Here is a 49,407-nt window from a genome sequence, read left to right on the forward strand (position 1 = left end):
GATATCGATCCCCCAGTCACTACGAACAGCAGCACGCGATATCGATCCCCCAGTCACTACGAACAGCAGCACGCCGCCGCCCACTAGAGTTCAACGTTCCCTTATCGGGCCGTCCGAAAAAGCTTGACCACGACACTGTAGGGATCTCACCGCGCAATCGCATGATCGACATCTGACCGATCGATGACGGTGCCCTGCTGTTTTGTCAGCGGATGTTGGCGTTGCGTCCTTCCCTCGCGGTCCGGACATGCCAAGCGGCGAAGGGCTGACCCACGGGCTGGTTCGGGCGGAGGGTGGGCTGATCCCGGGCGTCAATGCCTTCAGTGCACCCGCGTTCGACCACGCCATCGGAGGCCTCGACTCCATCGCACTGCTGCACGCCCAGCAACGCTCCAGTGCTGCAGCGCGACTGTGCAGCCGATTCCACCGTCCCGATACTTGGCGCTCCCTTGCGCACCGGGGCGAAATCGTTCGCTGTGCGCAACTGTGAAGCAGGACCCTTGACGAGGGTCCGACCCACCGAGAGTTGTTCCCTTGCCTGGATTGACGCTGGAATCGGCGACCGCGTCGCTGTGTTCTGCGGTGTGAATCGCCAGCTTCGGAAACTCAAACACCCAGAAAAGTGAAAGCACCATGACCGATCAGAACCACTCTCAACATCCGGCATCCATGTCGCGTCGCAGCCTGCTGAGCGCCGCAGCGATCGCTCCGCTGGCAGCGGGCGCAGTCGTGGGAACGGCCTCTGCCCAGACCGCTCGCATCGGCACCGGAAAAGCGGCCATCGTGACAGGCTCGTCCCGTGGAATCGGAGCCGCTGTGGCCAAGCGTCTTGCGCGCGAGGGATACATGGTGACCGTGAATTTCGTTGTGAGCCTCGATCTGGCCCATGCGGTCGTGCGTGACATCGAGAGCGCAGGCGGAAAAGCGATCGCGGTCCAGGCGGATGTCAGCGACCCCAACGCAGTGCGCCGACTTTTCGACGAGAACGACAAGGCTTTTGGTGGCGTCGACGTTGTTGTCGCCAATGCGGGGATCATTCGTCAGGCACTCGTGAGCGACATGACGGATGAAAACTTCAATCGACTGATTGACGTCAACATGAAAGGCGGCTTTTACACGATGCGCGAAGCTGCACGGCGCGTTCGAAACAATGGTCGCATCATCACGTTGTCCTCCACCGTCACGCAGGCGAGATTGCCCACCTCCGGGCCCTATGGCGCCACCAAGGCCGCACAGGAGATCTATGCCAATGTCCTGGCCAAGGAACTGGCAGGGCGCATGATTTCTGTCAACGCGGTGGCGCCAGGCCCGGTCAATACCACGCTGTTCACGGACGGGAATACCGCGCAGGCGATTGCCGGCTTTGTACAACGCACGCCGCATCGTCGACTGGGGGAGCCGGAGGACATTGCGAACGTCATCGCTGCCTTGTGTTCGTCAGACGGCATGTGGGTGAGCGGTCAGACGATTCTCGCGAATGGTGGCCTGATCTGAACTTCACGATTCAGGCCGAACCCGAGGCGGCAGGCCTGCAGATGGGACTGGCATTCGGGATCCCGCTCAACAACGGGGTGTCGCCGACCCAATGTCCCTGACGGGGCGACGAACCGTACCGCCCGGCGGGCGGACGGTTCGCATCTCCTCATCCGCAACTCAACAGAAACCTTTCATGAACAGCCTCATTGCCCGCACCGTCATCGGGCTCGCCATCGCACTCGCGGCAACCGCTGGGCAGGCGCAGGACGCGAAGGCACCCGTCACCGCAGCCAAGGCAGTACCTGGATATCTCATCTCCAACTTCACGATCCGTGATCAGGCCGCGTACCAGAACTACCGGGACGCCGCCCGTCCGATCGCGCTCAAATACAAGGGCAAGGCCATCGTCAGAAATGCGAATGCGCGAAAGGTCGAGGGGAATCCGCAGACGGTGATCGCCGTTCTCGAGTTTCCCAGCCTGGCCGATGCCGAGAGTTTCTACTTCTCGCCTGAATACACCGAGGCGAAGAAGCTCCGCCTGGGGGCAACCGAAGGTTCGATCGTGCTGACCGAAGGCGTCGTTCCGCCGAAGCAATAGGCTGGGTTTGCGCGCAGTCCCGCGAGCTTGTCGGTGACACACCGCTGCTCGACAAGGTGATGGGCGAAGGGCGTGACCCCTGCCTGTCCAAACGTCTCGTCCCGAGCGGCCCCCATGCTCCCATCAGGAACGACATGCATGTCTGAGAAATCGTTGGCACTCCTCCTCGCTGGCATCGCACCTTCATTCAGTACGCTGATTGCGAGCTTCGCCCTCATCGGTTTGACCACGGTAGCCGGCCAGATACTCGTGCCACTGGCGGGAGACCTCGCGCGAGCCGAAGAACGCGGGCGAGTCGTCGGATCGATCGCGTCGGGCGTGTTGATGGGCATCCTTTTGTCGCGCACCATCAGCGGATTGCTTGCGCATGCCCTTGGATGGCAATCGATCTACTTCGGTGCCGCCGCGGTGACGCTCGCGCTCGCGGCGATCCTCGCCGTCAAGCTCCCGGAAGACAGACCGAGAATTGCAGTCCGCTATGGCCAACTGCTGTTGTCTGTGGCGGCTGTCGTCGGCCGCCATCGCGCCGTGCAGATCACCCTGCTGATCAGCGCCTGCGTCTTCTCGGTCTTCACCATGTTCTGGACCGGGATCACCTTCCTGCTCAGCTCGCCGACCTTCGGGTTTTCCGTGGCGCAAGTGGGGATGGTGGGTCTCGTGGGCCTCGCCGGTGCTCTGGTTGCGCGGCGTGCCGGAAAGCTTCACGATCGAGGGTGGTCCATCCCCGTCACAGGCGCAGCCCCGTGTCTGGTGCTGGTGTCGCTCGGCATCGCCCTGGCTGTTCAGCCGCGCGACGTTGTCCGCTTCGAAGAGCGTACCAAGACTTGCGTGTGCCGGGACCGTTGCTCAGGGCGCCGGGCGCAGCGGCACCGACGAACCCACGGCCGGGCCTGCCGCCGGGTCGTAGCGCGCAATGCCCAGGCCTTCGGTGTCGATGGCGGTGCGCCGGCCGGCCATCCAGTCTGCCAGCAACTGGCCGGTGCCGGCGGCCATGGTCCAGCCCAGCGTGCCATGGCCCGTGGCCAGCCACAGGCCCTGCACGCGGGTGGGGCCAATCAATGGCGTGCCGTCGGGCGTCATGGGCCGCAGGCCACACCAGGATTCGGCGCGCGTGACATCACCGCCGTGCGGAAAGAGGTCGTTGACGACGAACTCGAGCGTGCGGCGCCGCGCGGCATCCAGGTCGAGGTTGAAGCCCGACAATTGCGCCGTGCCGCCCACGCGGATGCGATCGCCCAGCCGCGTCACCGCGACCTTGTGCGTCTCGTCCATCAGGGTCGACTCCGGGGCGTGCGACGCGTCGGTGATCGGTACCGTGATCGAGTAACCCTTGACCGGATAGACCGGAATCCGCAGGCCCAGCGGGCGCAACATCGCGGTGGAATGGCTGCCCAGCGCCACCAGCACGTGGTCGGCGCGCAGCGGCCCCTGGTCGGTGTCGACGCCGGTGATGCGCTCCCCGCTGCTCGTCAGCGCGTGGACGTTCACGCCGAAACGAAAGCTCGCGCCGAGCGCCTGGGCACGGGCCGCCAGCGCGTTGGTGAACAGGAAACAGTCGCCGGTTTCGTCGTCCGGCAGGCGCAGCGCGCCCACGAACTTGTGCTTCACCGCTGCCAGGGCCGGTTCGTGCTGGAGGTAGCCGTCGCGATCGAGCAGCTGGAAAGGCACGCCGTACTGTTGCAGGACCTCGATGTCCTTGGCCGTGCCGTCGAGCTGCTTCTGGGTGCGGAACAGCTGCAGCGTGCCCTGCGTCCGCTCGTCGTAGCGAATGCCGGTGTCGGCGCGCAGCGCCTTCAGGCAATCGCGGCTGTACCCGGCCAGCCGCACCATGCGCGCCTTGTTGACGCGGTAGCGCGCCGCGGTGCAGTTGCGCAGCATGGCCAAGCCCCAGCGCCACATCGCCGGGTCCTGCATCGGCTTGATCACCAGCGGGCTGTGGTGCATGAGCAGCCATTTGATGGCCTTCAGCGGCACGCCCGGGCCGGCCCATGGCGCCGCGTAGCCGGGCGAGATCTCGCCGGCATTGGCGAAGCTGGTCTCCAGCGCCGGGCCGGGCTGGCGATCGAGCACGGTGACCTCGTGGCCGTCTCGTGCGAGGTAATACGCGGCGGTGGTACCGATGACGCCGCTGCCGAGGATGAGGATCTTCATGTCGTGTCGTCGCGCAGGCGCGCGTGCGGGGTGGTGTGGATCGTAGCAGCGTTGCCCATCGTCAGAGGCTGCGGGCCGCGGCCGGCACGCGCATGCCGCCATCGGCGACCAGCGCAGTGCCGGTCACGAACGAGGCTTCGTCGCTGGCGAGGAACAGGCAGATGGCCGCCATTTCGTCGGGCCGCGCCATGCGTGCGAGCGCGATGCGCGCCGTGGTGCGCGTGCGGGCTTCGGTCTCGGTGATGCCCAGCTCCTGGGCCATCTCGACCATCTCGCGGGCGGCCATCGGCGAGTCCACCCAGCCTGGGCACAGCGCGTTGACACGCACGCCGCGCGGCCCGCAGGTGTGCGCGGCCGAGCGTGTCAGCGCCACGACGCCGGCCTTGCTGGCGGCGTAGCTGGCGGCGTTGGCCCCCGCGTTGAAGGCTGCCACCGACGCGATGTTCACGATGCTGCCGCTGCCGCGCGCCAGCATGGCCGGCAGCACCGCTCGCATGAAGCGCATCGTGCCGCCGAGGTTGACCTCGTGCAGGCGCTGCCACACGCCGTCGTCGATCGTCGCCGCGGTGTCGGCCGCCACCACGCCTGCGGCGTTGACCAGCACGTCGATGCGGCCGTGGCGGCTGAGCGCGGTTTCGGCCACGGCGCGCACCTGCGCGTCGTCCGTCACGTCGCAGGCCAGTGCGCCCGCGTGGGGTGGCGTGGGCACGCCGCAGGCCAGGACCTGCGCGCCCTCACGACGGAACCGTTCCACCACCGCTGCGCCGATGCCGCTGGCTGCGCCACACACGATCGCGATCTTGCCGTCGAGGCGCACGCCAGGTCTCGGGTTCATGTCAGGGTTCCTCGGTGTCAAGTGCCACACGCGTCTTGGAAGATCGGGCTTTCGGGCAAGGTCGAACCGCCGTCGACCACCAGGGTCTGGCCGGTGACGTAGCGCGCTGCGTCGCTGGCGAGGAAGCACATCGCGTAGGCGATGTCCTCCGGCCGGCCGAGCGTGCCTGCCGGGATGTGGCGCGCGATGCGCGCGGCGCGTTCGGGGGCGGACAGCAGGCTGCCGCCTTGCTTGGCGATGAAGCCCGGCTCGACGCCGTTGACCGTGATGCCCTCGTGCGCCAGCTCCAGCGCGGCACTGCGGATGAAGCCGTTGACGCCGGCCTTGCTGGCTGCGTACGCGCTGCTGCCGGGCATCGCGACGCGTGGGCCGGTGACGGAGGAGGTGACCAGCATGCGCCCGCCGCCCCGTGCACGCCAGTGTGGCAGCGCCGCCTGCGCGAGCCAGAAGCAGGCCTTCAGGTTGACGGCCAGCGTGTCGTCCAGTGCCTGGTCTTCGATGCTTCCCAGTGTGGCCCAGGGGTTGATCGCGGCGTTGTGCACGACGATGTCAAGCCGGCCGAAGCGGCGCGCCGCCTCGGCCACCGCGCGCTCGGCTTCGTCGCGCCGGCCGATGTCGCAGCCGATCGATTCGGCCACGTGCCCTTCGGCGCGCAGCGCCGCGGCCACGGCCTCACCGGCATCCGCGCTGCGGTTGGCGATCAGCACCTGCGCACCAGCCTGCGCGAAGACGCGCACGATGGCCGCGCCGATGCCGCGCCCGCCGCCGGTGACCAGCGCCACGCGCCCCGGCAGGCCGAATGCTGCCGGCGTCATCCCTGCAACGCCGCGGCGAAGGATTCGAACACCTCGTTGTGCCGGTCCACATCCGCGGCGGTGGTGCCCGGGCAGCACAACATCATGTTGTGGAAGGGCGTGATCAGCACGCCGCGGTTCATCAGGTACAGGTGCAGCAGCGCTTCGAGCGCATGGTCGCGGGTGCGGCGCACGTCGCGTGCGTCTCGCGGTGCGTCGACGCTGAACAGCGTCTCGACGCGGGCGCCCAGGCGCACCGCGTGCCAAGGCAGCCCATGGCGCAGGATGGACTCGGTCACGCCGCTCGCCAGCCGCTCGGCCAGCATGTCCATGCGTTCGAAGGCGTCGTCGGTCAGCACCTGCGAGAGCACGGCGCGCATCACCGCCACGGTCAATGCATTGCCGGCCAGCGTGCCGCCGAAGCCGGCATGCGCGCTTTGTCGCGCCGTGGGCGGCAGCGGCGGCAGCACGCGCCAGACCTGCTGGGCGGTGATCTGCGAGAGCCCGAACACCGCCGCGGGGATGCCGCCCGCGATGGCCTTGCCCAGCACGAACATGTCCGGCTCCAGGCCGCGGGCACGGGTGAAACCACCGGGGCCGCTGGAGATCGTGTGCGTCTCGTCGATGACCAGCAGCGTGCCGGTCTCGCGCGTCAGGCGGCGCAGCTCGGCATGGAAGCCGGGCTGCGGCTCGATGATCCCGTAGTTGGTCATCGCCGGCTCGGCCAGCACGCAGGCCACGTCGCCAGCGCGCAGCGCGGCTTCGAGCGCGGGCAGGTCGTTGAACTCGACGACGCGCGACAGCTGGTCGTGCGGGAAGGCATTGGGGTGGATGCCGTTGCGCATGCGCACGCGGCCCTCGTCGTCGAGTTCCACATGCGCCTCCTCGATGCTGCCGTGGTAGGCGCCCGAGAACACCAGCACGCGTGGCCGGCCGGTGACCATGCGGGCGAGCCGGATGCAGGCGCGGTTGGCGTCACTGGCCGAGGTGGTGAGGCTCCAGTAGGGCAGCCCGAAGCGCCGCTGCAGCTCGGCGCCCACCCAGGCCGCGTCGTCGGTGGGCAGCATCAGCGAGCTGCCGGCGCGGGCCTGGCGCGCCATCGCCTCGACGACGGCCGGGTGGCCGTGGCCGCACATGCCGCCGGTGTCGCCGAGGCAGAAGTCGACGTAGTCGTTGCCGTCGACGTCGGCGAAGCGCACGCCATGGTCGCGCGGCATCCCGTCCGGCGCCGGGGCCACGTAGATCGGCCAGCCGCCGATCCAGCGCCGCATCCAGTGCGAGGGAGCGCCGTACAGCCAGTGCGTCTTGCCCTGCTCGAAGAGGGCACGGGAGCCTGCGCGGGTGCGGGCGTAGAGGGCCTGTTCGATGGCCATCAGGTCGGCCACGCGGTGGGGATCGGTCATTCGGTTTTTCCTTCCAGGCCCAACAGGGCGAGTGCTTCAAGACAAGAACGGGCCGGCCGTGCCACGTCGAAGTGCACGGTCTGCATGCCGGCGCGCTGTGCACCGTCGACGTTTCGGCGCTGGTCGTCGACGAACACACAGGCCCGCGCCGGCAGCCCGAGCTGCCCCAGGCACAGCTCGTAGGCGCGCGGGTCGGGCTTGAGCAGCTTGGTGTAGGTGGCGTCGACGATCACGTCGAACAGCCCGAGCAGTGGCAGGCGGGCGCGGAAGTCAGCGCCATAGAACAGGTCGAGCTCGTTGGAGAGCACCGCGAGCTTGCAGCCGCCGGCCTTGGCGCGGTGGATCGCATCGAGCGTCTCGGGTCGGATCACGGCCGCCACGTCCGTGCCGCGGGCGCGCTGCACGAAGGTTTCCATGCGGTCCCAGTGCTCGCCGGCCAGGCGGCCGACCTCGCGGGTGCGTGCCATCCAGTAGTCGCGTTCGCTGATCCGGTCGGCTTGCATCTCGCGCCACAGCGGGTCGCTTGCGGGGTCGAAGGGGCCGCGCCAGGTCAGCGTACCGGGCGCGAGGCCCAGTGCGCGTTCGGTGAGGTCGTGCGTTTCGAACAGCGTGCGGCTGATGACGCCGCCGAAGTCCAGCACCAGTGCGCGGGTCATGACGATTCCTTGATGCCAGGAGGTACCAGCCCCCGGCGCACCCAGTCATCGAGCACGTCGAGCGCGGCCTGCGCGAAGGCCTCGTCGTTGATGTGCGCGTCCAGCACCACCAGCTGCGTGCCTGGTGGCAGCGCGTGCGGCAATTCGTCCATCAGCGCGGCCAGGCCTTCGGGGTCGTGCAGCGGGCCGCCTTCGCGGTCCCAGCCCTCGATGCCGTGGCGCGGCAGCAGCAGCGCGGTGGGGCCGGTCGCCTCGGCCAGGCGCTGCCCGATTTCGCGCGCGACCGCGCGGCGCATCGGCGGGTCGATGCACAACGAAGCGATCAGCCGGTTGTGCGCATGCGCCGCGGTGCGGCCTGCATAGGCGGCCGGTGGCTTGCCCCAGGTCGGGTAGTCCACCATGTCGGTGGCGCCGGGCGCCACGATCTGCGGCGTGCCGGCACGGCCCGCGCCGCGCAGCCGGTCGGGGCCGGAGGTGACGCAGGAGTCGTTCATGTGGTTGACCAGCTCCTGCAGGCTGAAGTCCATCACCGCGGCGAAGAAACCCCGCGCGGCCAGGTCCTCGAAGGCGCGGCCGCCCATGCCGGTGGTGTGGAACACCGCCAGCTCGTAGCCGCGTTCTTCGAGCGGGCCCTTCAGCGCTTTCATGTAGGTCAGTGCGCTGGCGCCGAGCGAGGTCATGCCGATCACCGGCCGCCGGCTCAGCGGCTCGTCCGCGGCCAGGCAGGCGCCGACCGCGGCACCGGCGGCCTGGGCGAGTGCGGTGCGGCACAAGCGGTTCAGCCCGTAGAGGCCGCCGGCCCACAGCCGCATCATCAGGTCCGGCGGCACGCGACCGGGCGGGATCAGGTGCGAGTGCGCGATGGTGGAGAGCACCACCTTGGGCACGCCCAGCGGCAAGGTGTTGGCGACGTCCAGCGCCAGGTCGGTCCCCATGCTGCCGCCGAGCGCCAGCAGGCCGTCGATGCGGCCCTCGGCGTGCAGCCGCGCGGCCAGCAGGCTCGCACCCTGCGCCATCACCGTCATCGCGCGGTTCTCGTCGCCGCAGTTGACGATGTCGGCGAGCGCCGCGCCGGCGGCGGCGGCCACCTCGGTGTTCGAGAGATCGGGCGTGACGGTGCCGTGCCCGAGCACGCCCACGTCCATCACCAGTGCGCGGCCGCCGCAGCGCTCGATGCAGTCGCGCAGGTGGCCGATCTCGTCGCTCTTGGTGTCGATGGTGCCGATCAGGAGGATGACGGGCGGGTGTTTCATCGCGAGGCGTCCACCGCGGCGAATGAGGCTTCGAGGATGTCCACCAGGTGGTCGATCTCCTCGCGCGTGATCACGAGCGGCGGCGACAGGATCATGTTCGGCCCGGAGATCCGTGCCATCGCGCCGCGCTGGTACGCCTCGCGCGCGACCCGCGCCGGGATGTCGCTGTGGCGCGGCACCGGGATGCGCCCGGCCTTGTCGGCCACCATCTCGATGCCGGCCATCAGGCCCCGTCCGCGCACGTCGCCCACGAAACTGAACTTGTCGACGAAGGTGGCGAGGCGCTGCTGGAAGTGCGCGCCGACGCGCGCCGCGTTGCCCGGTACGTCGAGCCGCTCGATCTCGTCGAGCGTGGCCAGCGCGGCCGCTGCGGCAACCGGGTGGCCGCTGTAGGTGTAGCCGTGTGCGACCGTGCCCAGGCCTTTCTCGTCCGCGAGGAAGGCCTCGACCACCTTCTTCGACAGTGCCGTGGCACCCAGCGGCACGTAGCCCGAGCTGATGCCCTTGGCCAGGCACCAGATGTCGGCATTCACGCCCCACAGCCGGGTGCCGAACAGTTCGCCGGATCGGCCGAAGCCGGTGACGACCTCATCGGCGATCAGCAGCACGCCGTGGCGGTCGCAGACCTCGCGCACCAGCGGCCAGAAGTTGGCCGGCGGCACGATCACGCCGCCTGAACCCTGGATCGGCTCGGCGATGAAGGCGGCCACCGTGTCGGCACCCTGGAACTGGATCTCGCGCTCGAGCAGGCCGGCGCAGATGCGGCCGAGTTCTTCGGGGTCGTCCGTGTAGGCATTGTGGTAGGGCCACGGTGAGTCGACGTGGAAGCAGCCCGGCATCAGCGGCTCGTAGGCGCGGCGGATGTTGGGCAGGCCGTTGACGCTCATGCCGCCGAAATGCACGCCGTGGTAGCCGTTCTTCAGGCTGATGAACTTGGTGCGCTCGGTCTGGCCGCGGACCTTCCAGTACTGGCGCGCGATCTTCAGCGCGCCTTCCACCGCGTCGGAGCCGCCATTGCTGAACAGCACGGCGCCCACGCCGTCGGGCGCCATCGTCTTGACGATGCGCGCCGACAGCTCGATCGCGCGCGGGTGCGTGGTGCCGCGGAAGGTGTTGTAGAACGGCAGCTCGTCGAGCTGCGCGACGATGGCGTCGCGCACCGCCTTGTTGCTGTGGCCGAGGTTGCTGCTCCACAGCCCGGCCACGCCGTCGATCATCTTGTGGCCGTCGATGTCCCACACCCAGCAGCCTTCGCCGCGGGCAATGATGTCCGGCCGGTGCTTGCGCATGGCTGCCGGATGGGCCATCGGGTGGAACAGGTACTGCGCGTTGTCTTGCTTGAGAGACTCGATGGTGTTCATGCTGGTTCCTGCTTTGGGGGATCTCATCCGCCGACGACGACCGTCTTGATCTCGGTGTAGTGCAGCAGGCCTTCGGCGCCCATCTCCTGGCCGATGCCGCTTTCCTTCCAGCCGCCGAAAGGCAACTCGGGCTGCGAGACGCCGAAGTGGTTGATGCCCACCATGCCGGCGTCGATCTCCTCGGCCAGGCGGTGCGCGTTGCGCAGGTCGCGTGTGAAGGCGTAGGCACCCAGCGCGTAGGGCAGGGCGTTGGCCTGGGTGATCGCGTCGTCGAGCGTGTCGAACGGTTCGATCACCGCGATCGGGCCGAAGGGCTCGACGCGCTGCACCATGCTGGTGGCCGGCGCCTCGGCGATCACCGTGGGTTCGAAGAAGTAGCCGCGCCGTGCGGCGCGCCTGCCACCGCACAGCACGCGCGCGCCGTGGTCGGACGCGTCGGCGACGAAACGCGCCATCTCCTCGGCACGGCGCTCGTGCGCGAGCGGGCCCATCTGCGTGGCCGGGTCCAGCCCCGGCCCCAGGCGCAAGGCCTGCGCGCCTTGGGTGAACTGCTCGGCCCAGGCCGCGTAGTGCTTGCGGTGCACGTGGAAGCGGATGGGCGCTGCGCACACCTGCCCGGCGTTGCGGTATTTGGCGGCCAGCGAGGCCTTCAGCGCGAAGGGCAGGTCGGCGTCTTCGCAGACGATCACCGGCGCGTGCCCGCCCAGTTCACCGGTGAAGCGCTTGACGCGCTCCGCGCACTGCCGGCCCAGCAGCTTGCCCACCGCCACCGATCCGGTGATCGACACCTTGCGGATCGCCTCGTGCGCGATCAGCGTGGCCGACACCTCGGCCGGGTCGCCGCACACCATGTTCAGCGCATCGGGCGGCACGCCTGCGTCGAGGAAACACTGCACCAGCAGCATGCAGGTGGCCGGTGTTTCCTCGGCCGGCTTGATGACCACGCTGCAGCCGGCCGCGAGCGCGCTGCCCAGCTTGCGCGCCGGCAGGTTGGCCGGGAAGTTCCACGGCGTGAACGCCGCCACCGGCCCGACCGGCTGGCGCAGCACCGTCTGCGACAGCACGCCAGCAACGCGCGGCGGCACCGTGCGGCCGTACAGGCGCTTGCCCTCTTCGGCCTGGAAGTCAACGATGTCCGCGGACAGCATGACCTCGCGCGTGGCTTCCGGCAGCGGCTTGCCTTGTTCGAGCGTCAGCACCCGCGCGATGCCTGGCGCGCGATCGCGCATCAACTGGGCGGCGCGGCGGATGATCAGGTAGCGCTCATGCGCCAGCACACGGCGCCAGGCCCGGAAGCCGCGTTCGGCGGACTCGGCCGCGGCACGAATCTCCTCCAGCCCGGCCAGTGGCAGCATGCCCAGTGGTGACTCGTCGGAGGGGTCGATCACCGCGCGCTCGCCGCCGCTGGCGTGGTGGATCCACCGGCCGCCGACGTGCAGCGCCAGGGCGGGAAACTTGGGTTCGTTCATCGTCGAGATTTCCGGTTCGCGAAGTGCCGGCGGCACATTGGCGTGTCGGCTGGACGATAGGGACCCGACGCGACATGCCGTGATCGGATTCTCGAAAAGCAGACCTAGCGTTTCTACCTAGCCGGGATGCCGGTCGGGTCGGGTCGGCACGAATAGCGCAAAATGACTGCGCTCCGCACGCTATCGACCCATGAACAGCAAACCGTCGCCGGACTCCCAGATCGCCCTCGCGCCCGCCGGCGCGGGCTGGCACCACGACGTGCTCAGCCACGACATCGACGAGTTCGCGCGCGCGCAGCGGAACTGGTCGCTGCACTACGAACAAATCTCCTCGGGGCGCTTCACGGGCCGCCTGCAGCACGTCCAGATGCCGGGGCTGCGCATGGTGTACGAGCGGGCGAGCTGCGCGCTGTGGCAACGCGGCGAGCTGGATGCGGCCCACGTCGGCTTCGCGCTGCCGATCGATCTCGCCGGGCACGCCACCTTCAACGGCCAGCCGCTCGAGGCCGACTCCATCATGATCGGCCGCACCGAGCGGCTCGACCTGTGCCTGCCGGCCGATGCCGGCCTGATCGCCGTCGTCGTGGACGCCGATCTGCTCGGCACCTTGTGGGAGCACCTGTACCAGAAGCGGCTGTCAGCCTGGATCGACCGGCAGGTCGTGGTGCCCGCGCGTCCGGGCCTGGCGGATGAACTGCGGCGCCTGCACCTGCGGGCGCTGAGCGACGTGGCGGCAGCACCGGCGCTGCTGAACGACCCGGCGGCCGCGCTTCAGTTGCGCGATGCGATCCTCATCGAATGGATCGAGGCGCTGCCCACCACGGTCGGGATTGATGAGCTGGCCAGCGGCGAGGCGCGCAAGCGCGTGGTCGATCGGGCCTGCGAGCTGATGCTCGCGCAACCCGATGTGCCGATGACGATCCTGCAGGTCTGCGACCGCATCGGCGCGAGCCCGCGCAAGCTCGAGTACTGCTTCCACAGTGTGCTGGGCATCGCGCCGGCCAAGTACATGCGCGCGGCACGCCTGAACGGGGTGCGCCGCGAGCTGCGGCGCGGTGGCGGCGCGGTGCAAGACGTGGCCGCGCGCTGGGGCTTCTGGCACATGGGCGAGTTCGCGGCCGCCTACCGGCGCCAGTTCACCGAGCTGCCCTCGCACACGCTGCGGCAAGCCAGCTGACACGCCAGGGCAGCCTCATCTCCCATTCGGGAGATGAGGGGCGGGGCAGGCATCGCTACGGTGGGGACACCGCCGCTGATGTCCCTGCCCACCATGCACTCGTTTCGCCGACTCGCCGTTTCGGCCCTCGTCCTGGCACAGGGGCTGCTGTCCTCCGTGCCGCTGCTCGCCGCACCACCGCCGAACGAGCCGATCCGCGTTGGCAGTGTCAGCACGCTGACCGGCCCGGGCTCGACGGTCGCCTGGCGGGCCGCCAAGGCCTACTTCGATGCGGTGAATGCGGCCGGTGGTGTGGGTGGCCGCCGCATCGACTACCAGGTGCTCGATGACCGTGCGGATCCGCAGGCCGCGCAGCAGGCGGCCGCGCGCCTGGTCGCCGACCCGGGGGTCGTCGCGTTGGCCGGCGGCTCCAGTGTGCTGGAGTGTGCGTTCAATCACGCCGTTTATGAAAAGGCCGGGTTGATGTCGATTCCGGGGGCGGGGGTGGATCCCGCCTGCTTCGGTTCGCCGGCGATTGCCCCGGTCAACGCCGGGCCTTACGTCTCGACAGCGAACGCGCTGAGCTTCGCGCGCGACGTGCTCAAGCACGACCGGCTGTGCGTGGTCGCGCCGGCCCTGCCGGGCATGGTGGACGCGTTCCGTGACATCGTGGCGCGCTGGGCGATCGGGCGCGCTGGCACGCCACCCACGATCGACTTGTACCGCATCGAGGCGCCACTGGACGGCATCGTCCAGCAGGTGGCCGCCCGCCGCTGCCAGGCCGTGATCTACAGCGGCCCTGAAGGCCTGGCGATCGATTGGGTGCTCAAGGCGCGTGCCGCGCTCGGCGGGGTGGACCATGTGTTCCTGGCCTCGGTCTACACGAGCGGCGTGCTGCGCGCCGTTGGCGTGTCCGGCGAAGGCATCTACGTGCTCGCCGAGTTCGAACCCTGGTCGGGCAGCTCGCTGCAGCTCGCCGACTGGCGAGGGCTGATGCTTGCGCGCGGCATCGAGGCCAGCTCGCTGTCACAGGGCGGCTACCTGGCCGCGCAGGTGCTGGTGAAAGTGATGCGAGGCATTCGCGGCCCGATCACGCGCGCCTCGGTGACCGAGGCGCTGCGCACCATGCAGCCGATCGCCAATTCGCTGGCCGACGAGCCCTTTGTGTTCGGACCGGCATCGCAACACCAGCCGCACCGCAGTGCGCTGCCTTTGCGCCTGACCAACGGGCGCTGGCGCATCGCCCATGCGCGGTGGGTCCGTTTCGAACCGAAGGCCGAGGCCCCGGGCATCCCATTTGGGAGATGAAACCCGGCGCGCCAAACCCTACGCTGACCTCCGTCCCACCACCAACGCTTGAGAGCGAGGAGAACCATGAGCAAGATCAACCTGCGGGCATCGACAGCCGCCGTGCTGTTGTGCGCCGCACTGCCGGCCGCACATGCCATCGAGAACGGCGCGCCGATCACGCCCTTCGGTGTGATGGATTTCGGTGCGGGCCAGGTGCCGCCGCCCAGCGAGTACGGCACGGTCGGCCTTCGTGTCGCGAGCTACCGCGCCAGCAAACTGCGCGACAACGATGGCCATGTCTCGGCGGTCAAGCCCGACCTGGCGGTCGACAGCGTGGGCGTCGCGTTCATCAAGATGACCAGCTATTCCCTGGGGGACGCGAAGTTCGGTTGGGGCGCGGTGCTGCCTTACCTGCGCACGTCGCTGGATCTCGAGGTTCCGACGCCGGTGGGTTCGCTCGCCCTGTCGGGCAAAAACAGTGCGCAAGGCGACCTGCAGCTGATCCCGGTGATCCTGCAGTGGAACCCGGCACCGGGCTGGTACGCCAACGTCCAGCTGCAGGTGCAACTGCCTACCGGCGGGTACGACCAGGCCCGGCTCATCAACGCCGGGACCAACCACTGGACCGTCTCACCGGTTCTTGCCTTCACCCACATCGGCGCGAGCGGCTTCGAGGTGTCGTCCAGCATCCAGGTGAACTTCAACGGCCGCAACAAGGACACCGACTACAAGTCCGGCATCGAGTACCTGCAGGAGTTCGCGCTGGGCCAGCACGTGGGCCCGTGGACGCTGGGCCTGGGCGGCTACTACCAGCAGCAGGTCAGCGACGACAAGGCGGCCAGCCTCGCGAGCGGCAACGGAAACCGCGCGCGTGTCATGGCGCTCGGTCCGGCGGTGAACTACTTCGACCTGGGCTCGGGCTGGCCGCTGGTCTGGGTGCATGCCTACAAGGAGTTCGGTGCACGCAACCGCAGCCAGGGCACGCACGGCGCCATCCGTGCCGCCTGGACCTTCTGATCAGTCGCCCACGCCAGGCACGGAGTCCAGCACATTCGCCGCGGCCGACAACAGCGCCAGGCGCACCAGCTCCGCCTGGCGGTGCGTGCCGGTCTTGGCCAGCACCTGCTTGAGCTGGCAGCGCACCGTGCCCACGGAGATGCCGCGGCGCTGTGCATGCTGCTCCATCGTGCCACCGGCCACCAGGGCGGCCACCAGCGCCGCCTCGGCAGCGGTCACGCCGAGCAGCCGGCTCCAGGCCGAGACCGGAACGGCGGCGGCATCGCCGGCGCGTGTCACGGCGATCAGCACGAGCGCTTCGCCGGCGCACTGCGTGCGCAGCGCAAGGTGCAGCGCATCGTCACCCTGGCCGAGCGACATGAAGCGGGTGTGGGCGCCGGCACGTCCGATTTCTTCCTGCAGCGCGGCCGAGGCCGCCAGGTTGTGGGCGCGCAGCTGGTGTCCGTGAAGCTGCAGGCTGCGGCCGCCCGCGATGAGCGCGCGTGCGCTGCGGTTCATCCAGGTCACGCGCGACTCGGCGTCGCACACCAGCAGCCCGCAGCGCAGCCCGTCGAGGTGGGCTTGCAGGCCCGCCAGGTGACGCTCGCTGTGCTGCAGGCGCGCGCTCAGCTCGGATGCCTGGCGCAGGTGCGGCGCCAGCGCAGTGAGGCGCTTGGCGGTGGCCGCATCGAAGTCGCTGCCATCCGCCACGGCACGGTGCAGCGCCACGCCGAGGTACAGATCGCCCTCCAGCAGCTGCAGGTTGCCGATGAACTTGCCGATGCCCAGCAACGCGAGGCGCCGTTCAAGCGCGTCGCGCGCCGGGTCGCCGCGGTCGAACAGGTCGTCGTCGCGCACCACCCGGTCCAGCCCGCGCAACCCGCGGTGGTGTGCCAGGCGAGGGTTGTCGACGAGCGACAGCCGCCCCTGCGGCAGCACCTGCTGCGCTGCCGTGTGCTGGTCCATCACCTGCCAGTGCAACCGCACCCCGTCGCCCTCGAACTTGAACGCCTGCACCACGGCCGAGCGGGCGCCGGTCTCGTCGCACAGCCGGTCCAGCACCTGCGGCCAGCGCGCGGGCTGCGACGGACAGGCGTACAGGTCGAGCAACAGCGGGTCAGGGTGCATGGTTTGCTTTCCTCGGAATCCGGTGGCCCGGCCGTCGCGTCAGCGCGATCGCAATGGCCAGCGCGGCATCGGCCGCGTTGGGCGGGCGACGCCATCGGAACGTATTGGGCGGCAGTCTGCTGCACCGGTGTCCGAGGGGTTTCCGGTGGTGCGGTTTGCGCCTTTCCGATACCGCGTTCTGCAGCGTGCGCGCTAAGGTGCAGGTGTTGCTTCGCCGACCGTTCGTTCCTCTCTTCCTGACGTCACCAGACCATGACCGACCGCACCGACTACCTCGTCCACAACGCTGCTGTCTGCACGATGGACCCGAGCCAGCCCTGGGCCGAGGCGTTCGCGGTGCGCGACGGGCGGTTGGCCGCCGTCGGCAGCCTGGCGCAGGCCCGGGCCGCCGTGCCGGGCGCACGCGAGATCGATCTGCGCGGGCGCATGGTGATGCCGGGCCTGATCGACGTGCACAACCATTTCGTGTGGGCCGGCCGCGCGGAGCTGTACGAGACGGGCTTCCCGCCGATCCTGCCGCTCGCGCAGGTGCTCGACATGGTGTGCACCGCGGCGGCAACGAAGGCGCCCGGCGAGTGGATCGTCGGCGGCATCTGGGGCAGCAGGCTGTTGCCCGAGTTGACGCCGGCCGCGCGCCTCGCGCTCGACGAGGCGGCCGGCAACCGGCCGGTGATGCTGCGCGACGACTCGCACCACAACCGCTGGGTCAGCAGTGCCGCGCTCGTGCTGGCCGGCATCGATGCCAGCACGCCGAACCCGCCGGGCGGCGAGATCGTGCGCGACCCGGCCAGCGGTGAAGCCACCGGGCTGTTGAAGGAGGGCGCCAGTGCGCTCGCCGAGGCGGCCGTCGCACACGCACTGTCAACCGACCCGCAGCTCGACATCACGGCCGCAGCCCATGCGGTGCGGCGGCTGAACGCCTATGGCGTCACCGCGATGCAGGAGGCCCTGACCACGCGTGCCGTGATGCGTGCGATCCAGGGGCTGGAGGAGCAGGGGCGCCTGAGCGCGTGGGTGGTGGGCTCCATTCCGGTGGTCGATGCGCCGCTTGCGCCCGGCGAGGCGGGCGAGGAGATCTTCGCGCTGCGCGAGACCTTCCGCAGCCGGCATTTCCGGCCCGACGCCGGCAAGATCTTTCTCGATGGCGTGCCCACCTCGCGCACCGCCGCGATGCTCGAACCCTACAACGAAGACCCGGTGTACGGCTGCTGCTGGCGCGGCGGAACGGCACTGTCGGTGCCGCAGCTGGCGCGTGTGCTGGCCGACTGCGAGGCGCGCAACATCGCGGTGAAGATCCATTGCACCGGCGACGCCGCGGTGCGCACCGCGCTCGACGCGATCGATGTGCTGCGCACGTTCAACGGCCCGGGCCTCATGCACCAGATCGCCCATGCGAGCTTCGTCGACCCGGCCGAGGTGCCACGCTTTGCCGAGCTGAACGTGCTGGCAGACCTGTCGCCGATCATGTGGTTCCCCTGCGTGATCGTCGAGGCAATCCGGCAGAGCGTGCCGTCGGCGCGTGTCGACCGCTTCTGGCCCAACCGCGACCTGCTGGAGTCCGGCGCCCTGATCGCCGCCGGCTCCGACTGGCCGGTGGTGCCCAACCCCGATCCCTGGCTGGGGCTGCAGGGCCTGGTGACCCGGCGCGACCCCACCGGGCAGTTCCCCGGCGCGCTGTGGGCCGAACAGGCGATGCCGTTGCAGGCGGCACTGGCGGCCTACACGGTCAACCCGGCGCGCGCGCTGCGCATCGACGACGTGACGGGTTCGCTCGAAGCCGGCAAGTCGGCCGACTTCGTGATGCTCGACCGCAACCTGTTCGAGATACCACCCGAGCAACTCGCGCAGACCCGGGTACTCGCCACTTGCTTCGAAGGCCGCGTGGTGCACGGGGAGCTGGCATGACACCCGTGACCGTGCTGACCGGCTTCCTCGGCAGTGGCAAGACCACGTTGCTGAACCGGCTGCTGCAGCGCCCCGAACTGTCCGACACCGCCGTCATCATCAACGAGTTCGGTGCGGTCGGCATCGATCACCTGCTGGTCGACCACACCGACGAGAACCTGCGCGTGCTGACCAGTGGCTGCCTGTGCTGCACCGTGCGCGGCGACCTCATCGAGACACTGGGCGCGCTCGCGCAGCGGCGCGAACGCGGCGAGGTGCGCTTCAGCCGCGTGATCGTCGAGACAACCGGCCTTGCGAACCCGGCGCCGGTGCTGCACACGCTGATGGCCCACCCCGGCGTCACCGGCACCTACCGGCTCGATGGCGTGGTGACCACGGTCGATGCCTTCAACGGCATGATGACGCTCGACCGGCACGCGGAGGCTGTCAAGCAGGTCGGCATGGCCGATGCGCTGCTGCTGACCAAGACCGACCTGGTCGAACCCTCGGCGGTCCAGGCGTTGACCGATCGGCTGTACCGGCTCAACCCGGGGGCGCGGCTGCACCCTGTGCGCGACGGGCGAATCGACCCGGCGGAGGTGCTCGGCATCGGCTGGATCGACCCGCTGAGCCGCCGGACACTGCAGGCCGTCGAGCACGAAAACGGGCACGAGCATGACCATGGGCACCATCACGACGTGAACCGTCATGGCGAGCGCGTGCGCAGCCATGCCTTCGTGTTCGACGCGCCGCTGCCGCGCACCGCCTTCCTGCACTGGCTTGACCTGATGGCCGCCTTGCGCGGCGAACGGCTGCTGCGCGTCAAGGGCCTGGTGCAGCTCGCCGAGGAGCCGGACCGGCCGCTCGTCGTGCATGGCGTGCAGCACGTGTTCCACCCGCCGCGCCAGCTCGACGCCTGGCCCGGCGGCGACCGCCGCACGCGGCTCGTCTTCATCGTGGACGGCATCGATTGCGCCGAGATCGTGCGCACCTTCCAGAAATTCGCAGGCACCTCGGAGAACCTCGCACCATGAACCACCCCCCCATTCATCGCCGCACGCTGCTGGCGGCCGGTGCCGCCGCCGCCGCATTGCCGCGCTTCGCCATCGCCCAGGACAAGCCGCTGAAGATCGGCTACGTGACGGTGCTCTCGGGGCCGCGCGCACCCTTTGGCGCGGCCGACGAATGGCACCTGGGGCGCATCCGCACGTTGCTGAAGGACGGGCTGGAGGTCGCGGGCGGCAAGCGCGTGCCGGTGGAGATCGTGCTGCGCGACAACCAATCGGACGCGAACCGCTCGCTGCAGGTCGTGCAGGACCTGGTGCTGCGCGAGAAGGTCGACCTGATGCTGGTGCAGGACGGTGACGCCACCACGCCCGCCGGCCAGCTGTGCGACGTGCACGGTATCCCGATGGTCAGCACGATGTCGCCCTGGCAGGCCTTCATGTTTTCCCGCAACGGCAACATGAGCAAAGGCTTTCCGTTCTCGTTCCACTTCTTCTGGGGCGCCGACGACGTCGTGAAGCAGTTCGCCGCGATGTGGGACAGCGTCAAGACCAACAAGCAGGTGGGCACGCTGTACATCGACAACCCGCCGGGCCAGGCCTTCGCCGACCCGCTGCGCGGCATGCCCGGCGCCTTGCGCAGTGCGGGCTACAAGGAATCGACCGGCGGCTTCTTCAAGCTCGCCACCGACGACTTCTCCAACCAGGTGGGCGGGTTCAAGAACACCGGCGCGCAGATCGTCTCCGGCTTCATGTACGAGAGCCATTTCGCCACGTTCTGGAAGCAGGCGCAGCAGGCCGGCTTCAAGCCCGAGGTTGTCACGATGGCCGCGGCCTTCCTGTTCCCGAGCGCGATGAAGGCGCTCGGCGCGGCGGGCAACGGCATGTCCACCGAGGTGTGGTGGACGCCGGCTTTTCCGTTCAAGTCGTCGCTGACCGGGCAGTCCGCCAAAGACTTCGCGGCCGATTGGGAAAAGTCCACCGGCAACCAGTGGACCCAGCCGCTGGGCTATGCCCATGCGCTGTGGGAGGTGGGCCTGGCCGCATTGAAGCGCGCCGGCGACCCGCGCGACCGCAAGTCGGTGCGCGATGCGCTGCGCGAGCTCAGCATCGACACCCTGGTCGGCAAGGTCGACTTCAAGAACAGCCCGATCAAGAGCGTGGCGAAGACGGGGCTGGCCGGTGGGCAGTGGCGGCGTGCAGGCGAGGGCGCCAGGCACCCGTTCGAATTGCATGTGGTCGACAACACGCTGTCCAAGCACATCCCCGTCGCCGACAGCCTGAAGCTGTTGTCGCAGCTCAAGTGAAGCCGCCCGTGTTGCAGGTGCGCGGGCTGCACAAGGCCTACGGCAAGATCGTCGTGGCCGAAGCGGTCGGCTTCGAACTGGCGGCCGGCGAATGCCTCGGCGTGATCGGGCCCAACGGCGCGGGCAAGAGTTCGCTGTTCAACCTGCTGACGGGCACGGCCGAGCCCGATGCCGGCAGCATTCGCCTGGGCGGACGGGAACTGGTGGGCCTGCCGGTGCACCGGCGCGCGAGGCTCGGCATGGCACGGGCCTTCCAGATCCCGCAGCCGTTTCCTCACCTGAGCGTGTTCGACAACGTGCGCGCGGCCGCAACCTTTGGCGCCGGGTTGGGCAAGGCGCAGGCGGCTGAAGCCGCTGGCGCCGCATTGGAACGCACCGGGCTTTCGCGGGCCGCCGACAAGCCGGCCGGCACGTTGACGCTGCTGGACCGCAAGCGGCTCGAGCTGGCCAAGGGCATCGCCAGCGCGCCGAAGCTGCTGTTGCTCGACGAGGTGGCCGGTGGGCTGACCGAGCGCGAGGTGCAGCAGATGGTGGCGTTGGTGCGCGAACTGAAGAAGGCCTACGCGGTGATCTGGATCGAGCACATTGCGCATGCGCTGAAAGCCGTGGCCGACCGTGTGATGGTGCTGCATTTCGGCCGCAAGCTGCTGGAGGAACGGCCACAGGCCGTGCTGGAGAGCGCCGTGGTGCGCGAGATCTACATGGGGATGCCGACCGATGCCGACGCTGCTGCAGCTTGACGAGCTGGACGTCTTCCACGGCGACCTGCAGGCGGTGTTCGGCGTCTCGCTGCAGGTTGGCGCCGGCGAGGCCCTGGCGCTGATCGGCGCCAACGGGGCCGGCAAGTCGACGCTGCTGCGCGCCGTCACCGGCCTCACGCCGGCCAGGCGCGGCGGGCTCCGCTTCGACGGGCAGTCGCTGGCGGGCTGGTCCGCCGAACGCATCGCCACGCTGGGCATTGCGCTGGTGCCCGAAGGCCGGCAGTTGTTCTCGTCGCTCACGGTCGAGGAAAACCTGCTGATGGGCACGCTGGTGCGCCGGCCGGGGCGCTGGAACCTCACGACGGTGTACGCGTTGTTCCCGGTGCTCAGCGAGTTCCGCCACCGCCCGGCGACGTTGCTGTCCGGCGGGCAGCAGCAGATGGTGGCGATCGGCCGGGCGCTGATGGCCAACCCGAAGCTGCTGCTGTGCGACGAGTTGTCGCTCGGGCTCGCGCCGGTGGTGGTCGACGAGATTTATCGCGCCTTCGCCCGCATCCGCGGCGAGGGCCTGGCCATCGTGCTGGTCGAACAAGACGTGGCACGCGCCTGCGCGGCTTCGGATCGGCTGGTCTGTCTGCTCAAGGGCCGTGTGACGCTTGCGGGCGTGTCGCAGGGCCAGCCGCGCGGGCGCATCGCCGCGGCCTACTTCGGAGAGTGATGTCATGGACTGGATTTCGACTGTCGTCAACGGCGCCCTGTTGGGCGGCCTGTACGGCTTGTTCGGCCTCGGCCTCGCACTGGTGTTCGGCGTGATGCGGGTGGTCAACCTGGCGCACGGCGAGTTCATCGTGCTGGGGGCCTTCGTGGGCGTGTTCCTGGTCGGGCTGTTGCCGCAGGTGCCGCCCTGGCTGCTGATACTGCCGGTCGCATTGGCCGGCTACGCCGTCGGCTGGGGCTTGCAGGCCGGCGTCGTGAACCGTGCCGTGCGTTCGGGCAACCCGCTCACGCCGTTGATGCTGACCTTCGGCCTCTCGGTGGTATTGCGCAACGTGATGGTGCAGTGCTTCGGTGCCGATTCACGCGCGATCGACGGCGGTGCGCTGACCACCGCCGGCATCGACGTGCTCGGTCTGCCGGGCCTCCGCGTGGGCCTGTACCCATTGCTGGTGCTGGTGCTGGCGGCGCTGCTGTTCGGCGCGCTGCACTGGCTGCTCAGGCACAGCGAGTTCGGCCGCGTGGTGCGCGCCGTGGCCGACGCGCCCGAGGTCGCGCGGCTGATGGGCGTGACGCCGGCGCGCGTGTTCAACCGCGTGATGGGCCTCGCGATTGCGTTCGCGATGCTGGCCGGCTTCCTGCTCGCGCAGCGCACCTCGTTCACACCGTTCTCCGGCGTCGAGCGCATGTTGGTCGCCTTCGAGGTGGTGATCATCGGCGGGCTGGGTTCGTTCTGGGGTGCGTTGGCCGGCGGGGTGGTGCTGGGCATCGCGCAACTCGTGGGCCAGAAGATCGACTCCAATGCCGGGCCGCTGTATGCCCACCTGGTGTTCGTGCTCGTGCTGTTGTTCATGCCCAAGGGGCTGGCGGGGGAGCGCCGATGAAGCGCGCAGGTGGGGTGGCCGTGGCAGCGCTGTGCGCCGCGGCATTTTTCGCGCCGAGGGTGGCCGATGCCGGTGTGCTGCGGCTGGCGGCCGAGATCCTGCTGGCCATCGGCATGGCGCAGATGTGGAACCTGCTGGCCGGCTACACCGGGTTGATGTCGCTTGGCCACCAGCTGTTCGTGGCGCTCGGGGCCTATGCCCTGTTCGAGGCGACGCAGCGGCTGGGCATCGCGCCCTGGTGGGGCCTGCCGCTGGCCGGCCTGGCGGGTGCCGCCGCGGCGGCGCTGCTGGCGCCGGCGCTGTTCCGGCTGCGCGACGCCTACTTCGCCATCGGCCTGTGGGTGTTCGCCGAGATCGGCTACCTGCTGGTGTCGAAGTCGACGGAACTCGGCGGCAGCGCCGGCCGGGGGCTGGACATGTCCGCCATCGACGACATCGAGTCCTTCCAGTCCGTCGCCTTCTGGGTCGCCGCGGCCATTGGCATCGGCACCCCGCTGGCAGTGCGTGCGCTGATGCGTTCGCGCCTGGGCCTGGCGCTGCTGACGGTGCGTGACAACGAACTTGCCGCGCGCAGCATCGGGGTCGATGTGTGGCGCGTGCGCTTCGTGGCCTTCGTCGTTTCCGGCTTCGGTTGCGGGCTGGCCGGCGCGGCGTACTACATGGGCGGCATGTTCATCACGCCCGATTCAGCCTTCGACATCAACTGGGTGGTGATGATGATGTTCGCAACGCTCATTGGCGGCATCGGCACGATCGCCGGCCCCATCGTCGGCGTGCTGGTCTGGTACGCGCTGCGCGAACTGCTGACCACGGCGTTCGGCTTGCAAGGCGGCTGGTACCTGATTGCGATGGGCGGGGTGGCGATCGCGGCGAGCCTGTATGCACCGCGTGGGCTGTGGGGCCGGCTGGTGCGGGCTGGGAGATGATCGCTGTGGAAGATACGTTGCCGACTACGTTTCGATCAACCTCCCCTCATGACGAGATGCAAGTCATATCTCTTCCCCATCGGGTTGCCGTCACTCGGGTTGAAGCCGCTGTCGCCTGATTCGGAAACGCGATAGGTTTGGTCGCGTAGGGTGATCAAATCGCCCGTCTGCTCCAAGAGAGCACCCTTTGCGAAGCGCCGAGCATGCTCACGCTGCAGCTCAAGCTCGTGCTGGCGCGTCTGCTGCTGGTGTTTGCAGATCGCGCTGCTGCGCTTGGCGTTGCTGGATCTCGTGCTGGTCGACCGTTCGCGGCATGTCGTGGCGTTCCGGCAGCTTGATGCTGCCAGCCGGCCGGGTACTGAACGGTTCGCCCAGCAGCACGGCTTTCGCGCTCAAGGACAACTTGGAGTTTCGAATGGCCGCGCGGTAGGCAGCGATGGCTTGCAAGGCGCCCTGTTCCTGTGCCGCAGCCAGTAGCTCGCCTGTCGCTACGCCCGCCGTCAACACGTGCACCTTCTCCTGCTCATGCATTGCCGAGTCGAGCACGGCCTTGGCGTAGGCGGTCACCCGGTCAGCAGCGTTGGCTTGCATGGGTTCGGCGAGGCCCGGGCTCTTGTCGTTGTCGATGGCGAGCAGGAGGTCGCAGCGCGCATCGGGGCCGATGTCGAGGCGTGCGATCCAGCCGACCATGGCCGCCACGGTGTCCGGCGCGCCAGCGACCAAGGCATGGACAAGCGCCGTGCGGCCCTCCGCACCACGTGTTGCCAGCAACTCGGCTTTGTCACGGTCGTCCAGCAAGGGATGCCTGTCCAGACCATCGAGATACGCCTGTACCGTTTCGGGCCTGCCATTTCCCAACGCTTGGTCCAGGTCCATTGTGCCGCCGGGCCACGGCGCCGCGAGCAGTCGCATCTGCGCCGACTTCGGCAGTCCGCTCGCTGCGACCAGGTCGATGAAGGCGCTCACGGTGTGCTTGTGGCCGTCTGCCAGCGCCATGGACAGGCCCGGTGTGCCGTCCCCCGCTTGCGCGGCGAGCAGGCGTTCGGCCTTGCCCGGATCGCGGCTGGCCAGCGCTGCGACCTGGTCCTTGATGTCGCGCAGCGTGCCGGCGAAGCCGAAGCTCAGCAGCGGATACATCACGCTCTCGTCCAGTGGCGGCACCGGCCCGGCGAGTCGCCGCTCCGGGTCATTCCCCGGTGGTGGCGGCAAGGAAGCCGGGCCGCCGGGCGGCAATGCGATCACCATGGCGACGGACTCGTTGCCGAAGTAGCCCTGCAGCAACGACTGCCTGTTGAGCAGGTCAATCATCTCCAGGGTTTCGAACCGGGCGATGCTGTTGCTGGCCACCCGCTTGTGGGCTGCGGTGAGGTTGGGATCGTAGAAGTTGGCGACGTATCGGGGGCCGTCCGGCTCCTGCTTGACCTTCAGTTCCAGCGCCATGGCGTGGTTGTCCGAGTTGACAAGCAGTTGCTTGGCCGCTGGGCTCCCGGTGGCTTCGAGCGATTTCAGCTGCTGGGCCACGAACTGGCCCCAGCCCTCCAAAGGAACGAGGTGCACCTCGGGTGCACCCGTGGTCAGCCTGAAGAAAAGCGCGCCCGTTTCCGGATGCACGGTCTTCTTGATGGCGTCCTCCGAGCTGAAGGCCGCATAGTCCGGCTTGCCGGCGGCGTCCACCTGCATCGCCCAGGCGAGGGCAAGGTGGCGGCATTCGACGACTTCGTTGCTGCCTTCCGCTGCGCCTGGATATGGCACTTCGCAGTTGAGGCTGACGTCGTTCAGCCGAGTCGGCTTCTCGGAGTAGTAGGGGATGTGCTTGGGGTTGGGCGGCTTGGCGACGGGCAAGGACGCGCGTGGCGCCAGATCTCCAGCGCCGGCCGTGACGCGCCGCGCCAACCCGTCGGGCGTGGCCAGGGCGGCCTTTGGGGACGGGCTGGTGGATTCGCCGGGGTCAGGCGCGACGGGCGATGATGACCTGAACACAGATGGCAGGCGGAGGGCTGTGAACAGCGATCTGATGTCGGGCATGGAGACTGGAACTGCTTGAACGGAGAGTGTGTGTCCACGCGGCCACTCCGCTGACACCCGGGCGAACTACTGCAACGCCGAGCGAAGTACGGACGTTCAAACTGGATATTTAACGCACAGCAAGTCGGTCATTCCAGTGCTTCAAGCCGGGATCGAAGCGTTATGCCAATGAATGAATGAAAGAAGCCGCGGCTTCTTCGCGCGTGCAACGTACCGGCGCGTCAGCGCTCGTGGTGCCGTGCGCGCTCTTCGCGCTCACGCTGCAGCTCAAGCTCGTGCTGGCGCATCTGCTGCTGGTGTTGCAGATCGCGCTGCTGTGCTTGGCGTTGCTGCATTTCGCCTTGCTGCATTTCTCGCTGTTGCAGTGCACGTTGTTGCATCTCGTGCTGGTCGACCGTGCGCGGCATGTCGTGGCGTTCCGGATGGTCTTCGCGCCGCGCCGCCTCGAGGGCCGGCGGCCGTGCCTGCGGTCGCGGCTGCAGCTCGCGTGGGACCGGTTGCGCCTGCATCTCGGACGGGCGCTGCGGCGGCTGCGGGCGCCCAGCGGCCGGCGCATGTTGCTCGGCTCGCGGAGGCTCGAGGCGCGGCGGTGCGGCCACTGGCGCCGCGGCCGTCACCTGGTGCCAGCGCGGGTCGCTGGGCGGCAGCAGGTTTCGCGCCACCGGTTGCCGGCTCGACAGCGCGGCGCCGTTGGTCACCACGGTGGTGGCGCGCACGTCGTTCTGGAAGGTGTAGTGCGTGGGCGCAACGATGTTGGTCACGTTCGTGATGTTGGTGACGTGCGTGACGTTGACGTTGCGCATGTACACCGGCGAGGCGTGGTATGGCGGCACGTACACCTCGTGCGGCGCCAGCGGGAACCAGCCCACCGGCGCGCTGCCCACCGAGACCGACACGGACACTGACGACCCCGGCGGCGCCGAGCCCACCCAGCCCACCAGCGCCGGCGCATACACCGGCCGCGCGACATAGGTGCCCGGCACCCAGCACCACCGCCCGCTCCACATGGCCCAGCGACCGTAGTGGAAGGGCGCGAAGCCCCACGGCGCGTCGTCGATCCACGTCCAGCCCCAGGGCTCGACCCAGCGCCAGCGGCCGTAGCGGTAGGGCGCCCAGTCGGTGTTCACCGTGGGCACCCATACGGTGCCGTACTCGGCACTCTGCTGCCAGCGGCCGTGGCTGTCGAGGTCTTCGATGCCGGTCATCTCGGGCGACACGTTGCGCGTGGCGGTGCGGCCGTCGAAAGCGGCGTCGCGCTGCGCAACGAAGTGGCGAAAGTCGTCGTCCACCGGCACGTCGAGGCGAAAGCCGATGCCGGAGGGCGATGGCGTGATCTCGCCACGCTGGCCGGGGCGCACCGTGAAGCGGCTGCTGCCGCCGTCGCCTTCGAACACCACCGCGCCGCGCCAGGCCGTCACATCGATAGTGCGGCCGCTGGATGCATCGAGGCGGAACTCGCCGGGCTCGGCAGGCGACCAGGTGCCACCGTCGCCCACCACGCGCGTGGCGCGGGCCACCTCGGGCGTGGCCGAACGCAGCGCAAGGCTGCCGTGCAGCAGCCGCAGGCGCAGTTGGTCGTCGTCGAGCTGCTCGACCTGTACCTCGGTGTCCACGTCCAGGTGCACCGCGCTGGAGCCGATCCACACCTCGGCGCGGCCGGCCGGGCCGGTGGCCAGCACGTTGCCGCTGCTCACCGGCCAGTTGAGCTGCGCCGCGGTCGAGACGGCAGCCGGGGTTTCGCGCAGTGTCACGTCGCCGGCCAGCCACGCGAGCCGGCCCACGCGCGCCGGTGGGTCGGCCAGCGCCAGGGCGCAGGCGGTGCAGGCCAGCGCCGCCAGCGCGAACGTGCGCAACATGCGGTGCAGCCGGGTCGAGGAACCCGGCGGTTGCTGAGGGGAGCGGGGAGGCATGATCGGCGGTACCCCGGTGTTCAGGCGCGGTCGAGCACGCCGTGCTGCAGGCGCACGCGATCGCCGGTGTGCAGCCCGTTGAGCGCGCGGTAGTCAAAGTGGCGGCGGCTGCCGTCGTCGAACTCCACGAACACGCGGTACACCGTGCCGCTGTTGGCGGCGGCCTCGTTGCGCTCGATGTGGTCACCCGCCACCGCGCCGCCGAACACGCCGAGCGCCGTGGCGGCCGCGCGGCCGGCGCCGTGGCCGATCTGGTTGCCCACCACGCCGCCCAGCAGCCCGCCCAGCACGGCACCGCCGCCGCTGTCGGCCTGGTGGGTTTCGATCACGTCGATGCGCTCGACGCTGCCGTAGCGCCTGGCCGCCACCGGCGCGGGCGCCGGGTAGCCCGGCGCTTCGTAGACGTGGGTGGTGCGGGTGACGGGCACGGCGCAGCCACTCAGCACGAGGCCGGCCATGCAGGCACCGAACGCCGCGGCCAGCGGCGTGGCACGCGACGGGGCCTTGGCCGTGACAGGTGCGGCTTGTTCGGGGGGCTGTTTATTGATGATGTTCACCATGGTCTGCTGCGTGAGAAGCATGTGCCGGGGCACGGTGAAACCATGGTGGACGCGCCGCTTCGAGGGCGCATGACAGCGCCGCCGCTGGCGCATGTCATTTGAAACAGAGCCAGGGGATGCAGGCCGGTGTCAGCGCCGGGGCCCGGCCTCGCTGTCGTGTCACGGTCGTGGTCATTGAAGCGAAAGCTTCGCCGTGACGATCACCTGCTTCCACCGCTGGATCTCCGAGCTCAGCAGCTGGGCGGCCTCGGCCGGCGTGCTGGCCTGCGCGCGCACGCCCAGCGTCTGCAGCCGCTGCTGCAGCTCCGGCTTGCCGACCGCCTCGCGGATCGCGGCATTCAGCTTCTCGATCACGGGCGCTGGCGTGCCGGCGGGCGCCGCCAGGGCGTTCCACGAGGCCACGTTGTACTTTGGCACGCCGGACTCCTGCACCGTGGGCACGTTCGGCAATCCGGGGAAGCGCCGATCGGAGGTCACGGCGAGTGGCCGCAGGGCCTTGGGCCCGGGAGCCATGTGCGACATCATCGGACTCAACACCTCGAACCCCACGTCGACCTGACCCGCCATCAGCGCCGTCTGCAATGCCGGCGTGCCGTTGTAGGGAACGATCAGGGCGTCGATGCCCGCGGTGGTCTTGAACATCTCGGCGGCCAGGTTCTGGGTGCTGCCGACGGCGATGGTGCCGATCGTCAACTTGCCTGGCTGGGCCTTCGCGTGCGCGACCATGTCTTGCACGGTCTTCATCGGGGACTTGTCGGCAACGAACAGCGCGAGGTCGAAGTAGCCCAGCGTGCCGATGGGGGTGAAGGCCTTCACCGGCTCGTACGGCAGCTTCCTGAAGAGGCCTGCACTGACCGCGTTGGCGTTGCTCATCAGCAGCAGCGTGTAGCCGTCGGGCGCAGCGTTGGCCACTGCGCTCGAACCCACGATGGCGCCGGCGCTCGGCCGGTTCTCGATGATGACCGGCTGCTTCAACGAAACGGACATCGCCTGGCCCACGGTGCGCGCCGTGATGTCAGCGACACCGCCGGCGCCAAAGGGCACGATGATCGTGATGGGTTTTGCCGGAAAGGCCGGTTGCGCTTGCGCGCTCAGCCAGGCGGGCAGCAAAGCGAGGAGCAGAAGGTACTTCATGCGGAGTCATCCAAAGTGTTGATCGATCGAAGGTGCATCACTCGGTCGCCAGGGGCTTGCCGTGGGACGCCTCTGGCCAATACAGCCGCATCGGGTTGTCCACGAGCAGCTTGCGCCGGCGTTCCGGTGTGGTCGCGATGTGCGGGATGAAGTCGGCCAGCAGCCCGTCGTCAGGCATGTGGTCCTTGAGGTTGGGGTGGGGCCAGTCGGTGCCCCATAGCACACGATCGGGGAATGTCTCGACCACGCGGCGCGCGAAGGGCACGACGTCACGGTAGGCGTCGCGCTCGCCATGGAGCGCCCGCGGGCCTGTCACGGACAACCGCTCGGGGCAGCTCACCTTGGTCCACACGTTCGCGTGCTCGCGCATGAACGCCATGAACAGCGCGAACTCGGGACCGTCGACCGGCTTGGCAACGTCCGGACGTCCCATGTGGTCGACCACCACGTCGGTGGGAAGCGCGGTGAAGAAGTCCCACAACTCGGGCAGGTCCTGCGCCTCGAAGTAGATGACGACGTGCCAGCCGAGCCTGGCGATGCGGCCGGCAATCTCCACCAGCTCGTCCTTCGGTGTGAAGTCGACGAGCCGCTTGACGAAGTTGAAGCGCACGCCGCGCACGCCGGCCTCGTGCATCGCTTGCAACTCGGCGTCCGTGACACTGCGTCGAACCGTTGCAACGCCGCGGGCCATGCCGTTCGCGTGCACGAGCGCGTCCAAGAGGGCGCGGTTGTCGCTGCCGTGGCAGGTGGCCTGCACCACGACGTTGCGTGCAAAGCCGAGGTGATCGCGCAACGCGAAGAGCTGCGCTTTGCCGGCATCGCACGGCGTGTACTTTCGCTCGGGCGCATAGGGGAACTGCGCGCCGGGGCCAAACACGTGGCAGTGCGCGTCCACGGCGCCTGGGGGCAGCTTGAAGTTCGGTCTGCTCGGGTGGGCGTTCCAGTCGAGCCAACCGGCGGTCTTGGTGAATTTCATCGCGATGTCCATGCCAGATTCTGTTCCCGCAGATTCTTTCGAGCCAGACCTGAGAGGGCCCTAGCTGCTATGCGATGTCGGCATGGCTCATGCGAAGATGTGTCATGAATCTCAACCAGCTCGAGACCTTTGTCCACGTCGCGGAACACGGCAGCTTCAGCAAGGCCGCACTCGTGTTGAATGTCGCGCAACCGGCATTGAGCCGCCAGGTTCGCGCGCTCGAGATCGAACTGCGCGAGCCGCTGTTCCTTCGTCATGGCCGTGGGGTGCAACTCACGGATACCGGGTCGCGCCTGCTTGAGCACTGCCACGGCATTCTTCACCTCGTGTCCCAGGCGAAGGACGACCTGGCCGCGCAGCGGAACGAACCGGTGGGCCACATCGCGATCGCGATGCCGCCCACCCTGGCTCGCCATCTCACGCTGCCGCTGATCCGTGCGTTCCGCAAGGAGCTTCCCAAGGCCAGGCTGTCCGTGATCGAGGGCTTCTCGACGCACATCACCGAGTGGCTCGTCTCGGGGCGGGCCGACCTGGGACTGGTCTACAGCCCGGAGCCGCTGCCGTCGCTCGAGATCGTGCCGTTGCGTGACGAACGGCTGTGCCTCGTGAGCCCGGCCGGCGACGCGCCGTCGGGCCCGGTGAAGTTGCGCCAGCTGTCGAAGTACCCGCTCGTCATGCCGGAGCGCGGCCACAGTTTTCGCAAGCTGATGGAGTCGGCCGCTGCGATGGCCGGGGTGGAGTTGCACGTGGCGTGGGAAGTGTCCAGCGTGCCCGCCATCCTCGACGTGGTGAGCGCCGGCATCGGGCATGCGGCGCTGGCAGAGGACGCGATCCGCCCGTTCCAGCACTTGAAGCGCCTGGCGGTGACGCCCCTCGTGCAACCGGAGATCAAGATCACCTTGTGCCTCGTCACGCCGGCACAGCGGCGAGCCACGCCGCTCAGGCGTTGTGCCGAGCGCCTGTTGGAGAAGCTCGTGCGCGGCAACTGACGAGGCGATCATGGTGGTGCTCATCAGAACCGGTGCCGAAGCCCCAGGCTCAGCGCCGTCTGCGTGCCCAGCGTGCCCATGAATGCCGGCTTGGCATAGCCGCCGCTGACGCGGTTGTGATCGATGAGCGCGTAGATGTCCGTGCGGCGCGAGAACCGGTAGTTCGCGGTGACCCAGCCGACCTTGCGGGACCCCTCCAGCGCCGCGCTGCCCGACTGTCTGTCGTCGAAGTACTCGGCGCTCACGGTGGCCGTGGGCGTCAGTTCGATGTTGGTGCCGATGGCGACGACCTTGTTCTCCTGCGGGCTGACCTCCGAGCTTCGCTGCATGTAGCCGAGGAACAGTGCGAGTGCCGGATTGAACCTGTAGTTGCCGCCCGCGCCCACGATCTTTCGCGTCTCGGTGCCGGCTCGATTGTTCATCTGCTGCACGTACCCGCCGAGCGACAGGTCGCCTTTCGTGTAAACGGTGCCCAGCGACCACGAGGCATTCGCGCTGGACGACGCGGCCTGCTCGCCCAAGGTGCGTGTGGCCAGCAGCTCGACATCGCCGAGCTTGGTGTCCAGGCGCACCACGTTGTCCTGGCGGGCGATGTGGTGGCTGCCGAACACCGACAGCGCCGTGTTGTTGGGGTTGCCCTGGGGCTGGAAACGGGCGGCGATCTGGTGCGCCGTGGTGTACTGGCGTCCGAGGGTGACGCCTCCCCGGTTGTTGCGCACGCCGACGTGGATCTCGCGGCCCCAGAAGCGCGGGGAGGCCGCTTCCTGGCCGTAGTCGGCCACGGGCGTCGCCTGCAGCGAGGTGCCGGTGCTCGGGTCGAACCCGGACTCGAGCGTGAAGGCGGCGCGCAGGCCGTCGCCGAGGTCTTCCACGCCGCGGAATCCGAGGCGGCTGCCGGTGATGAGGCCGTCCTCCATCGTGGTGTCGGCGCCTCCGGTGGCAGAGACGTTGGTGGCGCGGCGAACGACGGCGTCGACCAGGCCATAGACGGTGACGCTCGACGTGCCGGCTGGTGCGGTGGCTTGCGCGTGGGCAGGCACGGTGGCAAAGGGGGCGGCCGCGGCGACAAGCCCGGCCATCGTGTTCAGGCGCTTCATCTGACTCTCCTCGGTGGCGGCATCGTTTTGTCTCCGGAACAGTCCCTCGGGGATCTGTGGACGGATTCTTGCCAGGAAGAGCCATGCGTCATAGAAGCCGATGCCTCTACCTGCTATAGCAATCCGGCATGGTCTTGCCAGGAGAGGGAGGCGCAGCGCTGCTCAGCGCACCGCGAGGTCGGCGTGCGGGCGGAACGGCGCGACGAACGGCTGCGCCTCGTGAGCCCGGCGAGCGATGCGCCCTCGTGAAGTCAGAAGCGGTAGCCGACGCCGATGCCGATCAGCAAGGGATCCACGCGGAACTCACCGACCTTCGTTCCGGCAGACGACACGTCGGTGCGGATCTGGACCTTCTTGACGTCGACGTTGAAGACCGTGTTCTTTGCGATCGTCCAATCGAAGCCGACTTGCATCGCGAGGCCGACGCTGCTCCTGTCGACCGACGGTTGCAGTGCGGCTACCACCGCGGGGTCGAACTCCACGCTCGAGAATTGGGTGTAGTTGAGGCCCGCGCCAACATAGGGCTTGAACGCACCGAGAGTCGTCACGTGGTACTGCGCGGTCAACGTGGGTGGCAGGTGCTTGAGGGTGCCGATCGTGGTGCCGTTCGACCGCAGGGTGTGCTTCTGCGGGTACGTCAGCACCAATTCGACGGCGACGGATGGCGTGACGAAGTAGGAGACATCGACTTCCGGGATGGTCTTGTCGTTGATCGTCAGCCCCAGGCCGGTGCTGTCCTTGTTGGCACTTTCGAGTTGCACGGCACGGGCGCGCACAAGCCACTGCGTGTCGTCAGCATGGGCGGCAAACGGGGCGGCGAGGGCGACCAGAAGACTGGCGCGGAGGAAGTTGTTGATGGTCATGTTGATATGAGAAAGGAACATCCAACGAGAGTGCGATACGCATGCGTGCATCTTCTGGATGTGGCTCGGATTGGTTCGCAGCACGCGCCCGAGTCGGAGCGAATGCGGCCCACAGCGGGAGGCGCGGGAAGCGTCAAGTCGAAGTGCTGGCGCGAAACCTGGTTGCAGGCTTCGCGAGCTACCGGCTGGCTTGGGCACGATGTGCCGTCGCCAGCCGATCCGTGCTTGGCGGGTTATTTGCCTTTGCCGCCTTCAGGCATGGCCGACGAATGGTGGTGCGCAATCAACCATTGGCCGTGCTCGAGCTCGTACACGTAGGTGTAGCGGGCCTTCACGGTCTTGCCATCCTTGAACTTGAACGTGTACGTGCCGATGTCTTGTGCCACGTTGCAGCCGATCTTGATGGTGCGGCTGTCGATCTTGCCTTGGGGCGAGTTCTTCAGGAACTTGACGAAATAGTCGCGAACCTCCGCAGGGTTCGTGCGCGGCTTGTCGGATACCGTGGCCAGCAGCACGCCATCAGGCGCGTAGTTGGCAACGACCTTGTCCGGGTCCAGCGTGCCCAACGAGTCATTCCAGCGATCGAACAGCGCTGCAACTTGCTGCTCATTGATCGGCTTGCAAGTTTCCGCCGTGGGTGCCGCAGCAGGTGCTTGGGCGAAGGCAGGGGCCGAAAGGCCCGCCGCGATCACGGTGACCATCGGAAGAATTGCGGATTGGAACAGGTTCATGAAAATCCTCTACTCGGGTTGGACGGCACCATTCTTTGGGTGCTGCACCGCCTCGCGATGCATGGTGGCTACTGTGCACCCGGCACATGAACGCCAGCGCATTGGATGATGATCAATACCTGATGCTTTGATGAACGATTCATGAACGGATCGGCCGTGGTTCTCCCGGGACTCACTGGACGCGTGGGCCCGAGCGTGTGATGCAGAGCAGGTGTTGCCTGCATCGAGAGAAGCGCTGACGCAACGGCGCCACGAGTCATCCCTCTTTTGTCATCCCGGCGCAGGCCCATTGCTGTCCGGGGAAAATCAACCTCAACGGCGGCGTTGCCAGGAGGCATCGGAGGTGCAGCCTATTCACCGACGGGTCGACTCACTCACAGCGTGGTCATCCCGGCGAATGCCGGGATCTCCAGCGGTGGACGGGAACGCTGCTGTTGAGCGAGAAGGTGGAGATCCCGGCCTTCGCCGGGACGACAGGGTTGTGTGGGGAAACGCATTGGCGTTTGCGCAGAGTGGGTCTCCCAGGATCAGGCGCTCTGCCTGGTTCGGCCACCTTGCGCATGTCGCGCGCGGCCCTGTTGCTGATTGAGTTGGCGCTCTGGAATTCATCCCAAATCACCAACCCCCGCAACAACTTACTGCTCAGCGCTCAAACTTTCTCCGGACAGCCGTGGGCTTGCGCCGGGACGACAGGGCTGTGTGGGGAAACGCATTGGCATTTGCGCAGAGGCCAGTCTCGACACCCTGTAGTTGCCGCCCACGCGTCGATCACTGCCGTACAGGTGTCGACCGCCGGCGCGCGGCGGCGCGCGTCCTCCGGAATTTCACAGTCCGGACCCACGGGTTTGTGTTCCACGAGCCGGCACCGTTGATTCGCTCGTGCAGCCAGCCCTGACAGCGTGACCGTCTCCGCCGGGCCCCTCGTTGATCTCGGGCGAACCCGGCTTCGACACGCCGAGTGCGTCTGTTCCGAAGCGAGGTTCGGCGCCTGGTGCGGGGCCACCCGTGGGCTTGCCGGGCGGTGCCCCCCGTGCTCATCGAGAGGCCCACGCCGTCAACGCGGGCGCACGCGCCCAGTCATGTCCCAGCACCACGCGCACATCCGGTCCCGGGCCCGTGCCGTGGACGGCTTCGAGCGGTGCGGTGGTCCGCAGCGCATCGGCCACCCGCTGCGCGGCCCCGAGCTGGCCGGTGCGGTACTGGATCACCGTCATCCGCTGCACATAGGGCCGCTGGTTCGTCAGGCGTTCGACGGCCAGCCCCTCGGCGAGCAGCTGCGGCTTCAGCCGCGCCGCCGCGCCGCGCATGCCGTTGCCATTGCTCAGCTCCAGGCGGATGCGGGCGAGGAGGGGCGGTGCGATCATCGGTAGCGTGGCGGGCACCGGCACCTCCGCCGCCGGCGGCTCGGGCTCTTGCACCGCAGCCACTTGCACCGCAGCCACTTGCGGCTCCGCCGCCGCCGTCGCGCCGGTGCCGGGTGCCTGTGCCGATGGTGCGAGGGCCTCGCGGAGGTTGGCCTGTGCGATGGGGTTCCCGGGCTCGAGTTGCAGGGCGGTGGCCAGTTCGCCGGCGGCTTCCTGCGGTCGTCCGGCGAGCAGGAGCACGCGGCCGAGGTTGCTCCGGACGTGGGCGCTGTCGGGCGCGATGGCCAGGGCCTCGCGCAAGGCGGCTTCGGCGTCCGCCAGGCGCTGGCAACGTGCCAGCAGGACGCCGAGCGCGTTGTGCGCTTCGGCGTTGCGGGGGTTGGCGGCGATGGCCTTGCGGTACGCTTGGATCGCCTTGTCCCAGGCCTGTGAACCGTCGTGGTAGCGGCCGAGCGCGTAGTAGGCCATGCTCGGCTGCGCGCCGTGCCTCACGTCCATCACGGGTTCCACCTTCCATGCCAGGGCCTGGTCATCACGCCCGGGCGTGGCGCAGCCGGCCAGGGCGAACGAGGCGGCCACGGTCACCGCGCCCAGCTGCAGGCCACTCATCGTGGTGCGCTTCGGCGCCGGGAGGGCGTGGCGAGTTCCTCGCGCGTCTGGCCGCTGGCGCGCGACGGGCGCTGCCGCGCGATCTGGCAGCGTGCGGGCGGGGGGCTGGTGCGGCGCTGCTGGTGCCGGCGCACCAGCCTTGAAGACGAAACGCATGGCGATGCTCCTTCGGTAGTTCGTGGGGCGCTTCACGTGCCCGTTCCCGCCATGGTGGGCAGCAACACACGGTAGATCTGGATCATGGCCGGGCCCATCAGCACGAGCATGAGCGACGGAAAGATGAAGAAGATCAACGGAAACAGGAGCTTCAACGCGATCTTGGCCGCCGCCTCTTCGGCCTTCTGGCGGCGGCGCGTGCGCAGCATGTCGGCGTGCACGCGCAGCGACTGGGCAATGCTCGTGCCGAAGCGTTCGGCCTGGATGATCATCGACACGAAGCCATCGACCTCTTCCACACCGGTCCGGATGGCCAGGTTGCGCAGGGCCCGCTCCCTGGGCGCCCCGGCTCGCAGTTCGAGGTTGACCAGCCGCATCTCGTCGCTCAGCACCGCGCTCTTGTGCACCATGTCTTCGGCCACCCGGTTGAGCGCCGCTTCGGTGCCCAGGCCCGCCTCCATGCACACGGTCATCAGGTCCAGCGCGTCGGGGAAGTTCTCGAAGATCTCGCGCTGGCGCACGAAGACCAGGCGGGACAGCACGAAGTTGGGCAGGTAGTAGCCGAGTGCCGCTGCCACCAGCAGCCAGAAGAGCAGCGCATTGCCCTTCGCCGCGGAATTCGCGAACAAGGTCAGTGAGGTGAACGCCAGCAGCGGCAGGCCGACGGCCAGCACGGTCTTTGCACCGAAGTAGGCTGCCGGTGCCGCGGCGTTGCGAATGCCCGCGGTAACGAAGCGCCGCCGCAGTGCCGAACCTTCGAAGCCCTCCTCGGGCGTCGACAGCTTGGCCCACGGCTTGGTCGCGCGGGCCACGCGGTCGACAAAGCGATCGGCCGTCGATTGGGGGATCAACGGCGCGCCGAGCACGCGCTTCATCCGGTCGGCGGTGGCGTTGCCGCCGGCCAGCTGGATGAGCCCGTAGGCCAATGCGGCGGTGCCGACAAAAACGAACACCAGCACGGCGATCTGCATCATTGTCATGGTCGTCTCCTCACACCCGGATCTGGATGATCTTGCGCATCCACCAAACGCCGAGCGCCATCAGCACAAGGGCCCCGCCCACCATCCTCAGGCCGATCGGGTCGGTCCACAGCACGTCCATGAACCTCGGGTTGACGATGTTGATGAGCCCGCCGACGCAAAAGGGCAGCAACCCGAGGATCCAGGCCGACATCTTTCCCTCCGCGGACAGGGTGCGCACCTCGCCCATCAGCTTGAGCCGCGCACGCACGATGCCCGCGATGTTGTCGAGCAGTTCGGCCAGGTTGCCGCCCGACTCGCGCTGGATCATCACGGCGATCACGAAGTAGCGCAGGTCGTCGATGGGCACACGGTCCGCGAGGCGCATCAAGGCCTCGTTCTGCGGCATGCCGAAGTTCGTTTCGTCGTACAGCACGCGGAACTCCCGGGCGATCGGCTCCGGCATCTCGTCGCCCACCATCTTCACGCCGGTCGGGAACGCATGTCCTGCGCGCAGCGCGCGCCCCACCAGGTCGAGCGCCTCGGGAATCTGCCGCTCGAACAGGCGCATGCGCCGGGTGCGCTTGCGCCCCAGCCAGAACCAGGGCAACGAGGCCAGCACGCCACCGAACAGCAGCGAAAACGTCCAGGGCTTGGACAGCACGATCGGCACCGCGATGCCGGCGATGCCGAGCACCGCGCTGTAGAGCAGCATTTCGCCAGCGCCGCGGCCGGTGCCCGACGTCTCCAGGTAGCGCAACAGGTCGGCCCCCTTGGGCAGGCCGGCCACCACGCTGTCGTCGAGCCAGTTCCAGCGCCGCACGACGGCGCGGCGCTGGATCGACAGTGCCGCCTCCGCGCCGGCGTCGTCGAGCGTGCGCAGGCGTGCGGCGACGCGCTTGGCCTCCGCGCTGTGCTTGGAAGCCCAGACCTGGTAGCCCCCCTCCATGGCGAGCACCACCGCCACGAACAGGAGAACGATGAAGAGGACGTAGGTGGAGTCCATGGTTCACTCCATCCGGCGCGAGGGGTCGAACAGCGATTCCGGCAGCGTGATGCCGCGCGAGGTCAACCGCTCCATGAAGCGCGGCCGCACGCCCGTGGCCTGGAAGTAGCCCTTGACGGTGCCGTCGGTATCCACGCCGGTCTGCCGGTAGGTGAACACCTCCTGCAGCGTGATCACGTCGCCTTCCATGCCGGTCAGCTCGGAGATGCTCATCACCTTGCGGCGGCCGTCGGTCATGCGGTTGACCTGCACGATCACACCGATGGCCGAGGCGATCTGCGCCCTCGCCACCTTGGGCGGCAGGTTCATGCCGCTCATCGCGAGCATGTTCTCGAGGCGCGCGAGCGCGTCGCGCGCGGTGTTGGCGTGCACGGTCGTCATCGATCCTTCGTGGCCGGTGTTCATCGCCTGCAGCATGTCCACGGCTTCCGGGCCGCGCGTCTCGCCGAGGATGATGCGGTCGGGCCGCATGCGCAGCGCATTGCGCACCAGGGCGCGCTGCGTGATCTCGCCGGTGCCCTCGATGTTCGGTGGCCGGGTCTCGAGTCGCACCACGTGGGGCTGGCGCAGCTGGAGTTCGGCGGCATCCTCGATCGTCACGATGCGCTCGCCGGCGTCGATGAAGCCGGACATGATGTTGAGCAGCGTCGTCTTGCCGCTGCCGGTGCCGCCCGAGATGAGCAGGTTGATCTCGGCCGCCGCCAGTGCCTGCAGCACCTGGGCCATCTCGGAGGTGATGGTCTTGTACTCGACCAGGTTGTCGATGGTCAGCGGCACCACCGCGAAGCGGCGGATCGACATCACCGGGCCGTCGAGCGCCAGCGGCGGCACGATGACGTTGACGCGCGAGCCGTCCGGCAACCGCGCATCGGCCATCGGGCTCGATTCATCGACACGGCGGCCGACCCGCGAGACGATCTTGTCGATGATCTTCATCAGGTGATCGTCGTCGGCAAACGTCACTTCGGTGAGGCTCAGGCGGCCGCGCCGCTCGACGTAGACCTGGTTGGCGCCGTTCACCAGGATGTCGGAGATGGTGGGGTCGGCGAGCAGCGACTCCAGCGGCCCCAGCCCGAGCATCTCGTGCTGGATGTCGCGCACCAGGCTGCGCCGTTCCGCCGTGTTGACGACGACGTTTTCCTCGCCCAGCAGCCGCTCCACCATCACGCTCAGCTCGTCGCGCAGCCGTTCCGGCGACAGGCCTTCCATCGCTTCGAGATCGAGCCGGCCCAGCAACAGCTGGTGCACGCGCGATTTCAGCTGCTGGTAGGCGTGCGACGCCTGCGCCGGCGTGTCGACGGCGCGCAACTCCATGCGGGGAGTCTCCGGCGCGGGTTGCGCGGCGAGTTGTTCTCTCAGTCTCATGGTGTTCTGCCTTGTGAGTGTCAAACGTTGCCGAACAGGCCCGACAGCCAGCGGTCCTTCTTGGCCGCCTCGATCGGTGCCACCGACTGCGCGAGGTCCGACAGTGCGCGCGCCACCGGGCTGTTGCGCGACAGCTTGTCGATCGGAACCCCCTGGTTCACCGAAGCGCTGACGCTGCTGAAGTGGTTGGGGATGGTCTTCACGCCCTTCGTGCCCAGCGTCAGCTCGAGCGACTCGAGCGTGATGTCGCCGCCCTTCTCGAAGCGGTTGACGAGCCAGTGGATCCGCTGCGCCGGATAGTCGAGCGAGCGGAACAGGTCGCGCAGCCGCCGCGCATCGCGCACCTGCGGCAGGCTGAGCTGCACGATCGGGAAGATGCACGTCGCCAGGTCCAGTGCCTGCAGGCTCAGCGCGTCGATCGAGCGCCCGACGTCGAGCACGACGAAGTCGAACATCGTGCGCGCCTGCTTGATGATCGCCTCCACGTGCGCGGCCTTCACCTCGAGCGCTTGCGAGAGTTCCGCGGGTGCGGGCAGCACGCTGAGCGTGTCGCTGACCTGCACCATCGCCGAACGCAGCAGATCGGCATCGAGTCGGCTGATGTTGCGTGCCACCTCGGCCACGTCGCTCACGGCCCGCTGGTCGCTGAGCATCATCAGCGTGTCGCCGAACTGCAGGTCGAGGTCGAGCAGCGCCACCGTGTGTCCGTCGCGTGCCGACAGGATGTGGGCCAGGTTGGCGGCCAGGAAGCTCGCGCCGCTGCCCCCCTTGCAGGCCATGAAGGCGAACACCTCACCCTGGCGTGCCGGCGCTCCGGCGGGTTGGCGCTTGCGCGTGACGCGCTGCACCGCAGCCTGCAGGGCGGGCCCGTCCGACGGCGTCGGAAGCACCTCGCGCACGCCGGCCTGCATCGCCTTCAACAGGAATGCAGGGGATTGCTCCGACGAGATGATGATGGTCTCCACCTCGGGATGGAGTTGCGTGTAGTGGTTGATCGCCTCCAGCCCGAACGAATCGACGGCGTCGAGCACGAGCAGCCCGGGCCGGCTGCCGTTGATGGTGGCCTGCAGGCCGCCCGGCAGGGGCGTTGCCGCGTGCACGTCCAGCCCGGTCGCGCTGCCGCGCACGATCTGCGCTACCTGCTCGGCGCGTTCGGCATTGGGTGAAACGACTTTGATCTTCATGGCGTGGATGCTCGCTGGAGGGGTGTATTCAGTTGCACACGGGATTGCCGGCGCTTTGCATGAACTCTTTGGGCAGCGTCGTCTGGAACGGCGGGATCGGAATCGACAGCGGCACGAAGGGGATGATCGGCACGTGGGTGTAGCCGGCCAGGGTGACGCTCACCGATTGGCATGTCGCGGCGTTGCAGGTGTTGGGCGGGTTGCCGGGATTGAGGTAGTTGATCGTCACGTTCCCGGGCTGCAGGGCCGGGAGCATCTGCCGCATGCGCGTCTTGATGATCGGGTCGTTGATGTCGCAGACGATCGCCAACCGGGCGCCGAGCCGGGTGGCTTCGCCGGCGGCATTCCACGTCCACAGCAGGCGGGACATTTCGATGGCGCCCAGCAGCAACGTGAAGAACAGTGCCGACACCAGCGCGAACTCCACGGCGGCGACGCCTGCCTGGCGCCGCGGGAGACTTCCTCGGAGTGCTTTCACAGGTTCTCCCTCATCGTCACGCTGATGTCGTTGAAGTTCAGGGTGGCCGGTGCCACGAAGGTCACGATCGAGGCGTGGACGTAGCCGCTGATGCTCACGGTCACCAGGTTCACCGCGCCGCTGCCGGTCGGCACGGCTGCATGTGTGCCCGGGCATGACGCGGCATCGCAGATGTCGACCATGCCTGTGGCCAGGCCCGGCGCCAGGGGGGCGCCCGTTCCCTGCGCGTTGCCGTAGACCACCATGTTGCGAGCGTCTGCATGGGGGTCGGGCGAACCGGGCGTGGGGGCCGTCAGGTACCGTGCCGCGTCGCGGGATGCCTTGTCGATGGCGTTGTAGGTGTAGATGGCTCGGCCGTACTCGGTGACCCCGAAGGTCACGGTCAGCAGCGGAATCATCGTCAACGCCAGTTCCACGGCAGCAACACCGCGGAACGACTTGCGCTGGATCTTGGCAGTGCTGTGTTTCATGGTCGGCTCCTACTGCACCAGGGCCGGCACGAGCGGTCCCGTGCTCGCGCTGCTGCCCACACCCCCGACGCTCGCGCACGGGCTGCCCGAGTCCTTCGTGAACCCTTCGAACTCGAGGTAGATCGTCTGGGTGTTCTCGTTGGTCATGGGGTGAAGCATCAGAATGCAGGCCCAGTCGAGCACGGGGACGGTCTGTGCGCTGGCAAACGCCGCGCAGTTCACGACCGGCGCGGTCACGAAGCGGCGGTCCGCGCCCCGCGTCGCCAGTGCCGTGGGTTGCAGCACGGTCGAGCCGGCAGGCTTCACATCGAGGCCCGTGATCGTGTTGCCGTTCGCCACGTTGGTGCCGTAGGGCGCATTGACCGGGCGCTTCACGTTGAGCAGGTCGTTCGCCGCGTTGGACTGGGACGGCCAGTTGAACGGGGTGTAGCTGTAGCCCGAGCGATCAGGGACGGGCGAGTTCGGATTGTTCGCCGGGATCGACGGCTCGTAGATGCCGAATCGCGTGTTCCATGCCTTTCGCAGGCTCTGGATGGCGCCGGTGGCGCCCACCGACGTGCCGGGGGCAACGGTGCAGGCCCCGCTGCCGAGCAATGCCGCGGACAACTCGCTGGCGCCACCTGACGGCGGTGAGAAGTCGATCCAGTTGAAGCTGCCGCTGAGGCTGTCGGCGTTGTTGAGGCCGCCGTTGTACCACTGGCCGCGCACCAACCCGAAGGTGGGTGCGGCACCTTGGGAACACATGCCGATCGGAATGGCGGTGCACGAATTCTGCGAGGGCGCGAGCGTGGCCGTGGCCTGGGCCCGAACGGTCTGGTTGCCGAAACCCAGGACCTGCATGAACCACGGCGTGATGCCTGTTTCCGCGATCGTGCAACGCACGTACTTCGAAGCTGCCGGCGGAATGGAGGCTGCGCTGAGCCATGCGCCCGAATTGAGCGCCGTCCCGAACTGCACGGTGACGTCGGCGGCGGCAATGGTGCCGGCCTGGAAGCCGACGCGATTGCGTGTCGCGACCAGCTTGCCGCTGTCTTCGGCGATCGGGAACCGGCCCGCTGGAATGTTCGGCGCGCCGGTCAGCTCGAACGAGGCGGCCAGGGCACACGCGTCGGATGCGTTCTGGAGTTCCGTCTTGTTGACGTACAGCCGCCCCCCGTCGAGCGCCAAACCGGCAAACCCGATCAGCACGGCCAGCGACAGCGCGACGATGATGGCCACGGCGCCACGCTGCGTGCGCCGGCCGGGCAGATGCTGAAGTTGCTTCATGACGGGGTCTCCTGTTCGACGCTCGGCTCTCGTTCTCGGTTCTCGGCTTCGGCCTAGCGGCCGCCGCTGGTGGGAATGGCCAGCACCGCCGGCTTGGCTTCCTTGACCGCGTAGCCATGGGACTCGGCGTACTTGGTCATCGCGCCGGCCGCGGCCTTGCCATCGGTCGCCGCGACCCCCGTGTTGCGGCTCGGCGCGGCCGGGTCGATGACCTGCAACGCACGCGCTTGCCGCGCGGCATCCCCGAAGTCGCGTTCCCAATCGGGGGCCGTGCTGCAGCCGGCCAGCGTTGTCGCCAGTGCGGCGGCGATGGAGAGAATGGTTTTCATCTGGGGCTCCTCGTTACTTGACCTGGAATCCATCGGTGGCGGCAACACCTTCCGCGGCGGCGGCGGGCGCGGGTGCGGCCGACCTGGTCGCGGGCGCTTCGCGGCGCGAGCCTTCGAGCCGGCCGAAAACCTGCACGTCTGCGCGGGAGGGCGCCGTGTAGTTGTCGGTCGGCAGGGCGTAGGCGGCCGGCAACGGCTTGGCCAGGCGCGGGGTGATCACGAAGACCAGCTCCGACTTGTCGCTCTGGAACTCGGTGCTGCGGAACAAGGCGCCCACGATGGGCAGCTCGCCGAGGATCGGGAACGCCTTGATGTTGGCCGTGGTGTTGTTCTTGATCAGGCCGCCGATCGCAAAGCTCTGGCCGTCCATCAGTTGCACCGTGGTCTTCGCGCTGCGTGACGTGAAGGAGGGCAGCACGGCCCGCCCGCCGACACCAGGCGCGGAGATGCCGATGCCATCGCGATTGAGTTCGGAGACCTCCGTGGCCACCTCGAGGTTGATGCGCCCGCCGTCGAGCACGGTCGGCACGAAAGCCACCGAGACGCCGAACTGCTTCTCCTCGAGCGTGACGGTGCGCCCGCCGCCCGTGTTTTCCTGCGACACCGGGATGAAGATCTTGCCGCCGGCCAGGAAGCTGCCCTTCTGCCCGCTGATGGCCATCACCGTGGGCTCGGCCAGGATCTTCACCATGCCGTCGTCCTTCTGCCCGTCCAGCGCGAGCGAGAATCCGCTTCCGGCTTTCAGGGCCTGCACCACGCCGTTGCTGCCGGTCAGGAAGTCGGCAAGCAGCCTGTAGGTCCAGTCGCCGTTGGTCTTCGACCCGCTCAACTGCGCGCCCAGCTTGTCGATCAGCGCCTTCGAGACCTCGGCCACCTTGACTTCGAGCATCACTTGCTGCGGCGCGCCGGTGGAGAGCATGTTGACGATGCGGGGGTTGGCGCCCGCCACGCTTGCGCCGGTGCCGCCGCCCGAGCCGCGCACGTACGCGTTGGCCAGGTCCATCAAGCGGATCACGGCCCCGGCATCGGTCACCGAGCCGGTCAGCACGATGGAATCGAAGGCCGAGGCCACGCGGACGTTCTTCTCTTCCGGCAGCAGCTGGCCGATCACGGTCTGCAGGGCGCCGGTGTCCATGTTCACCACCACGTCGAAGGCGGTGCATTGGCCCGCCTTGTCGAGCAGCACCACATTGGTGGAGCCGATGCTCTTGCCAAGCAGGTAGACCTCGGTGGGGCTGAGCAGCAGCACATCCAGTTCAGCCACGCCGGGGCGCATCTTGTCTTCGGACATGCCGCCGGTGCCGGCGTCGCGATCGTCCTTGCCTTGGCCCTTGCTTTCAGTCGGCCGCGCGGCGCGGGAGCCCTCGGGGTTGCCCAGCAGGATGCGGGTGATGGGGCTGGCAGGCCGGATGACCGTGGACTTGCCCACGCCAACCTGCACCACCGGACCGACTTCCACCCGGGCGCAGGGCGACGTGGCATGGCCCGGTGCGAGATCGCGCGCCGGTGCCGCGACGCGGGCCAGCGTGGGTGCGGCGGCGGACAGCTTGATCGCACCGGCCTGCGCCCACCCTGTTGCGGGTGCCAGCGAGACGCTCGCGGTCAGCGCCAGCACGATGCGCCGGAGCACATGGTGAGAGCCGGTGGATGAGGGGTGGAATGGGGTAGACATGGGATCTCCTTCGGTGTCGTGTTGTTCAGAAGCACTCGGTGGACTTCACCGTGCCGCGAATCACTACGACGCAATTGAGGCTCTGGGGCGGTGTGGGGGCCGCGGCTGCCACGACGACCCGCCGCGCCGGCGCTGCAGCGCGCTTGGCGGGCACCGCGACTGGTGCGGACGCGGCCGGTGCCGGGTGCTGCTCCCTGAGCATCGAGGTCTTGGTGGCACCTTCGGTGGCGCCGGGATTCGGGTCGACCTGGTTGCGCAGCACCAGCGACAGCGTGCCGACACTGCGTGCGAGGTCGAGGTTCTCGGCCTGCTCGGGCGTGACTTCGAGCGTGACGGCGTTGACCACCTTCGGCTTGGTCTCGTCGCGGCTGGCTTCCTGGGCAATGGCGAGCACGAGGATGCGTTCGAGCACGATCTTGCTGATCGACTTGTCCTGCTCGCCGCGCTTGCTGCCCTCGTTCTGCGTGTTGACCATGATGTCTACGTAGTTGCCGGGCAACGCGAAGCCGGCCACGCCGATCACGTCGTTCACGCGCACCGTCATCGCGCGCCGGCCCTCCGCCACCACGGCCGAGAGGCCGCCCTTGGTGCCGGCGGGTGCCAGCTTGCCTTCGAGGATGGGTTCGCCGCGCGTCAGCGAGGTCTTGACGACCCGGCCGTCGAGTGCGGCGAGATCGACGAATGCCCCGGGTGGCTCGTTGCCGGCGGGCCAGGTGACCATGCGCAGCATCTCCGGCACCAGCTTCGCGCCCATCTCCACGTCCACCGCGGCTACGGCGATCTTCCCGCCGACCTGGGCCTGGGCATTCATCCAGCGGGAGGCGAACAGAACGGCCGCGCCACCGGCCAGCAAGGCCACGAGCAGCATGAACAAACCTCGGGTGCTCTTCATGATGTCTTCTCCAGATTGGCCGCCGCAAGGCTTGCCGGTTGGGTTGCAAAGTAGTTGTGCCAGGCCCAATGCAGCATGTCGGAGGTGAGCTCCGGCTTGCGGCCGTGGTAGTTGGCGTAGTCGACGATCTGGCCAACCAGGTCGCGCGGGTAGCAGGCGAGCAGCGGGCGTGCGTGCTGCGCATGAAGGCCTTGCACCAGGTCGTCGAAGACCTCGTCGGCGCAGGGCACGTCCTGTTCCTCGCAGACGTCGTGCAGGATGCGGCGGTAGTCCTCCGTGGAGACCTCGCCGACGTAGATCTTGTAGCCGATGCGCCGCAGGAAGGCCTCGTCGGCCACGTCGGACGGCTGCAGGTTGGTCGAGAAGAACAGCATCGTGTCGAAGGGGATGCGGAACTTGCTCCCGTTGCGCAGCATCAGGTAGTCGTGCCGGTGTTCCATCGGCAGGATCCAGCGGTTGAGCAACTGGCGCGGCGTGACGAGCTGGCGGCCCAGGTCATCGACGAGGAAGATGCCGTTGTTGGCCTTGAAGTGCGGCGGCGCCTGGTAGTAGCCGGCACGCGCGTCGTACACCAGGTCGAGCATCTCGAGCGTCAACTCGCCGCCGGTCATCACCACCGGGCGTTCGCACAGCACCCAGCGGTCATCGCTCCGGTTGCGGCTGTCGATCGTCGACCGCGGGCCGTCGATGGCAGCCGGCGCGCAGCGGTGCACCAGCGGATCGAACACGCGGATGATTTCGCCGTCCACCTCGATCGCGTGCGGCACCGCGACATGGCCGGTGAGCAGGCGAGCCATCTGTTCGCAGAGGAAGGTCTTGCCCGCGCCCGGAGGGCCGTACAGCAGGATGGCGCGTTGCGAGTTCATGGCCGCGCCAAGCTGGTCGCGCACCTCGGGGCGCACCACCACCGAGGCCAGCGCACGCTCCAGATCGTGCCGGGTGACCCCCATCTCGCCGACGGCCTGCGCCTGCACGCGCGCCACGTAGGCCGCGATCGGCACCGGCGCGGGGCCGCTGTAGAGGTTGCGCGCCAGGGCGTCGGCCGCCCGCGTGCGGCCGGCCTGGGTCAACTGGTACATCACGTCGCCGTCGAGCGCGCCACGGCGGCGGATGTCCACGAGGGTTTCCTTGCGCAGGTGCGTGAACAGGCTTTCGATCAGCGCGGCGCTCAGCTTCAGGTGGGCCGAGAGCTCCTGCAGGTGGCTCAGCCCGTGCTGGTGCATCACCTTCAGCGCCAGCTCGGAGATCAGCAGCAGGTGCAAGCCGGTTTCCTCGACCGTGCGCGGCGCGGCGGGCAGGATGCCGGCCTCGCCCTGCGGGCCGGGTGGATGCGGCGTGTGCTCGAAGGCACCGGCCGCGGCAGGCGCCTCGCTCGGCGTCGGCAGGGTTATCACGCGCAAAGTCATGGTGTCGGCACTCCTGGATGAATCAACACGAGGGCGAGTTCGATGGCGGTGCCGCAGCCGATGGCCACGGCATAGGGCAGGCGGCCCGTGGTCTGCGCGGGGGCGGCCACGCCCAACCCCCCGCCTGTCTGGGCCTGCATGAAGAACACGATCACCATCGTGTGCAGGTTCGCCAGCACCTGGCGGATGACGCCGGTAGACAGCGCCGCGAACAGGGCGAGCAGGCCGCCGGCCAGCAGCGTCCACAGCGTGGCCCATGCCACGTGCTCCGGGCCCAGCCACACGCCGACCATGGCGAGCAGCTTGACGTCACCCGCACCCATCGTGCGGAGCGCGTACAAGGGAAGGAACAAGGCCAGCCCGGTGAGTCCGCCCAGCAGTGCGGCGCCAATGCCCGACGCGCCGAGCACGTTCATGGAAAGACCGCCGCCCAGTCGGGCCACGATCTGGAATGAAAGTCCCAGCGCGATCCCGGCCACCACGAGGGTGTTGGGGATGCGCCGGGTTCGGACGTCGCACACCACTGCGGTGAGCACTAGCGTGGTCAAGGCCAGCAGGGCCAGAGGAGCTTGGTAGTCCATGCGTGCCTCGGATGCTTTGCTTGATTCGCAGTGGTGCTGCAGCGTGCGAGCCGGAGTTACGCGAGCGCTGCAGTGAGCGCGGCCCCAATGCGAATGAAGACTTGATCGAGCTGTGTGCCGACCACCTGCACGGAGCCGATGATCACAATTGCGATCAGTGCGGCGATGAGGCCGTACTCAATCGCTGTGACGCCGTCGTCTTCACGACCGAAGTTCTTGATGAATTGAACGAGTTTCATGATGCTTCCTCTTCGTTGAAAAACAATGCCGTTGCCGGCTCCTCAAATCGGCCCGTCGCCAGGCCGAAATCCTTCGTCACCCTTGCAGCGCCTGAGAGACAGCGCCACTCCAGTACTCATACAGTCCCAGCAGCGACGTGCCTGTCGTTTGGAACGCGACGATGCAGGCCACGGCGATCAGTGCGGCGAGCAAGCCGTACTCGATGGCCGTTACGCCGTCCTCGTCACGCACCATCCGGGTTGCAAACCGGGCGACGCCTGTGTCGATGTTCAACATGTGTGACCTCGCTGCTGCTTGAGTCGGGTTGTGTTCCATGGATCTCACTTTAGGCAGACCTGCCGTGGTCCACATCGTCGGTTTTGCCTTGCGCCGTCGGGTGTTTGCTCCCATCACATCGGGACACTGCGCCTCCCTCGTTCAAGGGGGCCACGCCATCCAGCGCTTGATGCGCGGCAAAGATGCAGGCCACCAGCTGGACGGCCGGTGCCGTCTTGTGCAGGCAGGCATGGGCACCGAGGCGCAGGGCATGCGCGGCAACGTGGGGATCCGAGAGACTCGTCAACACCACGATCTCGCACGGCGCGAGCTGTTGCAGCGGGACGATCAGCGCGAGGCCATCGTCGCCGGCCAGGTTCACGTCGAGCACGACCACGTGGGGTTGATGGATGCGTGCAAGCGTCAGTGCCTCGAGGGGCGTGGCGGCCGCTCCGGTGCAGAACATCCGCGGCCACTCGGCGTTGACGAGGCTGGCGAGGCCATTGCGAATGCCGATGTGGTCATCGACGATGAGCACCCTGACCGGGCCTTCTGTAGGCATGGCAACCACCCGTGGCGTGAGGCCCACCCCGATGGCGAGCCGATGTAGAGAGACTAGGGCGGGTGAAGGTCTGTCACCAGGGCAGGTGCGCGTGACAGCACCAGGATCTTTGTCCTGGTGGGGGAGTGGGCCCCCCAGTCGGCTAGCTGTGAAGGTTCAATAGGTTGTTGCGGGTGTTCACCCGGAGAGGTTTTGAGAGACTGGCATTCGCCAAAACCCCAGTCCRACTCATAGCCCGGATCCCGGATGAACACCCATAAGAATGCCCGATTGACGTACCTTCGCCGCCTGGAGATGGTTCAAGACATGACTTTGCGTGGCTTGTGCCCGACAGATGCCGCA

The 49,407-nt window shown here is 68.2% G+C and carries 46 protein-coding genes and 2 pseudogenes; 15 read left to right on the plus strand and 33 right to left on the minus strand.

What is annotated here, in order from left to right; all coding sequences use genetic code 11:
- Positions 1-633: 633 nt before the first annotated feature.
- The 3 genes and pseudogenes from ASC87_RS22350 to ASC87_RS33855 form a co-directional block, all read left to right on the plus strand.
- The gene (locus ASC87_RS22350) at positions 634-1,494 is read left to right on the plus strand and encodes an SDR family oxidoreductase (RefSeq protein WP_056667695.1); all 861 of its coding nucleotides are present in this window, start codon (positions 634-636) and stop codon (positions 1,492-1,494) included.
- Between the two features lie 175 nt (positions 1,495-1,669).
- On the plus strand, positions 1,670-2,074 hold the full coding sequence (locus ASC87_RS22355) for a DUF1330 domain-containing protein (RefSeq protein ID WP_056667699.1): 405 nt from the start codon (positions 1,670-1,672) through the stop codon (positions 2,072-2,074).
- 138 nt (positions 2,075-2,212) lie between these two features.
- Positions 2,213-2,800 (plus strand): annotated as a pseudogene (locus tag ASC87_RS33855) (MFS transporter); the annotation flags it as partial.
- 120 nt (positions 2,801-2,920) lie between these two features.
- On the opposite strand, the gene ASC87_RS22360 reads toward ASC87_RS33855, so the two are convergent.
- The 8 genes from ASC87_RS22360 to ASC87_RS22395 form a co-directional block, all read right to left on the minus strand.
- Positions 2,921-4,225, minus strand: a complete 1,305-nt coding sequence (locus tag ASC87_RS22360) for a D-amino acid dehydrogenase (protein WP_056667702.1) — start codon at positions 4,223-4,225, stop codon at positions 2,921-2,923.
- A 61-nt stretch (positions 4,226-4,286) separates the two neighbouring features.
- Positions 4,287-5,060: an SDR family NAD(P)-dependent oxidoreductase gene (locus ASC87_RS22365; RefSeq protein WP_056667705.1), complete on the minus strand. Its 774-nt coding sequence runs from the start codon at positions 5,058-5,060 to the stop codon at positions 4,287-4,289.
- Between the two features lie 17 nt (positions 5,061-5,077).
- Positions 5,078-5,875 carry an SDR family oxidoreductase gene (locus ASC87_RS22370; protein ID WP_056667708.1) on the minus strand — a complete coding sequence of 266 codons (798 nt, stop codon included), beginning with the start codon at positions 5,873-5,875 and terminating at the stop codon, positions 5,078-5,080.
- The gene (locus ASC87_RS22375) at positions 5,872-7,257 is read right to left on the minus strand and encodes a transaminase (RefSeq protein ID WP_056667710.1); all 1,386 of its coding nucleotides are present in this window, start codon (positions 7,255-7,257) and stop codon (positions 5,872-5,874) included. Before ASC87_RS22375 ends, ASC87_RS22370 begins: the two co-directional genes overlap by 4 nt.
- A complete protein-coding gene (locus tag ASC87_RS22380; RefSeq protein ID WP_056667712.1) occupies positions 7,254-7,913 on the minus strand; it encodes an HAD-IA family hydrolase in 660 nt (219 codons plus the stop codon). Before ASC87_RS22380 ends, ASC87_RS22375 begins: the two co-directional genes overlap by 4 nt.
- Entirely contained in the window at positions 7,910-9,166 is a 1,257-nt protein-coding gene (locus ASC87_RS22385; RefSeq protein WP_056667715.1) for a Tm-1-like ATP-binding domain-containing protein, read from the minus strand. The genes ASC87_RS22380 and ASC87_RS22385 overlap by 4 nt, the downstream gene beginning before the upstream one ends.
- Positions 9,163-10,527 carry an aminotransferase class III-fold pyridoxal phosphate-dependent enzyme gene (locus ASC87_RS22390; RefSeq protein WP_056667719.1) on the minus strand — a complete coding sequence of 455 codons (1,365 nt, stop codon included), beginning with the start codon at positions 10,525-10,527 and terminating at the stop codon, positions 9,163-9,165. Before ASC87_RS22390 ends, ASC87_RS22385 begins: the two co-directional genes overlap by 4 nt.
- Positions 10,528-10,550: 23 nt before the next feature.
- Positions 10,551-11,996 (minus strand): NAD-dependent succinate-semialdehyde dehydrogenase, encoded by a 1,446-nt coding sequence (locus tag ASC87_RS22395; protein WP_056667721.1) that lies wholly within the window; start codon positions 11,994-11,996, stop codon positions 10,551-10,553.
- 190 nt (positions 11,997-12,186) lie between these two features.
- Here ASC87_RS22395 and ASC87_RS22400 point away from each other — a divergent pair, with 190 nt between their 5' ends.
- The 3 genes from ASC87_RS22400 (at position 12,187) to ASC87_RS22410 (ending at position 15,459) form a co-directional block, all read left to right on the plus strand.
- Entirely contained in the window at positions 12,187-13,173 is a 987-nt protein-coding gene (locus ASC87_RS22400) for a helix-turn-helix domain-containing protein (protein ID WP_056667725.1), read from the plus strand.
- Between the two features lie 78 nt (positions 13,174-13,251).
- Complete coding sequence (locus ASC87_RS22405; protein WP_056667728.1) at positions 13,252-14,460, plus strand: ABC transporter substrate-binding protein; 1,209 nt, start codon at positions 13,252-13,254, stop codon at positions 14,458-14,460.
- A gap of 66 nt (positions 14,461-14,526) precedes the next feature.
- Complete coding sequence (locus ASC87_RS22410) at positions 14,527-15,459, plus strand: transporter (protein ID WP_056667731.1); 933 nt, start codon at positions 14,527-14,529, stop codon at positions 15,457-15,459.
- Here ASC87_RS22410 and ASC87_RS22415 read toward each other — a convergent pair whose 3' ends face one another.
- A complete protein-coding gene (locus tag ASC87_RS22415; protein WP_056667734.1) occupies positions 15,460-16,566 on the minus strand; it encodes a hypothetical protein in 1,107 nt (368 codons plus the stop codon).
- 252 nt (positions 16,567-16,818) lie between these two features.
- On the opposite strand from ASC87_RS22415, the gene ASC87_RS22420 reads away from it, so the two are divergent.
- The 7 genes from ASC87_RS22420 to ASC87_RS22450 are packed head-to-tail and all read left to right on the plus strand — an operon-like array spanning position 16,819 to position 23,986.
- The gene (locus ASC87_RS22420) at positions 16,819-18,471 is read left to right on the plus strand and encodes an amidohydrolase (protein WP_056667737.1); all 1,653 of its coding nucleotides are present in this window, start codon (positions 16,819-16,821) and stop codon (positions 18,469-18,471) included.
- Positions 18,468-19,484 (plus strand): GTP-binding protein, encoded by a 1,017-nt coding sequence (locus tag ASC87_RS22425; protein ID WP_056667741.1) that lies wholly within the window; start codon positions 18,468-18,470, stop codon positions 19,482-19,484. The genes ASC87_RS22420 and ASC87_RS22425 overlap by 4 nt, the downstream gene beginning before the upstream one ends.
- Positions 19,481-20,761 carry an ABC transporter substrate-binding protein gene (locus ASC87_RS22430; protein ID WP_056667743.1) on the plus strand — a complete coding sequence of 427 codons (1,281 nt, stop codon included), beginning with the start codon at positions 19,481-19,483 and terminating at the stop codon, positions 20,759-20,761. Before ASC87_RS22425 ends, ASC87_RS22430 begins: the two co-directional genes overlap by 4 nt.
- Positions 20,758-21,501, plus strand: a complete 744-nt coding sequence (locus ASC87_RS22435) for an ABC transporter ATP-binding protein (RefSeq protein WP_056667746.1) — start codon at positions 20,758-20,760, stop codon at positions 21,499-21,501. The genes ASC87_RS22430 and ASC87_RS22435 overlap by 4 nt, the downstream gene beginning before the upstream one ends.
- A complete protein-coding gene (locus ASC87_RS22440; RefSeq protein ID WP_056667749.1) occupies positions 21,479-22,180 on the plus strand; it encodes an ABC transporter ATP-binding protein in 702 nt (233 codons plus the stop codon). The genes ASC87_RS22435 and ASC87_RS22440 overlap by 23 nt, the downstream gene beginning before the upstream one ends.
- Before the next feature lie 4 nt (positions 22,181-22,184).
- On the plus strand, positions 22,185-23,060 hold the full coding sequence (locus tag ASC87_RS22445) for a branched-chain amino acid ABC transporter permease (protein WP_056667752.1): 876 nt from the start codon (positions 22,185-22,187) through the stop codon (positions 23,058-23,060).
- Entirely contained in the window at positions 23,057-23,986 is a 930-nt protein-coding gene (locus ASC87_RS22450; protein ID WP_056667756.1) for a branched-chain amino acid ABC transporter permease, read from the plus strand. The genes ASC87_RS22445 and ASC87_RS22450 overlap by 4 nt, the downstream gene beginning before the upstream one ends.
- A gap of 219 nt (positions 23,987-24,205) precedes the next feature.
- Here the strand turns inward: ASC87_RS22450 and ASC87_RS22455 are convergent, their stop codons facing one another.
- The 5 genes from ASC87_RS22455 to ASC87_RS22475 all read right to left on the minus strand — a co-directional run bounded on the left by ASC87_RS22455 (position 24,206) and on the right by ASC87_RS22475 (position 30,591).
- Positions 24,206-26,011, minus strand: a complete 1,806-nt coding sequence (locus ASC87_RS22455; RefSeq protein ID WP_082568850.1) for a ShET2/EspL2 family type III secretion system effector toxin — start codon at positions 26,009-26,011, stop codon at positions 24,206-24,208.
- A 221-nt stretch (positions 26,012-26,232) separates the two neighbouring features.
- Complete coding sequence (locus ASC87_RS22460; RefSeq protein WP_056667761.1) at positions 26,233-27,867, minus strand: DUF6600 domain-containing protein; 1,635 nt, start codon at positions 27,865-27,867, stop codon at positions 26,233-26,235.
- A gap of 74 nt (positions 27,868-27,941) precedes the next feature.
- Complete coding sequence (locus ASC87_RS33860; protein WP_162255194.1) at positions 27,942-28,478, minus strand: glycine zipper 2TM domain-containing protein; 537 nt, start codon at positions 28,476-28,478, stop codon at positions 27,942-27,944.
- A gap of 174 nt (positions 28,479-28,652) precedes the next feature.
- Positions 28,653-29,615, minus strand: a complete 963-nt coding sequence (locus ASC87_RS22470; protein ID WP_056667767.1) for a tripartite tricarboxylate transporter substrate binding protein — start codon at positions 29,613-29,615, stop codon at positions 28,653-28,655.
- Between the two features lie 37 nt (positions 29,616-29,652).
- A complete protein-coding gene (locus ASC87_RS22475) occupies positions 29,653-30,591 on the minus strand; it encodes an amidohydrolase family protein (RefSeq protein WP_056667826.1) in 939 nt (312 codons plus the stop codon).
- 104 nt (positions 30,592-30,695) lie between these two features.
- On the opposite strand from ASC87_RS22475, the gene ASC87_RS22480 reads away from it, so the two are divergent.
- A complete protein-coding gene (locus tag ASC87_RS22480) occupies positions 30,696-31,580 on the plus strand; it encodes a LysR family transcriptional regulator (RefSeq protein WP_056667770.1) in 885 nt (294 codons plus the stop codon).
- A 23-nt stretch (positions 31,581-31,603) separates the two neighbouring features.
- Here the strand turns inward: ASC87_RS22480 and ASC87_RS22485 are convergent, their stop codons facing one another.
- The 19 genes from ASC87_RS22485 to ASC87_RS22575 all read right to left on the minus strand — a co-directional run bounded on the left by ASC87_RS22485 (position 31,604) and on the right by ASC87_RS22575 (position 49,065).
- Positions 31,604-32,677, minus strand: a complete 1,074-nt coding sequence (locus ASC87_RS22485) for a porin (protein WP_056667772.1) — start codon at positions 32,675-32,677, stop codon at positions 31,604-31,606.
- A gap of 251 nt (positions 32,678-32,928) precedes the next feature.
- Positions 32,929-33,540 carry an OmpW family protein gene (locus ASC87_RS22490; RefSeq protein ID WP_056667774.1) on the minus strand — a complete coding sequence of 204 codons (612 nt, stop codon included), beginning with the start codon at positions 33,538-33,540 and terminating at the stop codon, positions 32,929-32,931.
- A 233-nt stretch (positions 33,541-33,773) separates the two neighbouring features.
- Positions 33,774-34,271, minus strand: a complete 498-nt coding sequence (locus tag ASC87_RS22495; protein WP_235582244.1) for an SgcJ/EcaC family oxidoreductase — start codon at positions 34,269-34,271, stop codon at positions 33,774-33,776.
- A 1,034-nt stretch (positions 34,272-35,305) separates the two neighbouring features.
- Positions 35,306-36,400: a LytR C-terminal domain-containing protein gene (locus tag ASC87_RS22500; RefSeq protein ID WP_157604225.1), complete on the minus strand. Its 1,095-nt coding sequence runs from the start codon at positions 36,398-36,400 to the stop codon at positions 35,306-35,308.
- 32 nt (positions 36,401-36,432) lie between these two features.
- Entirely contained in the window at positions 36,433-37,380 is a 948-nt protein-coding gene (locus ASC87_RS22505; protein WP_056667783.1) for a type II secretion system F family protein, read from the minus strand.
- A gap of 10 nt (positions 37,381-37,390) precedes the next feature.
- Positions 37,391-38,365 (minus strand): type II secretion system F family protein, encoded by a 975-nt coding sequence (locus ASC87_RS22510; RefSeq protein WP_056667786.1) that lies wholly within the window; start codon positions 38,363-38,365, stop codon positions 37,391-37,393.
- A 3-nt stretch (positions 38,366-38,368) separates the two neighbouring features.
- Positions 38,369-39,730 (minus strand): CpaF family protein, encoded by a 1,362-nt coding sequence (locus ASC87_RS22515; protein WP_056667789.1) that lies wholly within the window; start codon positions 39,728-39,730, stop codon positions 38,369-38,371.
- Positions 39,731-39,750: 20 nt separating this feature from the next.
- A complete protein-coding gene (locus ASC87_RS22520; protein WP_056667792.1) occupies positions 39,751-40,914 on the minus strand; it encodes an AAA family ATPase in 1,164 nt (387 codons plus the stop codon).
- Positions 40,915-40,942: 28 nt separating this feature from the next.
- On the minus strand, positions 40,943-41,392 hold the full coding sequence (locus ASC87_RS22525; RefSeq protein ID WP_056667796.1) for a TadE/TadG family type IV pilus assembly protein: 450 nt from the start codon (positions 41,390-41,392) through the stop codon (positions 40,943-40,945).
- A complete protein-coding gene (locus ASC87_RS33340; protein ID WP_056667799.1) occupies positions 41,389-41,862 on the minus strand; it encodes a TadE/TadG family type IV pilus assembly protein in 474 nt (157 codons plus the stop codon). Before ASC87_RS33340 ends, ASC87_RS22525 begins: the two co-directional genes overlap by 4 nt.
- Positions 41,863-41,871: 9 nt before the next feature.
- Positions 41,872-43,128 carry a TadE/TadG family type IV pilus assembly protein gene (locus tag ASC87_RS22535; RefSeq protein WP_056667802.1) on the minus strand — a complete coding sequence of 419 codons (1,257 nt, stop codon included), beginning with the start codon at positions 43,126-43,128 and terminating at the stop codon, positions 41,872-41,874.
- A 53-nt stretch (positions 43,129-43,181) separates the two neighbouring features.
- A complete protein-coding gene (locus tag ASC87_RS22540; RefSeq protein WP_056667805.1) occupies positions 43,182-43,457 on the minus strand; it encodes a hypothetical protein in 276 nt (91 codons plus the stop codon).
- Between the two features lie 13 nt (positions 43,458-43,470).
- Positions 43,471-45,129 (minus strand): type II and III secretion system protein family protein, encoded by a 1,659-nt coding sequence (locus tag ASC87_RS22545; RefSeq protein WP_082568851.1) that lies wholly within the window; start codon positions 45,127-45,129, stop codon positions 43,471-43,473.
- A gap of 25 nt (positions 45,130-45,154) precedes the next feature.
- A complete protein-coding gene (gene cpaB, locus ASC87_RS22550) occupies positions 45,155-46,021 on the minus strand; it encodes a Flp pilus assembly protein CpaB (protein WP_056667811.1) in 867 nt (288 codons plus the stop codon).
- Positions 46,018-47,427, minus strand: coding sequence for an ATP-binding protein (locus ASC87_RS22555; RefSeq protein WP_235582245.1), 1,410 nt, complete (start codon positions 47,425-47,427; stop codon positions 46,018-46,020). Before ASC87_RS22555 ends, cpaB begins: the two co-directional genes overlap by 4 nt.
- Positions 47,424-48,008, minus strand: coding sequence for a prepilin peptidase (locus ASC87_RS22560; RefSeq protein WP_056667814.1), 585 nt, complete (start codon positions 48,006-48,008; stop codon positions 47,424-47,426). The genes ASC87_RS22555 and ASC87_RS22560 overlap by 4 nt, the downstream gene beginning before the upstream one ends.
- A gap of 56 nt (positions 48,009-48,064) precedes the next feature.
- A complete protein-coding gene (locus ASC87_RS22565; protein ID WP_157604227.1) occupies positions 48,065-48,250 on the minus strand; it encodes a Flp family type IVb pilin in 186 nt (61 codons plus the stop codon).
- Positions 48,251-48,323: 73 nt separating this feature from the next.
- Entirely contained in the window at positions 48,324-48,524 is a 201-nt protein-coding gene (locus ASC87_RS22570; RefSeq protein WP_056667818.1) for a Flp family type IVb pilin, read from the minus strand.
- Positions 48,525-48,573: 49 nt separating this feature from the next.
- A complete protein-coding gene (locus ASC87_RS22575) occupies positions 48,574-49,065 on the minus strand; it encodes a response regulator transcription factor (protein ID WP_082568852.1) in 492 nt (163 codons plus the stop codon).
- A gap of 246 nt (positions 49,066-49,311) precedes the next feature.
- Here ASC87_RS22575 and ASC87_RS33865 point away from each other — a divergent pair.
- Positions 49,312-49,407 (plus strand): annotated as a pseudogene (locus ASC87_RS33865) (IS481 family transposase); the annotation flags it as partial.

Origin of the sequence: Rhizobacter sp. Root1221 (assembly GCF_001425785.1) — a bacterium.
Classification (GTDB): Bacteria; Pseudomonadota; Gammaproteobacteria; order Burkholderiales; family Burkholderiaceae_C; genus Rhizobacter.

Coding starts and splice junctions, on each gene's coding strand:
- ASC87_RS22350 (WP_056667695.1), top strand. CDS start 634: ATGACCGATCAGAACCACTCTCAACATCCGGCATCCATGTCGCGTCGC.
- ASC87_RS22355 (WP_056667699.1), top strand. CDS start 1,670: ATGAACAGCCTCATTGCCCGCACCGTCATCGGGCTCGCCATCGCACTC.
- ASC87_RS22360 (WP_056667702.1), bottom strand. CDS start 4,225: ATGAAGATCCTCATCCTCGGCAGCGGCGTCATCGGTACCACCGCCGCG.
- ASC87_RS22365 (WP_056667705.1), bottom strand. CDS start 5,060: ATGAACCCGAGACCTGGCGTGCGCCTCGACGGCAAGATCGCGATCGTG.
- ASC87_RS22370 (WP_056667708.1), bottom strand. CDS start 5,875: ATGACGCCGGCAGCATTCGGCCTGCCGGGGCGCGTGGCGCTGGTCACC.
- ASC87_RS22375 (WP_056667710.1), bottom strand. CDS start 7,257: ATGACCGATCCCCACCGCGTGGCCGACCTGATGGCCATCGAACAGGCC.
- ASC87_RS22380 (WP_056667712.1), bottom strand. CDS start 7,913: ATGACCCGCGCACTGGTGCTGGACTTCGGCGGCGTCATCAGCCGCACG.
- ASC87_RS22385 (WP_056667715.1), bottom strand. CDS start 9,166: ATGAAACACCCGCCCGTCATCCTCCTGATCGGCACCATCGACACCAAG.
- ASC87_RS22390 (WP_056667719.1), bottom strand. CDS start 10,527: ATGAACACCATCGAGTCTCTCAAGCAAGACAACGCGCAGTACCTGTTC.
- ASC87_RS22395 (WP_056667721.1), bottom strand. CDS start 11,996: ATGAACGAACCCAAGTTTCCCGCCCTGGCGCTGCACGTCGGCGGCCGG.
- ASC87_RS22400 (WP_056667725.1), top strand. CDS start 12,187: ATGAACAGCAAACCGTCGCCGGACTCCCAGATCGCCCTCGCGCCCGCC.
- ASC87_RS22405 (WP_056667728.1), top strand. CDS start 13,252: ATGTCCCTGCCCACCATGCACTCGTTTCGCCGACTCGCCGTTTCGGCC.
- ASC87_RS22410 (WP_056667731.1), top strand. CDS start 14,527: ATGAGCAAGATCAACCTGCGGGCATCGACAGCCGCCGTGCTGTTGTGC.
- ASC87_RS22415 (WP_056667734.1), bottom strand. CDS start 16,566: ATGCACCCTGACCCGCTGTTGCTCGACCTGTACGCCTGTCCGTCGCAG.
- ASC87_RS22420 (WP_056667737.1), top strand. CDS start 16,819: ATGACCGACCGCACCGACTACCTCGTCCACAACGCTGCTGTCTGCACG.
- ASC87_RS22425 (WP_056667741.1), top strand. CDS start 18,468: ATGACACCCGTGACCGTGCTGACCGGCTTCCTCGGCAGTGGCAAGACC.
- ASC87_RS22430 (WP_056667743.1), top strand. CDS start 19,481: ATGAACCACCCCCCCATTCATCGCCGCACGCTGCTGGCGGCCGGTGCC.
- ASC87_RS22440 (WP_056667749.1), top strand. CDS start 21,479: ATGCCGACGCTGCTGCAGCTTGACGAGCTGGACGTCTTCCACGGCGAC.
- ASC87_RS22445 (WP_056667752.1), top strand. CDS start 22,185: ATGGACTGGATTTCGACTGTCGTCAACGGCGCCCTGTTGGGCGGCCTG.
- ASC87_RS22450 (WP_056667756.1), top strand. CDS start 23,057: ATGAAGCGCGCAGGTGGGGTGGCCGTGGCAGCGCTGTGCGCCGCGGCA.
- ASC87_RS22455 (WP_082568850.1), bottom strand. CDS start 26,011: ATGCCCGACATCAGATCGCTGTTCACAGCCCTCCGCCTGCCATCTGTG.
- ASC87_RS22460 (WP_056667761.1), bottom strand. CDS start 27,867: ATGTTGCGCACGTTCGCGCTGGCGGCGCTGGCCTGCACCGCCTGCGCC.
- ASC87_RS22470 (WP_056667767.1), bottom strand. CDS start 29,615: ATGAAGTACCTTCTGCTCCTCGCTTTGCTGCCCGCCTGGCTGAGCGCG.
- ASC87_RS22475 (WP_056667826.1), bottom strand. CDS start 30,591: ATGAAATTCACCAAGACCGCCGGTTGGCTCGACTGGAACGCCCACCCG.
- ASC87_RS22480 (WP_056667770.1), top strand. CDS start 30,696: ATGAATCTCAACCAGCTCGAGACCTTTGTCCACGTCGCGGAACACGGC.
- ASC87_RS22485 (WP_056667772.1), bottom strand. CDS start 32,677: ATGAAGCGCCTGAACACGATGGCCGGGCTTGTCGCCGCGGCCGCCCCC.
- ASC87_RS22490 (WP_056667774.1), bottom strand. CDS start 33,540: ATGACCATCAACAACTTCCTCCGCGCCAGTCTTCTGGTCGCCCTCGCC.
- ASC87_RS22495 (WP_235582244.1), bottom strand. CDS start 34,271: ATGAACCTGTTCCAATCCGCAATTCTTCCGATGGTCACCGTGATCGCG.
- ASC87_RS22500 (WP_157604225.1), bottom strand. CDS start 36,400: ATGCGTTTCGTCTTCAAGGCTGGTGCGCCGGCACCAGCAGCGCCGCAC.
- ASC87_RS22505 (WP_056667783.1), bottom strand. CDS start 37,380: ATGACAATGATGCAGATCGCCGTGCTGGTGTTCGTTTTTGTCGGCACC.
- ASC87_RS22510 (WP_056667786.1), bottom strand. CDS start 38,365: ATGGACTCCACCTACGTCCTCTTCATCGTTCTCCTGTTCGTGGCGGTG.
- ASC87_RS22515 (WP_056667789.1), bottom strand. CDS start 39,730: ATGAGACTGAGAGAACAACTCGCCGCGCAACCCGCGCCGGAGACTCCC.
- ASC87_RS22520 (WP_056667792.1), bottom strand. CDS start 40,914: ATGAAGATCAAAGTCGTTTCACCCAATGCCGAACGCGCCGAGCAGGTA.
- ASC87_RS33340 (WP_056667799.1), bottom strand. CDS start 41,862: ATGAAACACAGCACTGCCAAGATCCAGCGCAAGTCGTTCCGCGGTGTT.
- ASC87_RS22535 (WP_056667802.1), bottom strand. CDS start 43,128: ATGAAGCAACTTCAGCATCTGCCCGGCCGGCGCACGCAGCGTGGCGCC.
- ASC87_RS22540 (WP_056667805.1), bottom strand. CDS start 43,457: ATGAAAACCATTCTCTCCATCGCCGCCGCACTGGCGACAACGCTGGCC.
- ASC87_RS22545 (WP_082568851.1), bottom strand. CDS start 45,129: ATGTCTACCCCATTCCACCCCTCATCCACCGGCTCTCACCATGTGCTC.
- cpaB (WP_056667811.1), bottom strand. CDS start 46,021: ATGAAGAGCACCCGAGGTTTGTTCATGCTGCTCGTGGCCTTGCTGGCC.
- ASC87_RS22555 (WP_235582245.1), bottom strand. CDS start 47,427: ATGACTTTGCGCGTGATAACCCTGCCGACGCCGAGCGAGGCGCCTGCC.
- ASC87_RS22560 (WP_056667814.1), bottom strand. CDS start 48,008: ATGGACTACCAAGCTCCTCTGGCCCTGCTGGCCTTGACCACGCTAGTG.
- ASC87_RS22570 (WP_056667818.1), bottom strand. CDS start 48,524: ATGTTGAACATCGACACAGGCGTCGCCCGGTTTGCAACCCGGATGGTG.
- ASC87_RS22575 (WP_082568852.1), bottom strand. CDS start 49,065: ATGCCTACAGAAGGCCCGGTCAGGGTGCTCATCGTCGATGACCACATC.